Here is a 53,447-nt window from a genome sequence, read left to right as displayed (position 1 = left end):
CCGCGCCGCCGCTTCAGTCACCGACGCCGCGGCTTCGGGGGATTTTTCTCAGCCGACGATACTTTCACGGTAGCCGTGTTGTTGGTCGTGACTTACGCTCGGAACGCCCGCGAGACGCTTCGAAACGCCTGTCGAACGCACGAGGACGTGGTCGTCCGCCGGTTCGGACGCGCCGCCCTGTTCGAGGAGACGGAGTTCGGCGCGTTCCTCGCCTGCCGCCTCCGCGAGAAGCACGGCCGCGACGTGCAGGTCGAACGGACCGAACCGTTCAACGAGTTCGCCGCTGTCCCCGACGAGGTTCGCGAGGCCGCCGCGGCGTACGAGTCCCGAGAGGCCAAGAGCACGCCGTACGACAAGTTCGCCGCCGGCACCGACCACCCCGACTCGGCGGCGATGCGAACCCGCGACCTGTGACCGCCGAGCGACCCGTATCGAGCGACCCCGACGCGCCGCGCGTCCTCCTCCCCTCCGGCGAGACGCTCTCGGGACGCGTAATCGACCTGCGGGACGCGCGCGGCGTTCGACCGGCGGGGTGCGCTCGCGGCACTCGCGCGGACTCGCGGCCGCGACGCCCCGGACGCCGACGAACTCGCCGCCGCCCGAGCGAAACTGGCCTCGGTTCGGCCGCCGTCGCCCGCGGACGTGGAGGCGGCCCGCCGCCGCGCCGCCGAGGCGGGCGAGGAGACGGAGCGTCTGAGAGAGCGAGTGGCGACGCTCCGGGGGCGTCTCTCCGCCCACCGCGAACGCGACGACGCCGGCGACGGGGACGCCGCAGAGGCAGTCGCCGAGGCGGAGGCGGAACTCTCGGAGACGATGACCCGACTCTCGGAAGTCGCCACCGACCGCGTCGCCGCCCGCCAGCGCCTCGAACTCCTCGAATCGGAGGCCCGCGAGGCGAGGGACCGGAGAGAGGAGCGACTGCGACTCGAAGACAGGGTGGGGAACCTCGAACGCTCCGTCCGGCGGTCGCTGGCGGAGTCCGTCTACGAGGAGTTCGCCGCCGCCGTCGCCGCCGTCCCGGACGCGTTCGCCGCCGCCGCGGGCGAGGAACCGGGCGACTACGACGGCCCCGCGGTGGCGGCGGCACTCGCCGTCGCGCGCCTCGCGGACGTCCGCGCTCCGGTGGTCGTCTCGCCCGCCGTCGCCGCCGCGTTCGACGGCCCCCGCCCCGCCTCCGACTTCCTCCGCGCGCCCGTTCTCGTCCGGTGATTTATCCCGGATGAAGCGGCCAACCACCCCGTGAACCACGATTGCTCCGTCGAATCCGCCGCGGGGGCGACGCTCGTCACCGTCCGCGTTCGCAACGACGCGCCCGTCGCGCGCCGCGTCCGGGTCCGAAACCGCCTCGACGGCCCCGTCTGTCCGCCGCGCCGCGAGGGCGTTCCGGAGTCGGGATGGGACGAGGAGGGGTACGAGGGCGTCGTCCCCGCCGAGGGGAGCGTCGCCGTCGGCTACGCCTGTCCCGTCGAGACCGACGAACACGACGACTCCGCGCCCGTCGCCGTCGAATCGCTCGGACGCGCCGACGACGCCGACGAATCGGGCGACTCCGTCGCCGACGCCGTTCGGTCGCTGGGCCGCGCCCGCCCGCCGGCGGACGCCGTGCCCGGACCCGACGACGATGCGACCGCGGGACGGTACGAGGACGGCGGCGACGCCGACGACGTGGACGACGCCGCAGACGAAACTCCCGAGAGCGAGTCGAAGTTCGCACCGGAGGACATCGACGCTCGGTGCAGTTCCGACGGCGATATCGAAACCGCTCCCGGCGGCGACGCCGAACGCGGCACCGACGACCCCGCGACCGAATCGGCCGCTACTCCGCGTTCGCCGTCCGCCGCCGCCGCCGCCGCCGCGACGGGCCTACCGACCCCGGTCGCTTCGTGGTTGGCCGAGGTTCGAACGCGCGTCGCCCGCGCCGAACGGTTGAGCGACGCCTCCGCCGCGGAGGCCGCCGAGGTTCTCGAAGAGAGCGGCGGGTACGAGGGCGTCTCGTCGCTCCCCGACCGCGTCGCGACAGACGAGGAGGCGCTTCGGGCGTTCGCCGCGAGTGCGGAACGACTCGCCGACAGGGCGGCCGACGCCGACGCAGAACCGGTCGTCGAGAGCGTCGGGAGGGTGGCGTGATTCTCGCCGTCACCGGCGGGAAGGGCGGCGTCGGCAAGTCCACGCTGGCGTTCGAACTCGGCGCGGCACTCGACGCCGCGGTGGTGGACGCCGACTTGGGGATGGCCGACCTGCCGACCGGTCCCGGCCCGGACCTCCACGACGTGCTCGCGGGGCGCGCCGACCCTATCGAGGCGGTCAGAGACGGCGTCGGCCCCGTCACGATTCTCCCGTGCGGACGCTCCCTCGCGGGCGCGCGGGCCGCCGACGTGACCCGCCTCGACGACGCCCTCCGCGCCGTCGAACGCGCGTACGGGGACGTGGTGGTCGACTGCCCCGCGGGGATGAAAGCCGACGCGGGCGTCCCTCTCGCCGTCGCGGACGCCTGCGTCGTCGTCGCGTCGCCGCGGTCGTACGCACTCGCCGACGCCGTCCGCACGCGGGAACTCGCGCGCGAACTCGACGCCGGCCTCGTCGCCGTCGCGGTGAACCGTGCGGTGGCGGACCCGCCGACGGAGGCGTTCGAGGAGGTTCTCGGCGCGCCGGCGGTGGTCGTCCCCGCCGACCCCCGAGTCGGGCGGTCCGTCGCCGAGTGCCGTCCGGTGACGCGGTGCGCGCCGTCGAGTCGCGCCGGGCGCGCCGTCGAAGAACTGGCCGCGGCCGTCGCTCGGTGTCGGCGCGTCTGAACGGTCGCGTCGCTCTCTTTCTCGCGTCGGCGAAGAACAGTCCGCATTCGTCCGTCGGTCGTCAATCGGCGGTCGCGAATCGTCGCGTCGGTAGTCGTACGCGCGTCGAATCTCCTCGTCGGATTACTCGTCGCCGTCGTCGCGGAGGTCGGTGTAGGTGCTCCGGAGCGTCACCGGCGTGACACCCGCCACGTCGGCCGCCTCGGTCTGCGTCAGGTCGGCGTCCGCGTCCCGCGCGGCGGTGTAGAGACACGCCGCCGCGACGCCGCTCGGGTTCCGACCCACCGACAGACCGCGCTCGGACGCCTCCGCGGCGTACTCGCGGGCGCGGCGTTCCACCTCGCCGGAGAGGTCGAGTTCGCTGGCGAACCGGGGGATGTACTCCGCGGGGTCGATGGGGCCGACGGGCAGGCCGAGTTCGCGGTTCAGCGCGTCGTACGCCGCCGACTGCTCGTCGGCCGTCGCCTTCGCCGCCTCGGTCACCTCGTCGGTGGTCCGGGAGACGCCGGCGACGCGGCAGGCGGCGTAGACGCAGGCGGCGGCGAAGCCTTCCAGCGACCGGCCGCGAAGGAGGTCCTCGTTCTGCGCCGACGTGAACAGCGAACACGCGTGGTCGCGGATGCGGTCCGGTAAGGAGAGCGCGCCCGTCAGGCGGCGAATCTCCGTGAACGCGTACACCTGATTCCGCTCGCGCTTCGTGGAGATGCGCGCCCGGTTGTGCTGGCGTCGCATCCGTGCGAGGCGGCGACGCTTCCGGCCCTTCACGCGGGTCGAGCGACCGATTTCCGTCGAGAGACCCTTGTCGTGGCGCGACCGGGTCAACGGCGCGCCGGTGCGCTTGGGGTTCCGGTCGTCGTCCGCGAACGACCGCCACTCGGGGCCGTGGTCGATGCGGTACTCCGAGACGACGAGGCCGCACCCCGCACAGACCGTCTCCCCGTCCTCGGCGCGCAGTCGGCCGCCGCACTCGGGACACGTCCGGGCCTCCCCGTCCCGCGCCCGTTCGCTCTCGTCCTCGGTTCGGGCCGCGTCGCCGGCCTGCGTCTCGTCCGTCTGCGTCTGGTCTGCCTGCGCGGACTCCGTCTGCGTCGAGTGTGCCTTGCTCATCACATCTGAAACTTGGTCCCGATAGGGTATTTAAAGACGGGACGGACGGCCGGGTTCGGCCCCTATCCCGCCGAAGGAACGTACCGGTTACCGGTACGCTTCGGATATCTCTCCTGATTCTCACGCGAAAACGTTTAACCGAACGATAATGTACGTCGCCGCAATGGGACTGTCGGACATCGCCGCGGGTCTCGAAGTGACGACCGAGCAGGTCGAACGCGGCGTGGCGACCGTAGACGACACGGAGGTGGACGTGGCGGCGCGCCTCCGCGCGCACGCCGAGAAACTCCCCTGCACGCCGGAGGCGGCGCTGACCGTCCTCGAACGGTACGGCGAGGGAGACAGCGTCGGCGACGCCGGGCGGGCGGCGTCCGTCGCGTCCGTCACCGCCGCGAAGGTGCTCCACCGGTGCGGCGTGGAGGGCGTCACGCCGTTGGCGCCGATGGCGCGGCAGGTGCTCCGCGATTGGCTCGCGGGCGAACTCTCCCGCGCGGACGCGTTGGAACTCTCCGGCGCCGACGAGGCGGAGTTCGCACTCGCGGCCTACGTCGAGACGCACGACCCGGTGACGGAACTCGCCGAGGCGACGCGGCGCGACGCGGCGGCACCGCTCTCGGGCGACGCACTCGTGGAGAAACGCGAGGCCCTCGCGGAGACGATGAGCGCCTCCGACGAGATGTTCTGAGAGACGCTTCTTCTTCGCTCTCGACCGATTGTCGCTCGGCCCGTCCGGAATTACCGTCGCACGTACCGACCGACGCTCTCGAGGAGTCCGTCGCCCGCGACGGCGTCGTCTAACTCCGTCTCGAACGCCGCGGCGGCGAGGCGGCCGACGCCGGCGACGAACGAGTCGTCGTCGCCGCCGAGGCAGGACGGACAGTCGGCGGGTTCGGTCGCGTCGCTCTCGGGGACGGACGCGTCCGCGGTTCGGAGTTCGCCGCGCGTCGAGACGACGAGGTCGGTCTCCGCCCCGAGGTCGGTGAGTCGGCCGCGCATCCGTTGGACGGCGTCGGCGCCCCGCGTCGTCCCCGGGGCGACGAGACACACCCGGTCGCAGGCGTCGACGGCGGCGACGGCCTGATTCGCCGCGACGGGCGGTACGTCCACGACCACGTGGTCGTACGCCTCCGCGGCCTCTTCGATTCGGGCCTCGAACCGCCTCGCGGCGTCTGCGGACTTCGCCCGCGCGAGTCGTTCGAAGGGGGCGTCCGCGGGGCAACACGCGACGGTGCCCGGCGCGTCGACTTCGAGTTCGACGAGACCCTCCGCGAGGGGTGCGTCCGCCTCGTCGGTCAGAAGCGCGGTCAGGTCGGGGTCCAACGCCCCGGCGACGTGGTCTGCGAGTCCTTGCGTGGCGAAAGCGGCGTCGAGAACCGTGACGTCTCGGCCGTCGGCCGCGAGGGCCGCCGCCGTCTCGACCGCACACCGCGTCGTCCCCGCTCCGCCGGTGGTCCCGACGAGAGCGACCGCCGAGGGTTCGTCGTCGTTCGACATACTCCGCCGTGGTCCGGGCTTCCGATTTAAACCACCGGTCGGCGGACGGTCAAGTCAACCGGTTGAAACTCCGCGACGAGAAGGGACGGGAGCGTCGGGGGCGAGTGTATCGGGGGTCGAGTGCGTTCGAGAGTCGAAAGCGACGCGTCGGTCGTTCAGGCTTCGGCGTCGGATATCTCGTCGGCGATGGCGTCTAGTTCCTCCTCGGAGAGGTCCGGGCGTTCGCCCGTGACGGCGTGTATCGGCCCGCCGCCGTCGCCGTCGAACCGGGGAACGAGGTGGACGTGGACGTGCGGGACTTCCTGTCCGGCGGCCTCGCCGTCGTTGACGCCGACGGTCACCGCGTCGGCGTCCGCGGCGTCCTCCACCTTCGGCGTCAGTTCGTGCACCGCGGCGAACACCTCCGACGCCACGTCGTCGGGCATCTCGCCGACGCGTTCGTACGCCTCCTTCGGGACGACGAGGGTGTGGCCCGGAGCCAACGGGTTCGCGTCGAGGAACGCCAGCACCGAGTCCGTCTCGTAGACGATACGGGCGGGTATCTCTCGGGCGACTATCTTCTCGAAGATGGTCTCGTCGTCGCTCATGTGCGGGTCGTCGCTCGGACGCTCAAAGAACGTTCGGGTGCCGTCGGGCGCTTCGACTCCGAAGTCGCTCGGTCGGCCGGTTCTCAGGGCAACCGCTCGCGTATCGCCGCCTCGTACTCCGCCGGCGAGTAGCCCAACCGAGATATCCACACGTCCTGATAGGAGGGGTGGAGTATCGGCAGGAGGGTGACGCCGACGGCGTCGAGTTCGACCGGTTCGAGGACCGAATCGACGAAGCCGTCGAGCGACGCCCCGTCGAACGCGAGCATCGTCTTCGTCGCGTGTTTTCCGGTGGCGATGACCACCTCCGGTTCGACGCGTTCGAGTTCGGTTTCGAGGTACGCGCGGCAGTTCGCACGCTCCTCGGCGGTCGGTTCGCGGTTCGTCTCGCCGTCCTCGGCGCGGGGGAAGCACTTCACGGCGTTCGTGTAGTAGGCGTCGGGGTGCCCCGCGTCGGCCAGCAGTCGGCGGACGCGCCGACCGGAGTGGCGGGTGGTGTAGGCCAACCCGGTGTGGTTGCCGCCGCGCCACAGGTCGGCGTCGGGTTCGCCCGCGCCGGGCGCTTCCCCGACGACGAACACGTCGGCGTCGCGGGACCCGTTGCCCCACGAGATGCGGTTGCGGCACTCCGCAAGCGCCGGACACCGCCGACAGTCCGACTCGACGACGAACCGGGAGTCGGCGTCGGGAAACAGCGAGTCGTCGTCGCTCACCGCGTCACTCCACGAGGGGGAGGGCGATGCCGAAGACGAACGGCGACAGGAGGGTGAGCGCGACGCCGACGGCTTCCGCGTCGAACAGGAGGGTCTGCTCCCATCCCGGAAGCGGACCGAAGAGGGCGGGGACGACCATGTTCCCCGCCGCACCGACGGCGAACAGGCTGAGTCCGAGGGCGACACCGAGCTTGGTCATGCGGGGGTAGTCGAGTGAACCGTACTGTCCCATACCGAACGACTCCCCGTCCGTTCCACATGAGCGTTTCCAATCGCCGAACGGGATGTGACTCGGCGACGTGCGAGACGCTCACTCGCCGACGGCGACCGAATCGACGGCGGCGGCGACGAACGGCGCGACGCTGACCGCGCTGACGTCGCGTTCGACGGTGTCGGTGCCGAACACGCGTTCGACCCCGGCGCGTTCCAGTTTCGTCCGCGCGTTCCTGACCAGAAGGGCGTGGACGCAGGCCGCGAAGACGCGGTTCGCTCCGCCCTCGTCTAAGTGGCCGACGGCCTGACTCATCGTCGATCCGGTGGCGATTATGTCGTCGGCGATGACCACGTCGCGGTCGGCGGCGTCGGCGTCGCTCGGCGTGATTTCCACGTCCGTCCCGGAGTGGCGGACCTTCTCGAAGTAGTCCGTCTCGCCGCGCCCGTAGGCGTCGCGGACGGCGGCCGCGAGTTCGACGGCGCCGGCGTCGGGCGACAGAAAGAGGGGGTCGTCCAAGTCGTCGGGGAGGGGGTCGGCGAGGCAGGTGGCGGCGTCGACGACGGTCACGTGGACGTCGAAGAAGTCCGCGATTCTCTCCTCGTGGGGGTTCACGAGGACGACGCGGTCGGCGGTGGTCGAGACGGCCCGCGCCATCGCGCGGGCGGAGACGGGGTGGCCGTCCTCGAAGGCTTCGTCCTGCCGGGCGTAGCCCATGTACGGGAGGACGGTGACGACTTCCGACGCGCCCGCCTCGCGGACGGCGTCCTGCAGTTGGAGCAGTTCGACCCACGCGTCGTTCGAGTCGGTGGTCGCGACGACGACGGCCCGGTCGCCGCCCTCGAACTCCGGGACGGCGGCCAACGTCTCGCCGTCCGGGAAGCGGTCGTACGTCGCCGCCGAAAGCGGTTCGCCCAGTTCCGCCGCGAGTGCCGCCGCCAACCCTTGCGAAGATGCGCCGGGTACGATCATGTGCGAGCATCTTCGCCGCGCGTTAAACCCGTTTTCGTCTCGTCGCGGTCGCTCCGCCGCCGCGACGGGTCGTCACGACGTTCTCCCGCCCGGCGCGACCGAACGGGGTTCGGCGGGACGCCGGAGGCGGTCAGGCGACGGCGACGCCGCCGACGTCGCGCAGGCCGAGCACTTGGTGTCGCCACGACGGGTCCGGCCGCTCGCCCTCCTCGCTCCGGTCCGCCCTGACGAGGAACGTGCCCGCGTCGGTGACGGCGTACGTCGTGGCGACGCCGTGGGCGACGGCGACGACGCTCTCTTCGACCGGAATCGGCACGGCGGCCCACTCGCCGTCGTCCCCGCGGGCGAACAGGTCGCCCTCGGAGACGGCGTGCCGGCGGCCGTCCGCGGACGCCGCCACCGCGTCGAACGCCCCCGTCAGTTCCTCCATCCAGCCGTTTCCGAGTTTGAACAGGCCGGTCCCGGTCGCCGCGAGGGGCGCGACGGCGGCGTCAGCGCCGACGACCACGTCGCGCGCGTCGTCGAGTCCCGCCGGGGTGAGTCCGTCGTCGGTCACTCGGTGGACGCCGTCCGCCGCGGCCGCCAAGTCGCCGTCGAGGGCGCGAACCGCCCCGACCGTTCCGACCGTCGTCCACTTCCCGTCGCCGATACCCCCGCCGTCTCCCTCTGTGTCCCCGTCTACCGCCTCGTACCGCGCGACGCGTCCGTCCCCGTCGGCGGCGAGGAGCGTCGACCCGTCGAACCCGACGGCCGAGGCGGGACCGAACCCCGTCGCCTCGAACGTCGCCGCCTCCGGCGACTCCGGGTCCACGTCGGCCGCCGGTGCCGCGAACACGTCGTCCTCGGCGGCGACGGCGACTGTCGGGTCGGCCGTCCCGCGTTCGACGGCCACGTCGCGGGCCGAACAGCGGTGTGCGACGCCGAATCCGCCCACCAAGTCGTCCGACACCGACACCGAGACGACGCCGACGCTCGTGGCGACGAACACCGTCTCCGTGCCGGTGTTGTCGGTGTAGACGCGCTTCTCGTCGATGGTTGGCATCTCGCTCGCAGGTTCGAGAAGTAGCGACGAAAGTATACCGGAGTGACCGACGGATTCGTGGGGCGGTCGAGTGAGGGCGTCGAATCGGCGTTACAGGAACTCGCGCACGTCGGAGTACCACATGTCGTGGTGGTCGATTTCGCCGATTCGCTCGGCGACGGCGGCCGCGAGGACGTGCCAACAGCGCTGGTTCGGGTCCTCGGTGTCGAGGTTGTACGAACTGTCCTTGCAGGTGCAGCCCCCGTCCTCGACGACGTACTCGTCCTCGTAGCCGACGACGACGGTGAAGTCGCGGTAGCGCTTCACTCGCTTCTCGGAGACGGCCTCGATGGCGCGACTCCCGCGCGCGCCGTGGAGGGTAACGAGCGTATCGACCGCAGAGGCGGTCAGTCGGCCGGCGTCGGCCAGTTCCGCCCGCCAGTCCGCCTCCCGTTCGAGTTCCGCGTCCGTGGGGACGACGAACTCGTCGTCGGCGTCGCCGGACGACGCCTCCCCGCCGGACGAGTCCCGCCCGTCGCCGTCGCTGTCGGCCGGGTCTGTCACCGAGTCGGACGCGTCGGCCACCTCGCCCCCGTTCGGTTCGGTCCTCCGTTCGGGCTCCTCGTCCCCCTCGGAGTCGTGGTCGTCGGCCACCGTTCTCACGACCGGCACTTGGCCACTGCGGGACAAAACGGCACCGATGCGGTCCTCGCGCCCCGCCGAACTCCGCTCGGCGGCCCCACTCGTCATCAGTCCCTTTTTCGCCGCGCGGCGCGGCCGTCACTGTATGGACGTTCGCGAGGGAGAGATAGCGGTCGAGGTTCCCGGCGCCCGAGACGGCGCGTCCGAAGGGGCCGGCGACGACGTCTTCTACAACCCGACGCAGGAACTCAACCGCGACGTGACCGTCGCGGTGCTCCGGGCGTACAGAGAGCGAGACCCCCGCGCCGAGACGTACCTCGACGCGATGGCCGCCAGCGGAATCCGCGGCGTCCGCGCGGCGGCGGCGGGGTTCGACGTCACCTGCGCCGACGTCGAGGAGGAGGCGGTCGAACTCGCGCGGCGCAACTTCGAGCGAAACGACCTGCCCGGCGAGGCGGTCCACCGCGACGCCAACGCACTCATGCACGACTCCGTCTTCGACGTGGTGGACTTGGACCCGTTCGGCACGCCCGTCCCCTTCGCCGACGCGGCGTTCGCCAACACTCGCGATCTGGTCTGCGTCACCGCGACGGACACCGCGCCCCTCTGCGGCGCACACCAGAAGAGCGGTATCCGGAAGTACTCCACCCTCCCGCAGAACACCGACTACCACTCCGAGATGGGCCTTCGGGTCCTCCTGTCGGCGATGGTTCGCACCGCGGCGCGGTACGACAAGGCGGCGGTGCCGATTCTCTCGCACGTGACTCGCCACTACGCCCGAACGTACCTCGAACTCGACTCGCGGGCGACGAAAGCCGACGAGGCGATAGAGAACCTCGGCCACGTCTACCACTGCGAGGACTGCCTCGCCCGCGACCACGAGTTCGGCCTCGTCGCGCACCCCCCGGAGGAGTGCGCCGTCTGCGGGAGCAGTCGCCTCCTCGTCGCCGGACCGATATGGCTCGGACCGATCTGCGACCCCGAGTTCGCCCGCGAGGTGCGCGGACACGTGACCGAGGAGATGGGGACCGAACGCCGAGCGAAAGAGATGCTCGAAACCGTCGCCGGCGAACTCGACCGGCCCACGCACTACGACCAACACCGCCTCTGCAAGCAGTGGGGACGGTCCGCGAGCGCCATGGACGAGTTCATCGATCAACTGCGCGAGGCGGGGTTCGAGGCGACGCGTGCGCACTACTCCGGGACGGCGTTCAAGACCGACGCCTCGATAGCCGAGATGCGCGAGGCGACGGCGGAGTAGCCGACCCGTCCCCGACTGCGAGGGCTTCCCGATTCCTGTCGGCGGGACGCACACTCTTGTGACTCTCGGGTCAACTACGCCCGTGAGCGTTCGAATTCGAAATCAAGTCCCGCTGGTACGGTCGGTGTTCGAAACCGTCCAAGAGCGCGAGGTGACGTTTCTCGCGGCGAGTATCTCCTACTACACGCTCGTCTCTCTCATCCCGCTTCTGACGCTGGGTGTCGTCGTCGCGGCGTACGTCGGCGGCGACGAACTCCAGACGGTCGTACAGGAACTCGCGGGCGAGTATCTCCTCCCCTCGGGGTCGCAGGTGGTCACGCAGGCACTGGGCGACCCGACCGGACAGAGCGCGCTCTCGGTCGTGAGTCTCGGCATCACCACGTGGGGCGCGCTGAAACTGTTCCGCGGCCTCGACATCGCTTTCTCGCGCATCTACGGGTCCAGCGCCGGGAGCATCGCGGACCAACTGCGGGACGGAAGCATCGCCCTCGTCGCCATCGGACTCGGAACGCTCGGCGTCGCCGCCGCCACGGCGGTCATCGCCGCACTCGACGTGCCCGTCCTCGACCTGTTGAGTCCGCTCCTCCTGCTCGGACTCCTCTGCGTGGCGTTCTTCCCGCTGTACTACGTGTTCCCCGACGTCGGCCTCACGCCGCGGCAGGCGCTTCCGGGAACCGTCTTCGCCGCCGTCGGGTGGTCTGCCCTCGGCGTCGGGTTCGGTCTCTACGCGTCCGTCGCCGGGTCGTCCGTCGCCGGAGCGCTCGGTGCCATCCTGCTTCTGATGACGTGGTTCTACTTCTCGGGCATCCTCGTGCTGTTCGGCGCGGTGATAAACGCCGTCCTCGCGGGGAAAGTCACGACAGACGGAAAACCGAGCGACCGAACCGGTATCGACCGGCAAGTACAACACGATAGCGTTCGACGTGGTGACAGAACGATGAGTGTGGACGACGACGTACGCGCAGACGCCACCGAGGGTGACAGTGGGGCCGACGTGAGCCCGCGCGGGGCGCCCGACATCGAGCAACTCGAACGGGAAATCGAGGAGCTTCGCGCGGACCTCGACGGGTTCGAGGACGACGTCGACGCTCGAACCGTCGAGAAGCCCGAACTCGAATCGGAACTGAAACGCTACGTCAGAAGCCGGATGCGGCGTAGCAAAGCCCGCGGGTGGGGTCCGTATCTCGTCCTCCTCTACGGGACGGTGACGACCATCGCGGCCTTCGCCTTCCTGCAGGACGACCTGCTCTCGGTCGTCGCCATGCTCATCATCTACCTCTCGACGCTCGGTCTGTACGTCCTGTTCGTCATCTTCGGCGTCGGTCTGAACGCCGTCGGCTTCCCCGGACGCCTCGTCGATTGGGTCCGCGACAAACGCGCCTGACCGCACCGACGCCGCGCCCCGACGCTCGTACCGCCGACCGACGCTCGTTCTCGCCGCCCGTTCGCCCGCCTCCGGGACGTATATGTCTCTCGGCCCGCCACCGGACGGACGTGCCTCTGACCATCCCCGCCCGCACCGCCCCCGGCGCGTCGCTCCCCGTCGGCGGACTCCCCGCCGCCGCGCGCGGAATCGGCGAACTGGCGGCGGCGCGTTCCCTCCCGGAGTTCGTCGTCTCCGCCTTCGGCCTCGTGACGCACCTCGGCGACGCGTGGCTCTGCCTCGCGGCCGTGACGTTCGCGTACGTCGCCGGCGAGCGCTCGGGTCTCCCCCGTCGGAGCGCGGCGTTCGCGCTCGCACTCGGACTCGGTGCGCTCGGCCTCACGCTCGGCCTGAAACACCTCTTTGCGCTCCCCCGCCCGCCCCTCGCCGCCGAAGAGGGGTTCGGCTTTCCCAGCGGTCACGCCCTCGGGGCGACCGTCTTCTGGGGCGGCATCGCGCTCCTCGTCCGCGTCGGCACTCGGCGTCGCCGCCTCTCCGTCGCGGGCGCGGTGATTCTGCTCGTCGCCGCCTCCCGCGTCGTCCTCGGCGTCCACTACGTCGCGGACGTGGCCGCCGGCGTCGCCGTCGGCGTCGCCTTCCTCGCGGCGATGTCCCGCCTGTCGGACCGGGGGGAGTCGCCCGCCGCGCCGGTTCTCGACCCGACGCGGGCGCAGGTGACCGCCGCCTTCGCCGCCGCTTTCGTGCTCGTCGCCGCCGCCCTCGTCGTCGCCCCCTCGGAGAGCGAACTGCTCCTCGGCGTCGGGACGGCGGCGGGTGCGGCGGCGACGTGGCACTACCTCGGCCACCGCGCGAACGCGGCCGAACTCGACCGCTCGGCGGCGTCGGCGGCCGTCGGCGGCGTCGGACTCCCGGTACTCCTCGGGGCGATGGTCGTCGTCGCGGAGCTATCCACCGTCGCCGTCCTCGTCGTCGCCGCGGGCGCGGTCGGCGGCGCTGGCCTCCTCGCGCTCCCGTTCGCGGCGTCGTCGATACGCCGCCGCTAAGTTCGGGAGTTCCGAGCGCGTCGCTGTCGGCGCGGGCGAAGAGAGAAAGAGAGTCGGTGTCGGCGGCGGCCCTCAGAACTTCTCGAGGTAGCGGTCGAGTTCCCACTGGGAGACGTCGACGCGGAACTCGTCGTGCTCTTGGGACTTCGCTTCGACGAACTTCTCGTAGATGTGCTCGCCGAGAGCGCTTTGGACGACTTCGTCTCCTTCGAGAGCCTCGACGGCCTCGCCGAGGTTCGACGGGAGCGTCTCGATGCCGTACTCCTCGCGCTTCTTCTCGTCGAACTCGTAGATGTTCTCGCGGACCGGGTCGGGGCAGTCGAGGCCCTTCTCGATGCCGTCGAGTCCGGCGTGGATGAGGGCGGCGAACGCGAGGTAGGGATTACAGGACGGGTCGGGGAAGCGAGCCTCGATGCGGCTGGCGGCCGGAACGCGCGCGGCCGGCTTGCGGATGAGCGCAGAGCGGTTGCGGTCGGACCACGCGACGTACACCGGCGCCTCGTATCCGGGGACGAGGCGCTTGTAGGAGTTCACCGTCGGGTTCGAGACGGCGGTGATGGCGGGCGCGTGTTCGAGGATGCCCGCGAGGAACTGCTTTGCCGTCTCCGAGAGGTCGAACTCGTCGTCGCCGTCGTGGAACGCGTTCTCGCCGTCCTCGGTGAACAGAGAGAGGTGCGTGTGCATGCCGGACCCGTTGATGCGGGCGATGGGCTTGGGCATGAACGTCGCGTGCAGGTCGTGTTGGGCGGCGATGGCGCGGACGACGGTTCGGAACGTCCCGACGTTGTCGGCCGTCGTGAGGGCGTCGTCGTACTCGAAGTTGATCTCGTGTTGCCCCTCCGCGACTTCGTGGTGGCTGGCCTCTATCTCGAAGCCCATGCTCTCCAGCCCGTAGATGATGTCGCGGCGGACGTCGGAGGCGAGGTCCTTCGGCGCGAGGTCGAAGTAGCCGCCGGCGTCGTTCGTATTCGTCGTCGCGCGGCCCTCTTCGTCCTCCTCGAACAGGAAGAACTCTGGTTCGGGCGCGGCGTTTATCTCGTAGCCCATCTCCTCGGCGCGCGCGATGGCCTGCTTGAGGACGTACCGCGGGTCACCCTCGAACGGTTCGCCCGTGGACGTGTTGATGACGTCGCAGATGAGACGCGCCGAACGGCCGTCGCGCCACGGGAGGATGGCGAACGTCTCGGGGTCGGGCTTCAGACGCATGTCGGACTCCTGAATGCGAACGAAGCCTTCGATGCTCGAACCGTCGAAGTAGATTCCCTCGGTGAACGCCTTCTCGGCCTGCGTGGCCGGGACGGCGACGTTCTTCACCGTGCCGAGGATGTCGGTAAACTGGAGGCGAAGGAAGTCGACGTCGTTCTCCTCTATCTCGTCGATGACGTCCTGGGCCGCCGAACTCAACCCGCCGTCGGTTGCTACCTCGTGATTGGTCGTGTTTTCGTCCGTCATGTTCCTGGACACTCTGAGTCGTGCACTTCCCGTATAAAGACGTTATCGCTTACCGCAAATCCCCCGTCCTCGCTATAGAATTGGATATTCGTAAAATTCTAATGCCCCGAACGAGTGGGTAGGTGTAATGACGTACGAAAACCTCGACGCGAAACTCATCAACGCATTACTCGGCGACGGACGCGCCAGTCTTCGGAGTCTCGCCGAGGAGTTGGACGTCTCGGTGACGACCGTCTCCAATCACCTCCGCGACTTGGAGGACGAGGGGGTCATCGAGGGGTACACCCCGCGGGTGAACTACGACGCACTCGGTTACGACGTCACCGCCGTCATCCAACTCAAAGTCGAGGGGAGCGCGCTTCCCGACATCACCGACCGACTCGAAGACCAAAAGCAGATGATATCGGTGTACGAGGTCACGGGCGACTACGACGTCATCGCTGTCGGGAAGTTCCGCGACACGGACGGGATGAACCGCCAGATAAAGGAACTGCTGACCGACGTGGACATCCGCGAGTCGAACACGAGCGTCGTCCTCAACGCCGTCGTGGAGAACGAACAGTTCGACCTCGACCTCGACCGAGACCAAGCCTAACGCCTCGGCTCTCGGCGTTCTTCTGCGGAGAAACTGCGGTCGGGACCGGCGGGGCCGGTCGGGCCGACTACACCAGACGCTCGGTGACGTCCTCCATGTCCGTCCGACAGTACGGACACCGATAACGCGTGTCGAACCCGTCCCGTTGGGTTACGGTCTTCGCTTCTAACTCGTGCATCCCCACGTCCCTTCCGCACTCTGTGCAGTTCACCTTCGGCATGTGGGTCCGCTTTTCTGATACATAGGCATAAATTGTTTGGACCGTTCAATTATCCGTAGAAGGGCGTTCTCTACGGGGTATACCGTCTGATTCCCGGTTTCTTCGGACGGTCCTGTTCGTTATATGATCTTTAGAGGCGGCGTTCGCTCCCACCTTTTCCGGGCACTCACTCCGTTCGCGCCCGCAAAATCTGGACCAAAAGATCGCTCCCGCCCTCAGAAGCCGTCTTCGAAAACGAACGTGCCGTCGCGTTGGACGACTTCACCGTCCACCTCGATGACGGAGTCTTCGGACATGTCCACTATCATATCGACGTGTTCGGCGCTCTCGTTGAGTTCGTTCTCCTCGCCGACGCACTCGGCGTACGCCGAACCGACGGCCATGTGGACGGTGTCGCCCATCTTCTCGTCGAACAGCATGTTGTACGTGAACCGGTCGATGGCGCGGTTCATCCCGATGCCGAGTTCGCCGAGGTAGCGCGCCCCTTCGTCGGTTTCGAAGACGCCGTCGAGAACCTCCTCGTTGCGCGCGGCGCTGTACGACTCGACGCGGCCGTCCTCGAACCGGACGCGGACGTCCTCTATCTCCCGGCCCTGCCGGTAGAGGGGCATGTCGAAGTGGACTTCGCCCTCGACGGACTCCTTGACGGGCGCGGTGAACACCTCGCCGCCGGGTAGGTTCTTCTCGCCGTAGTCGTTGAGCGTCGAGTTACCCGCGACGCTCATCGTCACGTCCGTCTCCTCGCCGGATCTGATGCGCACCTCGTCGGCGTCGTCGAGGATGTCGACCATCTGGGCTTGGTGCTCTCGTTGGGCGTCCCAATCGAGGCTGACGGCGTCCCAGACGAAGTTCTGGTAGGCGTCGGTGCTCATGCCCGCCAACTGCGCGCTTCCGGACGCGGGGAACTGCGTGAGACACCACCGCTTCGACAGTCGTTCCTCGAGGGCGGGTTGCATCGCCCGCCGGTACGCGGCGTTCGTCTCCGGGTCTACGTCCGACTGCTCCGTCGCGTTCACGTCCCCGCGGACGGCGACGAAGACGTCCATCTCCTCGTAGAGGGAGAGCAAGTGCTCCGGCGTCTCGAACTCCGCCTCGCGGTTCTTCAGGAACGCGCGGGTGGCGCGGGAACTGCTGTTGAGGTAGACGGGGTTCGCCCCGCGTTCGGCGCACGCCTCGTGGAGGGCGACGACGAGTTCCTCCGCGACGGCGGGGGCGCTTATCACCACGTCGTCGCCGGACTGGATGTCCGCGGAGTGGTCCGCGATGGTCTGTGCGTGTTCGCGTATGCGCGGGTCCATGTCCTCTCTCACTCTCGTCGCGTTCAAACCCCTTTCGCACTACTGCGCCGCCGTCGGAGCGTCTCTCCGTGGCGGATCCCGTCCCGCGTTCTTTCCCCGTTTCTGAAATGTTGGGAATCACGACCCCCTTATAACCTCTCTCCGGCCCGAGGTGTAGATGTAAGAGGTGACAGACGATGCAAACTACTCAACTCACTCAGGCCCGCACCGACCTCTCGAACGCCCTCGACTTCGAGTTGAAGGGGACGCTGGCGGGGTACTGGACGGCGGTGCTCCGCGTCGTCGTGGGGTACTGGTTCCTCCACGCGGGCGTGGGCAAACTCACCGCGGCGGAACCGTTCGACGCCGCGGGGTGGCTCGCTAACGGCACCGCGGGGAGCCCCCTCCACGGCTTCTTCGTCTGGGTCGCCCAGACGCCGTGGCTCTTGGAGTTTACGAACTTCATGATACCTCTGGGAGAGGTGCTCATCGGTCTCGGACTCGTCGTGGGCGCACTCGTGCGTCTCGCGGCGTTCTTCGGGGGCGTCCTGATGGTGTTCTTCTACCTCGGGAACGCCGACTGGGCCCACGGCCTCGTCAACGGCGACCTGATGGGGTTACTGCTGTTCGTGACCCTCGGCGTCCTCGGCGCGGGGCGCGTCCTCGGCGTGGACGCACTCCTCGAACGGACCGGCCTCGGGAAGACGCGCGCCGCGAAGTACGTCCTCGGTTGAGGGGGGCGCTTCGACCCCGCACGCTCCGGCGGCCTTCCCCCGGTGACCGCCGGACCACCGGCTATTTCTTCGCCCGTTCGAATGGTGAGCCATGCCCGTCGACCTACGAAGCGACACGGTGACGCGCCCGAGCGACGAGATGCGGGAGGCGGCCCGCGACGCGTCCGTCGGCGACGACGTGTACGGCGACGACCCGACCGTGAACGAACTCGAATCGCGCGCCGCCGACGCGGTCGGCACCGAGGACGCCCTCTACGTTCCCTCCGGCACGATGGGGAACCAGATCGCCGCGCGCGTCCACACCGACCGCGGCGACGAGATTCTCGTCGAGCGAGAGTCGCACGTCTACCGCTGGGAACTCGGCGGCCTCGCGCAACTGTCGGACCTGCAGGTCCGCACGTTCGATGCGGGCGAGCGAGCCGTGCCGACGCCCGAACAGGTGCGCGAGGGGTACGTCGAGGAGAGCCTCCACCGGCCGGGAACGGGGCTTCTCTCCCTCGAAAACACGCACAACGCCCGCGGCGGCGTCGCCGTCCCGCCCGAAGATATCGACGCCGCGGCGGAGGCGGCCAACGAACTCGGCGTCCCGGTCCACCTCGACGGCGCGCGCCTGTTCAACGCGTGCGTCGCCCTCGACGCCGACCCCGAACGGATGGTCCGCGAGGTCGATTCGGTGATGTTCTGCCTCTCGAAGGGTCTCGGCGCGCCCGTCGGGTCGATTCTCGCCGGCGGCGAGGAGTTCGTCGCGGCGGCGCGCCGCGTCAGAAAGTTGTTCGGCGGCGGGATGCGGCAGGCCGGGATAATCGCCGCGCCGGGCATCCTCGCACTCGACAACGTCGAGCGACTCGCCGAGGACCACGAGAACGCCCGCCGCCTCGCCGACGGACTCGACGGAATCGATGGGTTGTCTGCCCCGACGCCGGACACCAACATCGTCCAAGTTTCGACCGAAGACGCCGGCGTGACCGCCGAGGAGTTCGTCGCCGCCTGCGAGGACCGGGGCGTCCTCGGCGGCGCACACGGCGAGTATCTGACGCGCTTCTGTACGAACCTCGACGTGAGCGGCGAGGATATCGAAGCGGCGATAGACCGGGTTCGAGGGGCGGTCGAAGACGTCGCGGTCTGAGTCGGCGTTCGACCGCTACCGCTCCGGTTCGAGGAAGACGTGGTTGACGCGGCCGTCGGCGTCCTTCAACCTCCGCTCTATCTCCGCGATGTCGTCCTCTAAGTCGCCGGTGTCGAGTTCCGCGTCGAAGCTCACGTCGGCGGTGACGAGGATGTCCTGCGGCCCGACGAAGACGGTGCTGAACGCGTCCAGGTCGACGACGCCGGGGTGGTCGGTGACGATTCGCCGGAGGTCGGTCTCCACGTCCGCCGGGAGACTCTCTCCGAGGATGAGGCGCTTGTTCTCCAACGCCAACGCGACGGCGAACCCCATCAGGAGGACGCCGATGAACACCGCGCCCATCGCGTCGAAGATGTGGTTGCCGGTCAGTTCCGTGAGGGCGATGCCGACGAGTGCGATTATCGCCCCGCCGAGGGCGACGGCGTCCTCCGTGAACGCGGTCAGCGTCGTCACGTCGCTGGTCTTCTTGAACGCGTCGTAGATGCCGTTCCACTCGTACTCCCGTATCTGCCGTTTGAGTTCGGCGAACGCCTTCTTGAAAGCGTACGTCTCGAATCCGATCGCGCCGAGGAGGACGGCGACGTTGACGTACCACGCCGGGAACGTCGCCCCGAGGGCGGAGACGGTGCCGCCGAGGGCGTGCCCGCCGTGGACGACGGCGTCGTAGCCGTGTTTCAGCGACTCCCACCCGGCGATGCCGAAGAGGAGAACGGAGACGAGAAACGAGTAGAAGAACTGCGCTTTCCCGTAGCCGAAGGGGTGCTCCCTGTCGGCCTCCCGTTCACTGTACCGGATGCCGACGAGGAGGAACACCTGATTCCCGGTGTCGGAGATGGAGTGGTACGTCTCCGACAGCATCGACGGACTGCTGGTGAGGAGAAAGCCGCCGAACTTCAACACCGCGATGGCTCCGTTGGCGATGAGCGCGGCTATCACGACGCCTTTACTCTCTGCCATATTCACACCACTCCCGTCTGCGGTAAGAGGGTTTTCGCCGCCGCGGGTCGGAAGATACCTCAACCTCGCTCCCGTATCTCGGTTCGATGCTCGTCGTCGTCTCCGATACGCACAGCACTGACTCGCACCGCCTCTCCGGCCGCACGTCAGACGCCGTCCGAGAGGCCGATGTCGTCGCCCACGCCGGCGACTTCATGCGCGAGTCGGTCCTCGACGAGTTCGTCGCGGAGTCGGACCGCTTCTTCGGCGTCTTCGGTAACAACGACGACGCCGGCATCCGCGAACGCCTCCCGGAGGCCCGGACGTTCGTCTACGGCGGCCTCACGTTCGCGATGACCCACACCCGCCGCGGCGGTCCGACGGCGCTATCGCTGTTCGGGCGGGAACGCGGCGCGGACGTGGTTCTCTTCGGACACAGTCACCGACCGACGTTCGACGCCACGGGCGAGGTGACGCTTCTCAATCCGGGGAGTCACGCCCAACCGCGGGGCCACCGGGCGGCGCACGCGGAACTCGAAGCCTTGCCGGACGGGGGCGTCCGCGGCCGCCTCGTCGAACCCGACGGCGACGCGTTCGAGACGTTCACGATACCGCCGACTGGGGAGTGAGAGACGAACGCTCGCAGAACGGAAAACGTGCCGTGGGGCAGGGCACGCGCGGCCCGGGGGAGGGCCGCGGGGAGACAGGGTACAGGTCGCACGAGTCGTCCCGACGACGCGACGACGGATGGGGGGACGGTGTCGCGTCGCCGACGGACGGTGCGGGCGCGGTGGGGCACGGGGGGTGGGTCCGCGCCCGCGTCGCCGGTAGGGGGAAACCGGCGTGCGGTCCGCCGTGGGGACGACGGTTCGAATCCGGCGATTCGAGTCAGACGAGACCGAACGGGGGGGACGGTCTCGGCACGGTTCGGGTACGGTGGAGGGCCGAAGTGCGGTGTGACCTGCGATTCGACGTACTGTCCGCGGTACGATATAGGCTCCGTAAAGTGAAACATCCGTTTTAGCTAAAGGTGCGCGGTGCGCCGCCGTCACCGCTCTACGGCCGAAAAGTGCCCGGAGCGCGTCTCACTTCCGAATCCACCAGTACGCGCCGACGGCGACGACGGTCACCAACCCGCCGAGGAGGAACAGTTCGCCGGGCGACAGCGACGCGACGGCCGCCCCGAGCGTCGCCACCGGGTCGCCGGACCCGGTCGCCGCATCCGTGGCGGCCTGCGCCGCCTCGGTCGCCGCTTCCGTTACCGTCTCCTCGGGCGCGGGCGTCCGCGTCGAGGCGGCTTCCGTCGGTTGTCGGGTCGCCTCCGCCGTCTCTCGCACCGTTCGAGCCGCCTCCGTCGCCGTCTCCTCGGGCGTCTCCGTCACCTCCGCGATGCGGAATCCGCCGTCGGACGGCGCGTCCGTCGGCGTCCGCGTGGGCGCGTCGGCGGCCGTCTCCGCGCCTTCCGACGGCGCGGGGGTGTCTCCGCCACCCGCCGTCGTCCGGGCACCTTCGGTCGTCGCGTTCGTCTCGACGCTCTGTCCGGTGAGGTCCGTCTGGGCGCTCCCGTCGCCGCCCGTGCCGCCTCCCGATTCGCCGCCCGCGCCGCCGCTACTCCCCATCCCGACGGAGAAGGCGGGGCCGCCGCGCCGCGCGAGTCGGTCCACGACGACGCTCCCGAGTGCGACGACGCCGAGGCCGCCGAGTAGTTGCGACAGCGCCGTCTGCAGTCCCGAGGTGTCGTCCTCCTGTCCGGCCACGACGACGAGGGCGCGGTCGGCGGGCGCGTAGACGGTCATCTCCCGGCCCTTCTCGGAGTAGGCCGTCCCGGACTCCTCGACGAGACCGGTGTCGTTCAGTCGTCCGAGGTGGTACTGGGCGTTCTGAATCGACGTGTCCGTCCGGTCGGCAACCTCGGAGGGCGTCGCCGGTCGCTCGTGGAGTTCGGCCAGAATCGACCGCGCGGTGTCCGACGAGATGGCCGAGAGGAGGTCCTCGACGCCCTCGCTGTCTATCCCCACCACGCGAGGCTCCTTGTCGTCGTCGTCCGGCGGGTCAGGTCGGGAGGGGAGAATATCCGCCATCTGGAACGTTCGTTCCTCTCGGGTGTTATTACTCTTCTCTCTTTCGGTGGCGGCGTCGTCGTCGCCGCGGCGAAACGGCTATACCTCTCCCCCGGAAAGCCCCGGCCATGTTCGCCCGTCCGCTACAGAGTCTCGTCGATGGGTTCCTCGACTTCGTCGCGGGGAACCCCGTCCTCGTCGGACTGGTCGTGGTGCTTCTCGCCTTCGTCTTCTTCATGTACCTCTTCGTTCGCCGGACGCTGACCGGCCTCCGCGACGGCTTCGACGAGGGATACCGGGGGAAGTAGCCCGCCGCCATGGTGGCTACAGGAGTTCTCCTGACGCTCGTCGTCGCCTCGCTCGCGAGTCTGTTCATGGCGTGGGCCATCGGAGCCGGGTCGTCCGGCTCCACCCCCTTCGCGCCCGCCGTCGGCGCGAACGCCATCTCCATCATGCGCGCCGGGTTCGTCGTCGGCCTCCTCGGGTTCGCTGGTGCGGTGTTGCAGGGCGCGAACGTCACGCAGGCCGTCGGGAACGAACTCGTCGTCGGGTCGGTCCTCACCGCCACCGCCTCGATAGTCGCACTCGCCACCGCGGCGGCACTCGTCGCCGTCGGCGTCTTCACCGGCTACCCCATCGCGACGGCGTTCACCGTCACCGGCGCAGTCGTCGGCGTCGGGTTGGCCAACGGGGGCGCGCCCGCGTGGGAGAAGTATCAGGTCATCGTGAGCCTCTGGGTGCTGACCCCGTTCGTCGGCGGTGGCACCGCCTACGCCACCGCCCGCCTCCTCCGGAGCGAGTCGGTGTCAGAACGGGTCGCCGTCCCCGTGCTGGCGGGCATCGTCGGCTTCCTCGTCGCCAACATCCGCTTTGCGCTCCTCGGCCCGGCGGACGCCGGCGGGATGTCGCTTGCGGGGTACGCCGCGAGTTTCCTCCCGACCGTCACCGTCGCCGGAATCGACCTCGGGACGGTCGGAATCGCCCTGCTGTTCGCGCTCCTCACCGCGGCCGTCGTCTCGCTCGACATGCGGGAACCGGCCGCGGGTCAGCGCCACTTCCTCCTCTTTCTCGGCGGCCTCGTCGCGTTCTCCGCCGGCGGGAGTCAGGTCGGCCTCGCCATCGGACCGCTCGTCCCCCTCTTGGACGCGGTGACGATTCCGCTCGTCGTCGTCCTCGCCGGCGGCGGACTCGGGCTCCTCGCGGGGTCGTGGACCGGCGCGCCGCGGATGATAAAGGCGCTCGCGCAGGACTACTCCTCGCTCGGCCCGCGCCGCTCCATCGCGGCGATGATCCCCTCCTTCGCAATCGCTCAAGCCGCCGTCGCGCTCGGCGTCCCCGTCTCGTTCAACGAGATAATCGTCAGCGCCATCATCGGAAGCGGCTACGCCGCCGGCGGGAGCGGGGTCAGTCGGGACAAGATGCTGAAGACGGTTCTGGCGTGGGTCGGGTCGCTCGCCCTCGCGTTCGCGCTCAGTTACGGCGTGTTCCTCGCCGTCAGTTCGGTCCTCTAAAAGAGACGCTCGAACGCCGACGCTACGGTTCGCTCTCTAACTCCTGCTGTTCGTCCTCCGGCGGCGTCTCCGATTTGGTGATTCGAGCCTTCATGATGCGGGTGTTGTCCACCTGCTCGATGCGGATGGTGACGTCGTCGTACTCGATCTCCTCGCCCTCCTCGACCAGACGGCCCGCGCGGTTGAAGATGAAGCCCGCCAGCGTCTCGAACTCCTCGCCCTCCGGCAGGTCGAGTTCGAGCACCTCGTTGACCTCGTCGATGTTGACCTCGCCGCGGACCAGCGTCGTCCGGTCGTCGAGGAACTCGAACGGCTCCTCCTCGTCGCCTTCGAGGATGTCGCCGACGATCTCCTCGACCATGTCTTCGAGGGTGATGAGGCCCTCGGTGGTCCCGAACTCGTCGATGACGATGACCATCTGCATCCGGTTGTCCTGAATCTCCGTCAGCAGTTCGTCGACGTTCTTCGACTCGGGGACGTGGAGCGTCGGTTGGACGATGTCCGCGAGTTCGCCCCCGCCCTCGCCGTAGAACTTCTCGCGGACCATGTCGCGGATGTTGACGATGCCGATGATGTTGTCGAGGTTACCGTCGTAGACGGGGACCCGTTCGTGGTCCGCCTGCACGCACGTCTCGATGGCCTCGTCGATGGTCGCGTCCTTCGAGACGGCGTTCATGTCGAGACGCGGCGTCATCACCTCCTTGGCGATGGTGGAGTTAAAGCGGAAGATGCGGTCGAGCATCTCGCGTTCCTCCTCCTCTATGACCCCCTCGCGTTCGCCCGTCTCGATGAGGCCCTGTATCTCGTCGCGGGTGATGTACGACGTCTCGATGGACGACCGACCGCCGGTCACCTTGTTTATCGCGCGGGTGAGGTAGTCGAAGAAGACGACGAGGGGGAGGAGGACGTACTCGCAGTACTTCAGGGGGCGGGCGATTCGGAGGGCCCACGATTCGGTGTTCTCGACCGCGTAGGATTTGGGGGCGCTCTCGCCGAACAGCAACACGAGCGTCGTGATGCCGAACGTCGAGAGGAGAACCGCGGTGCCGGCGTCGAAGTAGATACCGACTAGCGCCGTCGCGATGGAGGACATGGCGATGTTGACGATGTTGTTCCCGACGAGGATGGTGACGAGCAGTCGGTGCGGGTTAGACTTGAGACTCTGCACCGTCTTCGCGCCGGGTAGTTCCTCCTCCACCAGCGAATCGATGCGGTGCTTCGCCAGCGAGAACATCGCTATCTCCGAAGAGGAGAAGAACCCGGAAAACCCGATGAGTATCACGATGACGACCGCCCCGGCGACGGTGACGGTCGTATCGTTGATGGGGGCTGACTGCAGCACCGATTGGAGCACCGATGCTGTAGCCGATGCGGTCCCGACGAAAGAGTGGGCGTCGGGCGTACTCGCACCGCCCGGAACCGTAGTCCCGGCGGCGGTGTATGTGTATAGCGGCGGCAAACCCATGCAACTACGTTCCCTTGTCCGGCCCCGGAATTAAGGTTTACCCTCGGTTTGAGTCCACGAACGTACGATTTTGGCGGGTACCGCCGCTCGCGGCGCGGATTCCCGCGAGCGAAGGTCTTAGGGACGCGTCGTCCGTACACGCGACCATGGCAGGCGACAACCCGGCGATAACGCTGTATCGCCTGCAGGCGTGCCCCTACTGCGAGCGGGTAGTTCGGGTCCTGCAGGAACTCGACCTTCCGTACGAGTCTCGGTTCGTCGAACCGATGCACTCGGACCGCAACGCGGTCAAGCGCATCTCGGGCAAGCGCACCGTCCCCGCGATAATCGACGAGAACACCGGCGTCACGATGTCGGAGTCGGCGAACATCGTCGAGTACCTCGAAAAGACGTACGGCGACGGGGGTGCGGCCTGATGCCCGACTTCGAGGTGGTCGAACTTCCCGAACCGGACGCCCCCGCCGTCGGCGAGGACGCGCCGGACTTCACGCGCCCGTTAGTCAACGACGAGTACTGGCAGGACGCGTCGCTGTCCGAACTGACGGAGGAGGGACCGGTCCTCCTCGTGTTCCACCCCGCCGACGGCGCGTTCCCCTCGACGTACGTCTGGAACGAACTCCGCGACAGGGGGGTCCCCGAACAGTTGACCACCGTCGGCGTCTCCATCTCCTCGCCGTACGAGCACAAGACGTTCTTAGAGCAACGCGACGTGGACGCGCGCCTCTTCTCGGACCCCAACGCCGACGTCGCCGCGAAGTGGGGCATCGAGAACGACTTAGACGGGATGGCCGGCGTCACCGAACACCGCCCCGCGGCGTTCGTCGTGGACGAAGAGCGAACGGTGCAGTACAAGTGGATCGCCGCGGAGTGGCCGGACTTCCCCGACTACGACGAACTCGAAGACGCCGTCGCCGAACACGCCTGACCGCTTCGGCACGCTTTTTCTCGCCCGCCGCCACCTCTCGGACGACCATGCCGCCTACGGACGACACCACGGCTACCGACGATGAACTCGACGCCGCCGCCGCCGCCGTCCGCGACGGGGGACTCGTCGTCTACCCGACGGAGACGGTGTACGGCCTCGGCGCGGACGCGACGGACGCCGAGGCGGTCGAACGCGCCTTCGAGGCGAAGGACCGCCCGCGCGAGAAACCGCTCTCGATGGCCGTCCCGGACGTCGATGCGGCGCTGAGATACGTCTCTGCGACGCCGTTCGAGGAGCGATTCATGCGCGAGTTCCTCCCCGGCCCCGTCACCGTCGTGGTCGAACGCGGCGACGAACTGCCGGACGAACTCACGGCGGGCGGCGACCGGGTCGGCGTCCGCGTCCCGGACCACGCCGTCGCCCTCGAACTCCTTTCCCGCGCCGCGCCGACGCCGGTGACGGCGACGAGTGCGAACGTAAGCGGCGAACCGAGCGTCACCCACCCCGACCAGTTGGCCGACGAACTGCGGGCGGCCGTCGCCGCAATCGTAGATATCGGCGAACTCGCCCCCGACGAAGGCGAGGACGAACGACTCCCGAGCACCGTCGTCGACCCCGGACGGGGCGTCGTCCACCGACGCGCCGCGTTAGCCGACGAGGTGGAGGCGTGGCTGGCCGACCACGAGGACGAACGGGAGTAGCGAGACGGTTCACAACCCCAGCATCGTCTTCAGCGACCGGGTCTTCGTTCCGCACCGGGTTCGGTACGCGCACTCGCGGCACTTCTCTCTGTTCTCCACGCGCGAGGGGACCCCTTCGGTCGAACGGACGGTCCACAGCGTTCGGCGGTACGCGCCCTTGTTTCGGGTCGTGAGCCGAACCGTCCGCACGACGCCGTGGGCGGGGTACTCCACGAGTGCGCGCGGAATCTCCCGCTCCCGCTCCCACGCAAGCGCCTTCGCCGCCGCCACCGCGCGGACGCGTTGGGGCGTCCAGACGCCGTTCTCCGGCGGCGTCCCCGGCGAGACGACGGTCGGTACCGGCGGGCCGTCCCCGACGTCGAGGAGTTTGTGTGCGACGCCGTGGCAGTCCCGCCCCGAGAGGAACGCGTCCCGCGTCGTCGGGTCGGCGAGTTCCGCCCAGTCGTCGCGGGCGGCCAGCGTCTCCAGATTCTCGCGGTAGGAGGCGGGCGAGGCGTCGACGGGGAGAGCGTCGAGTTCGTCCGCGCGCGCCTCGCGGAGTTCGCGGTACCGGAACGCGAGTTCCCGGACCGCTTCGACTTCGGCGGGCGGTTCGTGGTCGTCGTACTTCTCGGCGTAGTACAGTTGTCGGGGGCAGTACGCCGCGCGGGCGAGGTGAGAGAACGGAATCGACTCGGGTGACACGCGGGGTGTGGCCCCGCGATGGGTTATGAACGTACGGCCGTCACTTCTCGGCCCGGAGGAACGGTTGCTCGGACCGAATCGATCGGTCTTCGACGGCGAACCCGAACGCCTCCAATCTGTTCCGAACGTCGGCCACCGACGACCCGGCCATCCGGAGGTGTTCGGGGTGGACTTCGCAGTAGACGAGGCGGCACGAGGGGCGCGAAAGCGTCTCCGCCAATCCGTCGAGAACCTCGAGTTCCGCCCCCTCCACGTCGATTTTCAGCGCCGTCGGTTTCGGCAGTCCCTCCGACTCGACGAGTTCGTCGCCGCGTCGCCGCCGCACTTCGACTCGTCCGTACCCGGACTTTCCGGGCGTGCCGACGAGACTGTGCCCCGCAGAGCCCACCTCGTCCAACGCGAGTGCCAACTCGGCCGCCCCCTCCTCGCCGGCGAGTGCGCACCGGTACAGCGAGACGTTCGCGCCGTTAGTGGCGACGTTCTGCGCCAACCGGTCGGCGTTCTCGGGGTGGGGTTCGAAGGCGAAGACGGGGGGTTCGACCACGTCGGCGGCCAGACACGCGTACAACCCCACGTTCGCGCCCACGTCGTAGAACACGTCGTCCGAGCGGAGTTCGCCGAGGAGTGCTTCGAGAACCGGCCGTTCTTCGAGCGTATCGAAGTCGGAGAACTCGTTTCGCGTCGGGATGTGGAACTCCGCTGCGGCGCCGCCGACTTCGACGGGGTACGTCCCGCCGTGGAGGCGGTACTCTACGCCCTTGGCGAGTCCGTACCCCCGCGCCGCGAGGGGGTGGACGCCGAGAATGGTCGCCAAGCGCGCGAACCTATCAATCATGGATTGTTTCTCTAGCGTCACCCTATGAATGGATTACGGCCGTTTTGGGTTCTCTATGTACGTGCGGGCCGAACATTATTTCAGTATATAGATAATACCTGGCGCGATTCGGAATACCGGAGGGAGCCCGAGAGACTGCGATTTGGTCTCTCGTGTCCTCTGTTTGCTTTGGGAGATGGTGGCCGCCCGGATTTGAACCTCACTCGCAAATCGGAGATTTGCTCGCTGGTTCAAACCGGCCGCTGTTCGTTTCTGGCTCCTCACGTCCGTTCCTCGCACAAGAGTGGGACCGCCCGGATTTGAACCGGGGTCACGGGCACCCAAGGCCCGAAGTATACCAGGCTAACCCACGGTCCCTCGTACACCCTTCTGTCCGTCCCGGTGTAAAGCGTTTCGTTCGCCCGAATCGGACGAGAGACGCTGTCACAGCCCCCAGAATGCGGCGATACCGGCCGTCGTGACGACGGCGAAGATGAGCTGTAACGGGCCGCCGACGCGGAGGTAGTCGGTGAAGCGGTAGCCGCCGGGGCCGTAGACGAAGAGGTTCGTCTGGTAGCCGACGGGCGTCATGAACGCCGTCGAGGCGGCGAACGTCACCGCGAGGATGAAGGAGAATGCGTTCGACCCGAGCGTCTGCGCCGCCTCGACGGCGACGGGTATCATGAGGACGACGCTGGCGTTGTTCGAGATGAGGTTCGTCAACAGGGCGGTGACGAGGTAGAACACCGCCAGCACGCCTATCATCGGGAGCACGTCGCCCGTCCGAACGACGAACTCCGCGAGAAGCGCCGCCGCGCCGGACGTCTCCATGGCGATGCCGAGGGGGATGACGCCCGCCAGGAGGAACACGATGTCCCACTGGACGGCGTCGTACAGTTCGGTGGGGCGCAGACACCGCGTCGCTATCATCGCGAGTGCCCCGGCGAGTGCGGAGACGACGATGGGGAGGATATCGAGGGCGGCGACGGCGACGACGGCGGCGACGATGCCCACCGCGACGGGTATCTTCTCCTCGCGGTAGTCGCTGCGCTCTATCTCTTGAGCGACGATGAAGTTCCGGTTCACGTCGAGGCGTTCGATGCTGTTCGTCGTCGCCTGCACGAGGAGGGTGTCGCCGACGCGGAGGGGGATGTTGTCCATCCGCCGGTGGATAGTCTCCCCGCCCCGACGGAGGGCGAGGACGGTGGCGTCGTAGCGCTGACGGAACCCCGCGGAGACGAGCGATTCGCCGACGAGGAACGACCCCGGCGCGACGACGACTTCCACGAGGTTCTGTCCCTCCTCGCCCGCTTCGAGTTCCTCTTCGTCTACGGTGACGTTGGGGACGAGGTCCAACCCTTCGACGTCCAGTAGTTCGATGAGCGTGTCGCGGTCCGTCCGGAGGGCGAACACGTCGCCCGCGTGTATCTCCTTCGGGCCGAGGGGTTCGAGGAACACCTCGCCCTCGCGGATGAGTTGGATGAGGTCCACGTCGAACTCCGTCTCCACGAGGGCGCGCTGGACCTGTTGGCCGACCAGCGGCGAGTCCTCGCGGACGACGACTTCGGTGAGGTACTCCGCCATCTCGAACTCCTCGGTCAGGTCCGCTCGGGGCTTGATTCGCTCGGGTGTGAGCCACTGCCCGATCGTCAGCAGGTACGCCGCGCCGACGACGGAGACGAGTGCGCCGAGGGCGGTGAACTCGAACATCGTGAACGTCCGCCCGATGAGGCGACCCGACAGTTCGGAGGCGAGGATGTTCGTCGAGGTGCCGATGAGCGTGAGCATCCCGCCGAACATCGAGGCGTAGGAGAGCGGAAGCAGCAGTTTCGACGGCGACGTGCCGCCGCGTTCCGCGAGGTCGGTCACCATCGGAAGCAGGATGGCGACGGCGGCGGTGTTGTTGATGAATCCGGATATCGGTCCCACGACGCCGATGGTCGCGCCCAACTGCCGGAAGAGGCTATCCTCGGTGAACGGGGATATCTTCGCGCTGACGAGTTGGATGACGCCCGTCCGCTGGACGCCGTCGCTCAGGACGAACATGGCGAGGACGGTCAGCGTCGCGGTGCTCGAAAAGCCCGATAGGGCGTCCGCCGGGTAGTCCTCGAAGAAGACGATGGGTTCCGCGAGGACGCTCCCGACGAGCACCTGCGAGAACGGTTGCACGAGCATCAGCGCCATCATCACCCCGATGGCGGTGATGTCGACGGGGACGGGCTCCGTCACGAACAACACCAGAGCGACGACGACGACGGCGAAGACGACCAGAACGCCCGGAGCTATCGAGACCACGCGCACAGGGACGCACCGTCCGCTGAAAAATCATCGGGAGTCCGCGTCTCTCGCCGGCTAGTCGTCGGCGCTTACCGCTCCTCGTCGGCCAGTTCCATGTCGGCGACGATGTCGTACGGTTCGACGCCGTTTCGGATGTTGTCGAGGATGCGGAACGCGTCCGTCGGCGAGAGGAAGTGCCGGGCCACCGCCCGCCCCAACGGCGTCGGTTCGAAACCGTCGATGAAGTCCCACTCCAGCAGTTTGCCGACGGCGTGTTTCGTCGGCACGTCGCCGAGCATCCGGTCGTTGAGTCGTTTGGCTCGCTTCCCGGCGACGATGATGTTCGCAAGCGTCTCCTCGGCGGCGGCGGACTCGTCGTAGACGGTCATCACGTCCTCCATCTCGCCTTTCAGCAGTTTGAACGCCACCTCGTCTTCGGTCATCTCCATCGTGTTGTGGTAGACGCAGTCCGGTTCGACGAGGACGTACACCTTCCCCTTGTCGTGGTAGTCGGGGCGGCCGGCCCGGCCGAGCATCTGCTCGAACTCCTGGACGGAGAGCCACTCGATGCCCATCGCCAGCGAGTCGAACACCACCTGCGAGGCGGGGAAGTCCACACCGGCGGCGAGTGCCGCCGTCGTGACGACGGCCGCCAAGTCCTGATCGCCGAACTGGCGTTCGACTCGCTTCCGCTGGCCGTAGTCGAGGCCGGCGTGGTACGGCGCGGAGGAGTACTGCAGTTTTCTGGAGATTTCGTGGCACCGCCGCCGGGAGTTGGTGAAGATGATGGTCTGGCCGCGGTAGCCCTTCGAGGACTTCGTGTCGAACTCACGCTTGACGAGTTTGTCCGCTATCTCGGGCTTCTCCCTGCCGTCGGCGAACGTGACGTGCCGCTCTATCGGCACCGGACGCTCCTCGAACTCGATGAGCGTCGCTTCGAGGCTCCGGGCCAACACCTCCGGGTTCCCGACCGTCGCGGAGAGATACACCCACTGCGCGCCGCCGTAACTGTCGCGGCGTTTCGCGCGGTTCTCGCAGTAGTATTTGAGCCGGGATATCATCCCGTCGAGGCGGTGACCGCGTTCGCCCTCTTTCAGCGTGTGCACCTCGTCGATGACGACGGTGCCGATGTCGCCGAGGTCCTTGCCCGTCCGGAGGGCGTGGTCGATGCCCTCGTAGGTGCCGACGATGACGTCCGCGCCGGGGTCGAAGCGGTTGCCGTCGTCGTTGATGCGGGAGGCCCCGACGCGGATGGTCACGTCCACGAGGTCGCCGTACCGGTCCTCGAAGTCCTCGTGCTTCTGGTTCGCGAGGGCGACGAGGGGGACGAGAAAGAGCAGTTTCCCCTCGCCCTTCAGCGCCCTGTCTATCCCCGCGAGTTCGCCGACGAGCGTCTTCCCCGTCGCCGTCGCACTCACGACGAGTTGGTCGCGGCCCTCGAAGAGGCCGTTGTCGACGGAGAGCGACTGCACCGGCAGCAGGGTGTCGAAGCGGTCCTCGGTGAGGTTCTGGAGTTTCGGGTGCAGGTCGAGCGTGGACGTCGACACCAAGTCGATGTCGTCCGTCGTCGCACTCACAGTGTCGAAGCGCGTCAGGTCGGGGTCTAACCCGCCCTTCAGCAGGTTCTCGATGCGGTCTAAGTCCTTCGTCTCCAAGAGGAGGTCTTCGAGGCGGTCCTGCGCCGCGCCGGTGAGCGACCCCGCCCCGGAGAAGTCGAGTTCGCGTTCGAGTTCGCGCTTCGCGCAGTCCGGACAGATGTGGTCGCGGTCGGCCTTGATTGCCGTCTCCTCGGTGATGGGCGAGTAGCGACCGCTCGAGGCGCAGTATCGGCACGTCCTGACCGCCACCGCCTCCAACTGGTAGCCGTCGAGCATCTCCTTCAACTCCTCGCGGGCGCTGGGTGCCGTCTGCTGGGAGATGCGGATGCGGGACGCTCGACGGGCGAGTTCGACGAACTGACTCGGGTCCCGGGGGTCGTCGCTGGACCCGCGCTTGACGCGGAACTTCGCGGGTCGGGGACCGGCGTTCGTCTCCTTCAGTTCGAGCACGGCGCGGAACACGCGTTCTCCGTCGCGTTCGACGACGACGAGGTAGTTCTCGCCGGTCTGGTGGAGAAACAGCGTGTCGACGCGTCCGACCTGTTGAGACACGATTCGTCGTACGTGGACGGGGTATTTCAGCGATTCGTCTATCTATCGACGTGTGTTACCTCGACCCAAACGACGGACGCTCGCGCCAAGACGCGAACGCGGTCACTCCTCGACGAGTTCGATGCTGTCGTCTCCGTTCGGCACCGCACAGAGGAACGACCCCTCCTCCTCGGCGTCGTTTCGGTACCAGTGCACCGCGCCCGACGGGATGAGAAGCGAGTCGCCCGCCGCCACCTCGTACTCCTCGCCCTCGATGCCGACGGTGTACCGCCCGGAGAGGACGTACTGTTCGTGTTCCACCTCGTTCGTGTGCTTCGGGACGGACGCGCCGGGTTCGAGGACGAACCGTCGCACGGCGAAGTTCGGCGCGCCGTCGGAGTCGTCCAGCAAGACGCCCTTCGACATCCCCTCGGCGGCGTCCACCTCCTCGTAGGTCACCTCGGAGGCTCGCTTCACGACCGGGTCGGCGTCCGACGTGCCGTCGGCGTCGGGCGTCGAGTCTGCGTCGCTCATACCTCGTCGTTCTCGCACCGGCGGCCTAAGCGTTACCACCGGCGACCGAGATGCTCGACGGACAGCGGAAGCGACCTGTTGCGCGACTGGACTTAAGAGGCGTCCGCGACTACATCCGGGTATGCGTGGAATCCGGATCGGGAGCGTGTTCGGCATCCCCATCAAACTCGACGTCACGTTCCTCCTCGTCCTCCCGCTTTTCGCGTGGCTCATCGGGTCGGACGTGGAGCAGCTCGTCGGGGCGATAAACGGGGTGTTCGGGGTTGGTATCGACGCCGCCGGACTCACCGCCGGGACGACGCCGTGGATTCTCGGCACGGCGGCGGCGTTGGGGCTTTTCGCCTGCGTCCTCCTCCACGAGTTCGGCCACTCGCTCGTCGCGATGCACTACGGCTACGAGATTGACTCCATCACGCTCTGGTTGTTCGGCGGCGTCGCCAGTTTCGCGGAGATGCCCGAGGACTGGAAGCAGGAACTCGCTATCGCCGTCGCCGGACCGATAGTGAGCGTCCTTCTCGGCGTCGCCTCGTACGCCGCCTTCCTCGGCGTCCCCGACGCGATTCCGTCGGCGCGGTTCGTCCTCGGCTACCTCGCGTTGACGAACGTCCTACTCGCGGTGTTCAACATGCTCCCGGGCTTTCCGATGGACGGCGGACGCGTCCTCCGCGCCCTCCTGGCCCGGACGCGCCCGCACGCCAGAGCCACGCAGATTGCAGCGGAAGTCGGCAAGGTGTTCGCGTTCGTTCTCGGCATCGTCGGCCTGTTCTCGAACCTGTTTCTGGTCGCCCTCGCGTTCTTCATCTACATCGGCGCCTCCTCGGAGGCGCAACAGACCGTGATGAAGGCGGCGTTCCAGGACGTCGCCGTCCGCGACATCATGACGCCCCGCGAACGACTCGACACCATCGACGAACGCGCCAGCGTCGCGGAACTGATGGACCGGATGTTCACCGAACGGCACACGGGCTATCCGGTGATGCGAAACGGCCGCCTCGTCGGCATGGTGACGCTCAACGACGCGCGCACGGTCAACGAAGTCGAACGCGACGCCTACCGCGTCGAGGACGTGATGTCGAACGACCTCCAGACCATCAGTCCCGACGCGGACGCGATGGACGCCATCGGAACCATGCAGGAACGCGACGTCGGCCGCCTCCCCGTCGTGAACGACGAGGGCGAACTCGTCGGCCTCATCTCCCGGTCGGACCTCGTCACCGCGTTCAACATCATCCAATCGCGGGGGTCGCTCCCGAGCATCCGGTCGCGCGACCCGACCGACGTGGTCGAAGCGCGCTGATTCGCCCGCCCTCGGTCGCTACTCCGCTCTCTCCTCGGTCTCCTCCGTTATCTCGATGCCGGCGTTGGCAATCAGCCACGACGCCGCCTCCGAGAGCGTCTCCTCGTCGTTCGCGGTGAGTTTGATACGCGTTCGGTGTCCGGCCCTGCTCGGATAACAGCCGACGCGGACGCCGAATCGGTCGCCGACCGTCGCGAGGGGTTCGGCGGCCGCCCCCTCCGGTTCCGGGGTGTACAGCGTCCGCGTCGCCACGTCGCCGCCGAACTCGTCGGCGACGTTCCCGAACACCGCCCGCATCTCCTCGGGGATTCCGGGGAGGACGTACACGTTCTCCGCGACGCACCCCGGCGCGAGACCCTCGGGGTTCGGTATCGGCGTCGCGCCCGCCGGCATCGACGCGTACCACTCGGGTTTCAACTCGAAGTCGATGTCCGGCCGCCGTTCGAGGATGCTCGCTATCGTCGCTTCGACGTCCGCCTTCGCGACGGGGTCGACCGCGAGTTCGCGGTCCAACCCGGCGGCGACGCCCTCCATCGTCACGTCGTCGACTGTCCCGCCGAGTCCCCCGGTGACGAGGACGGCGTCGAACGCCGCCGACCACTCCCGAACCGTCTCCGCGATGACGGACTCCTCGTCGGGGACGACGAGGATGCGACCCACCTCCGCGCCTCGACTCGACAGTTCCTTGGCTAACCACGTCGCGTTCGTGTTTTCGATGTCTCCCGCGAGGAGTTCGTTACCCACGGTGAGAACCGCAACGTCCATGCGTTCGGCTGGAACCGCGGACGGTTAACTCCGTCTCCGGCGGCCGCCACCGCCGCATCCAAAATAGGACTCTTGCATGATATGTAAACACGGTATATCGCTATAGACGGGAGCGTCGAGGGCTCTCACGCCGTCTTCGTCGCCGTCGTGTTTATCTACATTCGGACACAAGGAGTGGTATGGACGACTCCTCGACACGAGACTTCCGCTCAGAGTTCGACATCGACTTCGAGGGCGAACTGCCGCCGACGGTGGACGAGTCCGCCATCCGCCGGATGCGGACGGTCGCGCGCCTCTTCGACGACTCGATTCCCGTTCCGGGCACGGACTTCCGCATCGGTATCGACCCCGTCCTCGGCGCTCTCCCCGTCGCCGGCGACGTGGTCAGCGCGGGGTTCTCGCTGTACATCGTCCTCGAATCCGCCCGCTTGGGCGTCTCCTTCACGACGCTTCTGAAGATGCTCGCCACCATCACCATCGACGCCGTGGGCGGGTCGGTTCCCATCCTCGGGAGCATCTTCGACTCCGTCTGGAAGGCGAACCAGTGGAACCTCAAGATGGCGTTAGAGGACCTCGCGGAACCCCCGGGCGGCGAGGGCGACGAGGACGCCGACGCGATAGAGATAGAGATAGACTGAGGCGGGTCGCCGTCGGCGGTGCAGTTCTTTTCGCCGCGGTCGTTCGGGTGCGGGAACTGAACCCGGTGCGAGACTCGTTTCGCTCGTCTCGCGTGGTTCAATCTCTCCGTCCGGACTTTTCACTCCTCACCTCGTTCGTCGGAAACGGTCCGGGCGCGAGAATTGAACCCCGGTCGCTCACTGCGTTCGCTCCCTGATTCAATTCTCTCGTACGACTTCTCCGTCGCGTACGTCGTCTACTCGCGTCGCTCCTGACGGAGCGAACGCTCGTAGGGAGTAACGCTCGGAGAGAAGGTCCGGGTGCGAGAATTGAACCCGCGTCTCAGCCTCCACAAGGCTGAAGGATAGTCCACTACCCTAACCCGGACACGCACCTACGGATAGCCCGGTGCGATTCAAATACGTTACGACTCCGCGTCGGCGTGTTTGCCGGTCGCACACTCGGTTTCGGACGGAAGGAGGGCGTTTCCCGTCGAGTTCGTACCGATTCGCGATACGACCGAACGTCCTCTCGCGGACCGAGTCCTAGTCGTGCCGACTGAACACTCGGCCGAGGAACACCCAGTGAAGCGAGGTGCGCCCGTCCGGTTTGACCTCCTCGTACACGTGGTACAAGTAGGGTCCGTGGGGGCAGTCCGAACACTCCTCGCCGCACGGTTCGCTCTTTATCACCTCGGTGTACTCCGGTCGCTCTTCGGTAGCGAGAATCTCCTCTCCGGGTGCGGCCTCTATCTTGTCCGAAAGCGGCGCTTGTAACTCCCGTATCCGGCCTTGTGCGTAGTGGACCACCTCCCGAAGTTGGTGTAGTTGGAGGCCTTCGAGTTCCGCCACGAGGCCATCTGGAAGGGACCAATCGTCCCGCACTCCGGACTCGTCTCCCATGTTGCTCCGGATGGTATCCTCATACTTAACGTCTCCTATGGTTCTTCTCGTCGCACAATTATGTGCGGCTCTAATTTATCGATGCACAAATCGATACGCTTTCAATGTGGGTTCGATAATGGCCCTCCATGTATATCATCGTCGTCGGCGGAGGGAACATCGGAACACCCCTCATAGATATCGCCACTACGTCGGGGAACGAGGTGGTCGTAATCGAGAAAGACGGTGCGAAGGCGGAGGCCATCGCGGGCGAGTTCGACTGCCTCGTTCTCAACGACGACGCGACGGTCAAAGACACGCTCTTAGACGCCGGTGCTCGGCGGGCGGACGCGATAATCTCGACGACCGACGAGGACGCCACGAACGTGATGATCTCGCTCCTCGCGAAGGAGTTGGAGATTCCCGACGTGGTTTCGGTCGTCCACAACCACGAACACATGCCGCTCTTCGAGCAGATCGGCGTGAACACGATGGAGAACCCCCAACGCCTCATCGCCGAGTACCTCTACTACGCGGTGAAACGCCCCTCCATCGTCGACTACATGCGCGTCGGCGAGGAGGCGGAAGTGTTCGAAATCCGTGTCGCGGAGTCCGCGCCGGTCGCGGGGAAGCGACTCGACGAGGCGGCGGACGCGGGACTCCTCCCCGACGATATACTCGTCGTCGCGATCGAACGAAGCGAGGCGGACGGTCCGATAACGCCGCGGGGGAGCACGGAGATGCGCGAGGGTGACCTCCTGACCGTCTACTCCGGACGGGGGGCGACGCCCGACGTCACCGACATCTTCGGGCACTACGAGGACCACGCGGGGGCCGCCAGACGGAACCGGCAGACCGACGACCGATGACGACCGCCGCCCGAACGGTCGCACGAGACGTCGGACGGATGCTACAGGCACTCGCAGTCATGATGTTGGTGTCGGTAGCCGTCCCTCTCGTATGGGGGGAGTTCTGGGCCGTCCCGTCGCTTCTCGTCGCCGGGGCGATTCCGTTCCTCCTCGGAGTCGCCCTCGCGAGGTACTTCTCCGACGCGCCCAACCCGGGGAAACTGCACGGGATGATGATCGCCGCCTCCGGGTGGTTCTTCGTCGCACTGTTCGGGTCGCTGCCGTTCCTCCTCGTCGCGTGGACGATTCACCTCGACCCCGCGTTCGTGGGCGCGCCCGAGATGACGGGCCGCGCGGCGAGCACCATCGACGCGTTCCGGAACCCGATAAACGCGTTCTTCGAGTCGATGAGCGGGTTCACGGGCACGGGCCTGACGATGACCGACGACGAGAGCGCGCTTCCGGCGACGCTGCAGTGGTGGCGGTCGTTCATCGAGTGGGTCGGCGGCGTGGGCGTCATCGTCCTCACGACGGCCATCCTCTCGCGGCCCGGAAGCGGGTCGCTCACCCTGTACGAGTCGGAGGCGCGGTCCGAGAAGATTCACCCGAGCATCGTCTCGACGGTCCGGACCATCTGGTGGATATTCCTCCTCTTCACGTTCGTCTCGATATTCGTCCTCTGGTTGGCCGGGATGCCGCTTTGGGACGCTATCAACCACGCCATGACCGGACTCGCGACGGGCGGGTTCTCGATAACGGACGACAGCATCGCCACGTACGACAGCGCGGTCATCGACTTCGCGCTCGTCCCCGTGATGATTCTCGGGAGCATCGCGTTCCCGGTTCACTACCTGATGCTCCGCGGCGACCTGAAGAACCTCTATTCGGACATGCAGACGCGGTGGGTGTTCGGGTTCTTCGGACTGGGTACCCTCGCGCTGGTGTCGATGTTGCTCTTCAACGGAACGTACGGGTCGCCGTTCGAGGCGGTTCGCTACGGCCTCTTTCAGTTCGTCTCGGCGGCGTCGTGTACGGGGTTCCAGACGGCCGAGTCGCTCGGGACGAGGTGGTCGCCCGAGGCGCAGTTGACGGTGTCGCTCGGGATGGTCGTCGGCGCGGCCGCCGGGTCGACCGTCGGCGGCATCAAACTCGTTCGGGCGCTGACGTTGGTGAAGGGGACCGCGTTCAGAATCGGCGACGCGTTCTACCCCGACGCGGCGGTCCGGTACTTCGAGCTCAACGACCGGCGACTCACCGAACAGGAAGCGACGCGGGAGTTCGAGGAGGCGGCCATCATCGCGTTCCTCTGGGTCGTCTTCCTCGCCGTCGGTATCTTCGTCCTCCTCACGGTCCTTCCGGCGGGCGAGTTCACGCTCGAGAACGTCGTCTTCGAAGTCGCGTCCGCCCAGGGGAACGTCGGCCTCTCCTCCGGCATCACCGGCGCGTCGATGCCGACGGCGGCGAAGGTGATGTTCCTGTTCAACATGTGGATCGGGCGACTGGAGATAATCCCGGTTCTCGTCCTCCTCAAAGCGCTCCTCGAACGGGGAGGTGCCTACCGATGAGTATCGACGACGCGCCCGTCCTCGGTCCGGTGCTCGAAGCGGGTGCCGACGATAGGGTGTTCGACGGGTTGCTCCTCGCGGGGCCGATTCTCCTCTGTGCGCTCGCCCTCGTCGGTCGGAGGGAGGTCACGACGGTCATCGCCGCCGGGTACATCGCCGTCTTCGTGGGCTACACGCTCCACAAAGCGAGCGGAGACGAGAGCGGTTAGTCGCCGCTGAACGCGCCGACCGTCTCCTCCGAGAGGCCGCCGCGCGCGAAGAGCGTCACGAGGTCGTCGGCGCGGATTTCGGTGTTCCCCTTCGGGGTGAGAATGCGCTCGTCGCGTTCCACGGAGACGACGAGCACCTCCGAGGCGATGAGTCCCCGCTCGTTCGCCTCGCTGAGCGTCATGCCGTCGATTTTGGCGTCCGGTGCGACGCTCACCTCGACCACCTCCGCCCCGCCGGACAGCGACATGAAGTCGGCGATGGACTGGGCGTCGCGCCGCCCCTCCGGGCCGAACGCGTGGTACGGGCGGTGTTCCTCGTGTTGGAGGAGGTGTTCGTCCTCGATGTCGAGTCCCATCTCCGAGACGTCCCGAGTGACGCGGGACAGTTCCTGTGCGTCCTCGCCGACGGTCGTCACGTGGATGTTCCCGGTCCCGCACATGAGCTGCCGGACGTTGACGACGCCCGGGACTTCGGCTATCTGCCTCGCGAGTCGTTCCCGCTCGTCGATGCTCGCCGTCCCGACGAGGAGGTTCGTCAGTCGGCCCTCCGCGTGCCCGTAGTCGATGTGCGCGTGATACCCCCGGAGCACCCCGTCGGTCTCCAGTTGTTTGATTCGGTTCCGAATCGTCCCGGCGGAGACGTTCACCTCGTCTGCGATCATCGGCGCGGACGTGTTCCGAGCGTCGCGAACGAGGTGATAGAGGATTCGCTTGTCGACTTCGTCGAGGCGGTCGACCATGCGTTTCACTCCGCGTCGGTGGGTGATAAACGCTGTAGGATTGCGCGCCGGTCGAACCCTACGACCGTCCGATTCGAGCGCCGCATCTCGGACGAGGGCGGCCCCGGAGTTCGAGGGCGCGACTTCGCCGGTCGCACGCCCCATCGGGACGCTTTTGGCCGCCAACGCCCTACGTCTCCCCAACCGTGGCCATCACGGACAAGATATACCTCAAGAACCACCGGCAGATATCGTCGCAACTCGACGTGAACATCCCGAAAGGGGCGTTCAAGGGAGCGACGATGGACGTGCTCTACTCCGGCGAGGGCCTCTCGAAGCTCGACGGCGCGACGCGCGACAGGCTACTCGACTTCGCGGAGGACTTCCTCGACCCGGAGGACCCCGACGACCTGTACACGGGCTACCCCGAGCGTCAGTTCATCAAGTACCTGCTCGAACTCCGCGCGCAGGGTCTCCCCCCGGACGCCATCGTGGACGTGATGAGCGACGACTACATGCTGTACGCCTACCCCGGCGACGTGCTCTCCTTCCTCGACAGCGCGGTCCGACGGCTCGAAGCGGTCGAAACGCTCGCGAGCGTCGAAGGAAACGAAGAGATGGAACGGAAGGCGCACGAAGCCAAAAAGGCGCTGTCGGGCTAAGTCTCTCGTTCCGGCGTCGTCGGGTGGCCGCGTCGTCGGTTCCGGACGTTAGCCGAGGCGGAACGACGGTTCGTCCGTCTCGCCGGCGTCTAAGTCTTCGAGTTGGATGACCTCCTCCTCGTCGTCTTCGAGTTGCTCGCGCAGGTAGTTCACGTAGCGCTTGTGCTCTTCGAGTTGCTCCCGCAGGTGGTCGGCTTCCAGTTCGAGGCGTTCGTGCTCGCGGATGAAGCTCTTCGGCACCTCCACCGTCGGGGGGAACGACTCCTCGTCGTCGCCGCTCTGCATCTCTTCGAGTTCGTGTTCGGGAACCACCTGCACCTGACCGTCGTGGGCAACGAGCGTATCCACGTAGTCACGGAAGACGGCGGAAAGAGAGATGTCCCGCTCCTCGGCGATTTCCCTGAGCGTCTCGAACGCGTCCTCGTTGACGCGGAACGAGATCGTCTTGTTCTTGTTGCCCATGGTGTGCCGAGATTGTCGCTTCAACGTACTTAATGCTTTGTCAGACGAGCGGATATTCCGTCGGAGACGCGAAAGAACGTCGAAAAAGCGTCGAAGGGATGTGCGCCCGCGGGGCGGGGAGCCTTACAGTTCCGCTTCGGCGTCCGACTCGGGTTCGAGGTCTGACTCCGATTCGGACTCGGACGCCGCGTCTGCGTCGGTCCCCGCGTCGTCGGCGAGTTCGTCGCCGTCGGTCTCTTCGAGACTTTCGAGCGCGGAGACGGCCGCCTGCTTGTAGCGGTCGGTCGGCAGGTCGTACTCCTCGCGGGCCATCCGCGCGTACTCGTTGCCTTCCTCGTCGAACGTCTCGATGCGTTCGAGCGTTCGCTCGGCCGTCTCGACTACCCACCGGTCGCGCGTCGCCGCGTCAACCACGGAGATGGACTCGGGGCGGACGGAGACGTTCACGCTTCCGTCGTCGGTCTCGTACGTCCGCGGCTTGCCGACGACGGAGACGTACGCGGGCGGTTCGAGGTCGCGAAGCGCGCTCGCGGCCTCGGGCTGGTACTGCCCGGCGTAGACGAAGAACGTCCCGGTGGGGTCGACGATGCGGCCCCGCCAGTACTCGTTGTCCTCGCCGACGTCCTCTTTCTCCGTCAGCGTCCCGACGAGGAACACGCGGTTCGCCTTCTCCCCGGAGGGGAGAAGCAGGTAGACGGGGGCGCGTTCGTCGTCGGACTCTTTGAACGTGAAACTCGAATCGTTGAACTCCTCGGCGAACACGCGCCGAGCGACTTCTCGGGAGGGAACTTCGTTGGAACTCATTTATATCGACCTCGCTTTGATGAGGACCGATTCGGCGTCCGCCGGTCCGGTCAGGCGTTCGGTCTCGTCTGCGAGCACGTACCGTCCGAACGTCGGTCCGGTCACCCGGTAGTACACGCCGACGAGGTCGTCGCGCATCTCGTCGACGACGATGGTCGTGTCCAACGCGTCCATCGCCATCTGTTTGGCCTCTTCGAGGCTGATGCCGGTGAGTTCCTCGGTCATCTCCTTGTTGAAGATGATGTCGTGGACCTCTCGGCCGTCGTCTAAGACGCCCTTGATTCTGAGGTCGAACTCGCCTTCGACGTTTCCGTGTTCGTTGCACCGCCCGTTCTGGAGGACGCGCGTACATCCCTCCTCGGGGCACCGCTTGATGAGGCCGCTCCCGGACTGGATGTCCACGAGTGCGCCCTCGACGGTCACGTCGTCGTCGCCGACTTCGATGTCCTCGTCGAGTTCCTCGATGCTGGTCGTCCGGTTGAGCTTCACGGAGAAGTTCCCCTGATACTCGTCGGTGACGACGTTACCGAGGTGGTAGACCGACCCCTCGTCGAGTTCGGGAAGCTCCGAGGTCGTAAACGAGACGAACTTGAGGGTACCCGACTCGTCGCCCAGCAACCCCACCTGCGAGATGGAGTCGCTTCGGGGTTCCCAGAGGTCGACGACCTTCGCGGTCACGTCGACCCACTGTTCGTCCTCGTCGATGTCCGCGAGCAGGGTCTCCTCGGACCCGCCGCGGCCGAGCTCGTCGCGTTCGAGGCCCGCCTCGTCGAGGTAGCTGTTGACGACGGAGCGACGCGCCTCGTCGACGGGCACCCGGTACTCGTCGACGAGGTTCTGCAGTCGCTCCTCGACGTCGTCTTCGTCTACGTCTAAGTGGTCTGAAAACTGCTCTGCAATCTCCGCTGCGTGGGTTCGCAGGTCTGACATGGTTTCACTCGCCTCCACCTTGGTTTCCATTGGGAGGCGTACGTAGGTTGGCTCCCGATGGTTAATAAGGTTACGTGCGTCCCGAAACTGTAATCGGCGTCTACGGGGCGTCAGACGCGCGTACGACGGCATCTAGAGGAGCGCGTTCTCGCGCTCGCGGGGGTCACCAACGGACATATACGCTCGGGGGTCCCAACCGCCGATACCGATGGACGACCGCCTCGAACGGTTCATCCGCGAGAAGTTCCGCGCCGCCGGGCGACAGTACGCCCGCGCGAAGCGAGAGTACGACGAGGGGCGGACCGACGCCGACGGCGGGTTCGACCTCCCGCGGGACGACGAGGGCCGCGCGAAAATCGTCTGCCGTCGCTACGCGGAACGCCGCGCCGTCGCCGTGGACGGAGAGGGGCGTCCGGACTGCTTCGAGGCGGGGCACCCCGACTGCGTCGGGTGCGCGGAGGACGTGCGAACCGGCGTCGTGGAGACGTGGTGATGGGGGCGGACGACTCCCCCGAAACGGACTCGAATCCGGACCGCCCCGTCGTCGCCCTCGTTCTCGCCGGCGGCACCGGGTCGCGCCTCTACCCCGCGAGTCGGTCCGACCGTCCCAAGCAGTTTCTCTCGCTGTTCGGCGAGGAGTCGCTCCTCGCGCGGACGATAGCCCGCGCCCGCGAGGTGGCCGACGAGGTTGTCGTCTCCACCTGCGAGGGGTACGCCGACGAGGTGCGCGAACGCGCGCCGGACGCCGAGGTGATAGTCGAACCGGCGGGCAAAGACACCGGCCCGGCGCTTGCGTACGCCACCTACCGCATCCGCGAACGACTCGGCGAGTGCGTCGTCGCCGTCCTCCCCAGCGACCACCGCGTCGGCGAGGGGTTCGCCGAGGCGATACGCCGCGGCGCGCGCGTCGCCGCGCGCACGGGGAGATTAGTCACCTTCGGCGTCGAACCGACGCGCCCCGACACCGGGTACGGCTACCTCGAACCCGGCGAGTTCCGCGACGGGTTCGCGCCCGTCGTCGCCTTCCACGAGAAACCGGACGCCGAGACGGCACGCGAGTACGTCGCCGCCGGCCACCTGTGGAACGCGGGCATCTTCGCGTGGACGCCCGAGGCGTTGCTCGCGGCGGCCCGCGACTCCCCGCTTTCGCCCATGATCGACGCCCTCGACGAGGGGGCGTCCGCGGCGGAGGCGTTCGACCGCGTGCCCGCGGTGAGCATCGACTACGCGGTGATGGAACGGACGGCGGACGCCGTCGTCGTGCCGGTCGAGTTCCGCTGGGACGACTTGGGCGCGTGGGACGCACTCGAACGCGTCCTCCCGGCGGACGACGACGGCACCGTCGCCGCCGGCGACGTAGAAGTTCGGTCGCTCGACGCCGAGGACAACGTTGTCGCCGCCGACGGGAAGCACGTCTCCTTGGTCGGCGTCTCCGACCTCGCCGTCGTCGCGTGGGGCGACCGCGTCCTCGTCGTCCCGAAGGACCGCGCGCAGGCGGTACGAGCGCTCGTCGACGACCTGAAAGACAGAGACGAGTTCTGAACCGACGGTTCTCCGGGCGCGCTCACCGTTCGTTCGCCGCGCCGGCTCGCCGGACGCGGACGCTCCCGTCGCTCGTCACCCCGACGAGCAACTGCTCTTTGACCTCGCGTCCGTTGACCGCGTCGCCGGCGTCGTCGGCGACTATCTTCATCAGGTCCGGCGCGGTGTGGTTCACCTTCACGCCCGCCTCGTCGCAGGCGTCGTACACCGACTTCGGGACGTTGTACAGGTCCTCGCCCGCCTCGACGACGACCTGAACCGGCGCGGTCAGCGCTTCCGCGAACGCGATGGTCTCGCGGGCCTTCTCGACGTTTCGCCGGGCGCTCGACTCGATGCTCGAGACGTTCGCGCGCGAGGTACCGAGGACGTCTGCGATGCTGGACTGCCGAACGCCGCGTTCGCGGAGCGCCAACACCTCCGCCTGCCTGCGGGTCAACACGCTCTCGTCGGGGGCGAACCCCGCCTCTTCGAGAATCGCGTCGATGTCGAGGTTACCGTCGCCCTCGGGGTCGTCCATACCTCACGTAAGCGGCGAGGGCGCAAAAAAGATGCAGAAGGTGACTGTCCGGTCGCTGGATGCGGTCCGCGTCGGGCGGATGCGGGCGGGGAGTTAGCTTCCCCAGAAGTTGTCTCGGCTGCCGAGTGCGGTCGGTCGGGTCGGGCCGTCGCTCGATTCGGACTCGTCTTCGCTTCCGTCGGCGTCGTCGCCGCCCACCGTCTCGTCCTCCAAGTCGCCTTCGAGGGGGAGCTTCTCTACGACCTTCTTCGAGCGAGCGTGGTTCGACTTCACCCGGTCGATGCGGACGACGGCGCGCGCCTCGGGCAGGAGGCCGTCGACGAGGACGATGAACCCGTCCTCGGTGCGGCCGACGCCCGCGCCGCTCTCGTGAATGTCGTCTACGTCCACGACGACTTCCTCGCCGGGTTTGACGGGCTGTGCTTTCAGGTCGCGGATGGGCTGCTCGTAGTTGTTGCACCACTCGGCGCCGCCGCGGTCACCGTAGTACTGGCATCCCATGCCGTTGATTCGCTCCGAATACCTCGGACAGTCATCCGCCAGCGGACACTCCGACATGCCCGAAGTTACTTCACCGCTCGTCTAAACGCTTGCGGGTACGCTCCGCCGGCGAAATCGGCCGCGTCTCGTCGTAAGGCTTTCCCGCCGAAGAACCGACGCGACGGTATGAGCCGTCGCGTCCCCGAGTTCGCGCTCGTCACCGGACTCCTCCTCGGCCTCTCTACGCTCGTCTCCGGACTCGTCCTCGCGGACGAAATCGTCACCTCATCGCTGCTCTCTGCGCTCGTCGCGTACCCGTTCGTCGCCTACGCCGTCGCCCGAGACGACGACCCGACGACGGTCATGCCGCCGCGTGCGATTCTCGGCGTCGGCGTCTGCTTCGGCCTCGCGCTGTTTGCCGCGTCCCTCCTCGACGGTCCATCCCCGGCGCGCGCCCTGTTCGGCCTCTTCGCCGGCCTCCTCGTCGCCCTCCCGCCCGTCGCCTACGCCGTCCGCTTCGAGGCGGGCGTCAACCCCCTCCACCCGCGGACGACGGTGCTCGCGGGCGTCGGCGCGGGAGTGGCCCTCCTCGTCGTCGGACTCCTCGCGGACTCCGTGGCCTACGGCGCGGCCGATGCCCTCCTCGTTAGCCTCTCCGCGGCCGTCTACGGGACGGCCCGCGGCGTCCGGTTCGACGCGCGGACGAAACGCGTCGCCGTCGCCGTCGGCGTCCTCCTCGGCGTCGCCGTCGTCGCCGTCGGCGTCGCCCGAAGCGAACCGCTCGGCGATTGGCTCGCCGCGGCGATGGCGGTGACGCTCGCGCCGAGCGTCTACTACGCGCTCACGTCGGCGGAGTTCGAGTCCGGGCGGCGGCGAACGCGGCGGTGACGCCGGTCGGAGACCCGCCGGATTCGAGTTTTCCCGCCTACTCCGTCGGTCCGACCGGCCCCGACCCTCCCTCCCCAGAACTCACACAGTCGCTTCTCCGCACTATTCGGTTCTCCGAACCTGTGGCGAACTGAAAAACAGCGGCCGCTTATGTCGCTGGCGAGACACCGTTACCACGCCACCCACGAGGGAGGGTGGTACGACCGAGGGGAACGGTCACGGAACGCTCGTCGGGAGCCCCGTAGTTTCCTCGCTCCCGGCGGGTTCCACGGACCGTCGGTGAGGCCCGCGCCGAGCGTGCTCTGTGCGGGGGCACGCTCGGCACACGTTCGACTGTTCTTTCGTCCGAGAGAAGCGCCTTCGTCCCTACGCCAACGGCGTCCGTTCGACGACGGTGCCGTCCACGGTGGGGTACTGCTCGACGATTTCGCCCTTCTGTACGTCGCCGTCCTCGACCATCTCCTCTAAGAGCCACCACGCGACTTCGATGTGGTTCGACTTGACGGTGTAGAACTCCTCGGGGACGCCCAGCGCTTCGAACTCTTCGGGCGTCGCCCACGTCTTGCCGTAGACGAGGGTGCCGTCGTCCGTCACGTCGTCGAACTCCCGACGGATGTTCTCGGCCATCCGCTTGAGACGGTTCCGGTGTTGGGCGGCGTCTTTGAACACGGAGGTACAGAAGTAGACGCGCTCGTGGTCGCCCATCTCGCCGAGAATCTCCTCTTTCGACCCGTCGACGGCGGACATGTGGCCCTCCTGCAACTCGAACCCCTGCTCTTGCATCCGACGGTAGTTGCCGTCGGACATCTCGAACTCGTTGACGTTGCAGAACTCCGCGGCGCCCTCGTCTAAGAACTCCAAGAACTCCGGTTCCGCGCGGATGCCGGGAATCTCGAACGCCGGGGTGAGACCCTCTTCGCGCGCGACGTAGAGGATGTCCTCCCACTCGGTGCCGTGGAGGTCGCCCCACATCTCGTACGGCGGGTGGAAGCGAATCTCGTCTAAGCCGGCCTCCGAGAGGCGGCGCATGTTCTCGCGGCCGCCCGTGATTCCCGTGTAGAGGTGCGTGTGGTGGTCCTCGCCGAACTCCTCTTTCAGAAGCGAGAGGTAGCGACACGTCTTGTCCAGCGCTTCCTGCGGTTCCCCGCCCGTGATGGACGTTCCGAGCGCCTCCATCCGCTTTGCCTCGGCGATGACGTCCTCGTCTGACTCGACTTTCCGTTCGTTCGCGTACACGTCCGTGACGTTCTTGCGGTTCTCGCCGAGCGGGCAGTAGAAGCAATCGCGCTGGTCGCAGTACCCGTAGACGAAGAGCACCATCTTCCCTCCCATGGCGCACTGCTCACAGCCCTTGGAAATCATCTGATGTCAGCCGATAGCGGGCGGAGACTCAAAAGTCGTGCTACTTCGACCACGGAACGCGGCCCGAACGCCGCGGAGAGGCGGTGTGGGACGCGGTACCGAGCGTCTCGGGCGGCGTCGCTCGCTCCGCACCGGTACGGTCGTCCGATTCGCGCCGCGGCGGTTCGCTCCCGAAAACAAATATAGTCCGACGGCATACGCCCGAACGATGCTACTGGTCCTCTGCGTGGACCTCGACGACGACCTCGGCCGGAAGACGGGACTCGACACCCCCGTCGTCGGCCGAGACGTCGTCGAGGAGGCCGCGGTGGCGCTCGCGACCGCAGACCCCGAGGACTCCGACGTGAACGTCCTCTTTCAGGGTATCCACGAGTACGAGGCCCTCGGCGCGGACCCCGAGGTGGGCGAGGAGGTGGAAGTCGCCGCGGTCACGGGGACCCAAGGGAGCGACGTGAAGGCGAATCGCGCCATCGGCGAGGAGATAGACCGCGTGCTCGCGGGCCTCTCGACGGGCGAGAACGTCCGCGCCATCGTCATCACCGACGGCGCGCAGGACGAGTCCGTCCTGCCGGTCATCCGGTCGCGCGTCCCCATCGACAGCGTCCGCCGCGTCGTCGTCCGGCAGGCGCAGGACCTCGAATCCATCTACTACACGATGAAGCAGGTGCTCGCGGACCCCGAGACGCGCGGCACCATCCTCGTGCCCCTCGGCATCCTGCTTCTCATCTACCCGTTCGTCACCATCGCCAGCCTGTTCGACGTACCGGGCGCGGCCGTCCTCGGCCTCATCTCGGCGCTCCTCGGCCTCTACACGCTGTTCCGCGGCCTCGGGCTGGAGACGGTCGTCGACGACACCGTCGACCAGGTGCGCGACGTCCTCTACGAGGGGCGCGTCACGCTCATCACGTACGTCGCCGCCGCCGCCCTCATGGTCGTCGGCGGGTTCCGCGGCGTCGCCCTCTTGGAAACCGTCCGCGCGGGCGTCGGCACCGACCCCTCCGCGCCCGTCGTCCTCGCGGCCCTCGTCCACGGCGCGGTGCAGTGGTTCGCCGCCGCGGGCGTCACCTCCAGTCTCGGGCAGGTGACCGACGAGTACCTCGCGGACCGTTTCAAGTGGCGCTACCTCAACGCGCCGTTCTACGTCGTCGCCATCGCCATCGTCCTCTACGCCGTCTCGGGCTTCATCCTCCCGTCGGGCGTCCCCGGCGCGGAGTCGTTCACGCTCACGGACCTCGCGGTGGGGCTGACCGCCGGCACGTTGCTCGGCGTCCTCAGCACCCTCGTGTTCGCAATCGCCGAGTCGCGGTTTCCGACGGCGGTCGAACCGACCCGCGGGTGAGAGACGCGGCGGACCGACGGAGGTGGAATTTGCAGCCCCTCGGGTTATGAGTGTATGGCGACAACGAACGGATGTCATGGACCGACCATTCAGCGACGACGACAGAGACAAGACAGTCGTTACGTCCGATGGCCACACCGTCGGAAGAGTCCGCGACGTCAACGAGGACCGAGCGACCATCGACCGTTCCGACGACGACGACGGTCTGACCGACAAGGTAAAGGACATGCTCGGGTGGAGCGACGACGACGATTCCCACGAACTCCGCCGGGAACACATCGACAGAGAAGAGGACGACCGACTCTTCCTCAGCGATAGACGGTAATCCGCAGTCGACGCCTTCGGACGGCCGAGCGGCGGTTCCGCTTTTTACTTACTCGACGAGACCGTGAGCGAGAGCGTCACCGCTCGCGGACGACGACGAACTCCGCGAGGTCGGTCAGGTAGCCGAGCGCTTCCGTATCCCCCAACTCCGCCGTTTCGAGTGCGTCGAGCGCCATCTCCGATTGGTCGTGCGCGCGGCGGTTCGCCTCCTCCGGCGTGAGGTTCGTCACCTGCACCAAGGAGGGGCGGTCCATCTCCGCGTCCTGTCCGGTCGGTTTGCCGAGTTCGTCGGCGTCGGCCGTCGCGTCGAGGACGTCGTCGCGTATCTGGAACGCGACGCCGACGCGTTCGGCGTACTCCCCGAACGCCTCGACGGTGAAGGGGTCGGCGTGGGCGGCCACGGCCCCGAGTTCCGCCGCCGCGCGAAACAGCGCTCCGGTCTTCCGCCGCGCGAGTTCCATGTACTCCGGTTCGTTCCTCGGCCGGGCGACCAGTTCCGTCGCCTCGCCCTCGCCGAGTTCGACCATCGACTCCGCGACTATCTGCGTCGCCCGTTCGTTCACCGACAGGAGGGCGAACGCCTCGCCCAGCAAGCCGTCGGAGGCGATGATGGCCGGGCCGTAGCCGTACTCGGCCCACGCGCTCTTCGTCCCGCGCCGGATGTCCGAGCGGTCGATGATGTCGTCGATGACCAACGACGCGTTGTGGACGAGTTCGACGCTCACCGCGAAATCGACCGCGTCCTCGGGGTCGCCGCCGCACGCCTCGCACGCGAGAATCGTCACCGCGGGCCGGACGCGCTTTCCCCCCGCGAGCGCGACGTGGCCCAGTTCGTCCGACAGTTCCGGCGGGTCCACCGCCTCGATGACCGATTCGAGGCGTTCCTCGACCATGGAGACCCGACGCTCCAGATATTCCATTGTCGGACCGTAGGATTCAAAAAACAAGTACGTGACGGGTTACGACCCACTTTTTATCGGGTGGGCTCCGCCCACCCGGCAAAACCTGGAGGAAAAAGACCGCACCGCGGCCAACGGGCCGGTTTCTACCTCCCGGCCGTCACTCGAACTGTTCGATGAGCGGCGGAACCACGTCGAACAGGTCGCCGACGACGCCGTAGTCCGCGATGTCGAAGATGGGGGCGTTCGGGTCGGTGTTGATGGCGACGATGGTGTCGGAGCCTTTCATCCCGGCGACGTGCTGGACGGCTCCGGAGATGCCGATGGCGATGTACACCTCCGGCGTGACGACTTTGCCGGACTGGCCGACCTGCCGGTTCGCCGGGAGCCACCCGTTGTCGACGATGGGTCGCGACGCAGAGAGGGTCGCGCCGAGTGCGTCGGCCAGACGCTCGACGAGTTCGAGGTTCTCCTCCTCTTCGATGCCGCGCCCGACGGAGACGAGAACGTCGGCGTCGGAGATGTCCACGTCGCCGTTGCCGACCTCCTGGTAGCCGGTGACGTAGGAGTTGACTGCGCTCTCGTCGGGTTCGAAGTCGAACGGCCGTATCTCCGCGTCCCCCGGCTCTTCGGCGGGTATCCACTCGCCGCCGCGGACGGTCACGGCCGCGCGTTCGTCCTCCACCTCCACGGTCGTCTCCACTTTCGACCCGAACATCTCCCGCGTCACCGTGAGCGTTCCGTCGAACGCCACGTCCGTCGCGTCCGTCACGAGGGGCAGGTCGAGGCGACTCGCCACGGCGGGCGCGTAGTCGAGGCCGTTCACCGAGTGCGGCATGACGAGGAACCGCGGGTCGAGTTCCGCCGAGAGGGCTTCGACGGCCTGCACGTACACGTCGTGGTTGAACTCCTCGCCGTGGTCGACCGTGTGGACGACGTCCACGCCCTCGCAGTTCAACTCCTCGGCGAACTCCTCCACCTGTCCGCTGATGACGGCGACGTGGAGTGCGCCGCCCGTCTCCGAGGTCAACCTCCGTCCGAGCGTCAGAAGCTCGTAACTCACGTCGCGCAGGCCGCCGCGGCGGTGGTCGGCGACGACGAGTACGTCGGAACTCATCGGCTCTCACCTCCGGGGAGAACGGTGGGGTCGTCGCGCGCACCGCGTGCGACGGGACTCATTCGGCGCCCACCCCCTTCTCGCGGAGGGCGTCGGCCAGTTGCGCCGCCTGCTCCCCGGCTTCGCCCTCGAAGAACGTCGCGTCCGACTCGCTCGGCGGTTCGTACATGTCGGTGAGGGTCAGTCTGCTCTCGACCGCCGAGGCGTCGAAGCCGAGGTCGGAGAGCGACCGCGCCGCTATCTCCTTGGACTGCGCCTGTCGGATGCCGCGGAGGCTGGCGTACCGCGGTTCGTTGATACCGGTCTGGATGGTCAACACCGCCGGAATATCTATCTCCGACAGTTCCTCGACGCCGCCTTCGAGTTCGCGGTGGACGCCGGCGACGCCCTCGTCGAGGACTCGCTCCTTGTCGAGGGCGTTCACGACGGCACCCCACTCGAACCCGACGCTCTCGGCGAGGTAGACGCCCGTGGCGCCGAATCCGGTGTCGTTCGCCTGCACACCCGACAGTACGAGGTCGGGGTCCTCCTCCTCGACGACGGCCCCGAGGAGTCGCGCCTTCGCGGCCACGTCCATCAGGCCCCGCCCTTCGAGTGCGTCGTCCCAGATGCGAACGGCGCGGTCGACGCCCTTCGCCAGCGCCATCCGAATCGTCTCCTCGCTTCGCTCCGGACCGACGGTCACCGAGACGACTTCGACCTCCGCTTCGGCCGCCTCCTTCAGTTGCACGGCCTCTTCGACCGCGTACTCGTCCCACTCGTTGAGGTCGTACTCGAGATACCGCGGATCGACTTCGAGGTCCGCTATCTCGAAGTCGTCCTGCACCTCCGCGACCTCCTTTACGGTCACGAGAACCTTCATCATCGTTTCGTCTCGTCGTGGGGCTAAACGCTTTCGGGTCAACGCGTCGCTCGACCGATAATCGCCGCACCGCGAGGCGACTCCCGGCGCGACCCGTCGGTCGAAGACGGAAGAAGGAAGCGTCCGACGCTCAGGCTATCTCGTCGTCCGGGCCGTCCTCGTCCGGCAGGGAGATGAGGTTCTCCCGACCGAGGCGGAGTTTCGTCACGCGCCCGTCGTCGGCCATCGCCGAGAGCAGTTGCGACACCTTGGCGTCGGACCAGCCGGTCTCTTTGACGATGTTCGCCTGCTTCATCCGCCCGCCGTTCTGTTCGAGGAGGTGCTCGACGCGTTCCTCGTCCGAGAGGAGCGACACGTCCACCTCGTCCTCGTCGGCGTCGCCGTCCCCGTCGCCTCCGGGTTCGGTCGGTCCGGCGACGGCGTCGGCGTTCCCCTCGGGGTCGCCCGCCGGTACCGGGCCGCCCGCGGGCGTGCCGCCGTTCGTCGCCGCCGTCGCGCCGCCGGGCGGCGACCCGTCCGTCGCGTTGGCGGGTGCGCCCGTGCCGTCGTCGCGTCGGCCGCGGAGCACCACCGCCGCGCCGAGTGCGAGTGCGACGAGGACGACGGCCCCGCCGCCGAGGTAGAGGGGCCACTCGAAGCGCTCTCGGGCGGTCTGTCGGTACGTGACGACGAGACGGCCGTCGTTGTTGAAGTCGGAGGGGCCCTCGAGGATGATGGCGTTGTTCTGCTGTTTCACCGGGATGCTCGTCGTGTTCGTCGTGTACCCCTCGGGCGGTTCGATTATCATCCGCTGGTTCTCGCCCATCAGCGACAGCCACGTCGGCGTCGATTCCGACTGGTCGCTCGGGACGAGGAAGACGTCGCTGAGGCGGAGGCTCTGGCCCTCGCCCTCTTTCAGGAAGTTCGTCCAGACGAACGACATCGAGAGCGTACCGGTGCCGTCGTTCACGGAGTAGTCGTACGTCGCGTTCCGAATCTCCATCTCCCGGCCCGTCGTGTTGCTGGCCTGCGAGGCGACGTTCCTGAACAGGTCGGCGTCGACGCCGACGTCCGACTCGCCGCGTTCGTACCGGCGGCCGACTCGCTCGAACGCGCGCGTCTCGTTCTCGTCGTCGAGTTGGTATCTGACCTCGACGCGCCACTCGGCGCTTTGGTCCGCTCGCAGGTCGACCCGCATCACCGTCTCCGGTGATTGGCCGAGCGAGGAGGCTGTCTGTGCCCGGACGGCGCCGTCCGCCGACGAGCGGAGGGCGGCGGCTCCGTCCGCCCCGGACGCGGCGGCCGCCGAGTCCGGCGCGGCGACGGCGGGTCCGACGCCGGAGAGCACGAGGAGGAGGGCTGTGAAAAGTGCGACACTCCGCATTTGCTGGTGTTTCGACGTGGAACTCTCAAAACGCTTTCCATCGGGTGAACGCGATTCGGGAGCCGATATCTCCGCGAACGGTCGGCTGAGAACCTGCTACGTTATCTGAGAGCGGAATGACTGCGTTTTTAGTACTGTGAAACTGTACCGACGGGATATGAGAGCCCTCCCCGTAACGTTCGCCGTCCTCCTCGTCCTCTCGTCCGTCGCCGCCGCGGCGGGGACGACGGCCACACCGCCGGATACGGCCGCCCCGCTCCAGACGGCGGATTCGCTCCGAGGCGGACCGGTCGTAGACGAGGAGACTCGCCAAGTCGCGCCGTCGCG

General features: G+C 67.5%; 60 protein-coding genes, 2 tRNA genes and 1 pseudogene (1 of these 63 only partly in view). 29 read left to right on the top strand and 34 right to left on the bottom strand.

The annotated features are described in order from the left end of the window. Positions 1-75 precede the first annotated feature (75 nt). The 4 genes and pseudogenes from BLS11_RS13535 (at position 76) to BLS11_RS13520 (ending at position 2,792) form a co-directional block, all read left to right on the top strand. On the top strand, positions 76-414 hold the full coding sequence (locus BLS11_RS13535; RefSeq protein ID WP_092538283.1) for a DUF7855 family protein: 339 nt from the start codon (positions 76-78) through the stop codon (positions 412-414). A gap of 159 nt (positions 415-573) precedes the next feature. Beyond that, positions 574-1,209 (top strand): annotated as a pseudogene (locus BLS11_RS13530) (DUF7856 family protein); the annotation flags it as partial. A 30-nt stretch (positions 1,210-1,239) separates the two neighbouring features. After that, on the top strand, positions 1,240-2,127 hold the full coding sequence (locus tag BLS11_RS13525; RefSeq protein ID WP_092538281.1) for a DUF7857 domain-containing protein: 888 nt from the start codon (positions 1,240-1,242) through the stop codon (positions 2,125-2,127). Continuing rightward, positions 2,124-2,792 carry a MinD/ParA family ATP-binding protein gene (locus BLS11_RS13520; RefSeq protein ID WP_092538280.1) on the top strand — a complete coding sequence of 223 codons (669 nt, stop codon included), beginning with the start codon at positions 2,124-2,126 and terminating at the stop codon, positions 2,790-2,792. The genes BLS11_RS13525 and BLS11_RS13520 overlap by 4 nt, the downstream gene beginning before the upstream one ends. 123 nt (positions 2,793-2,915) lie before the next feature. Here BLS11_RS13520 and BLS11_RS13515 read toward each other — a convergent pair whose 3' ends face one another. Continuing rightward, positions 2,916-3,899 carry a transcription initiation factor IIB gene (locus BLS11_RS13515; RefSeq protein WP_092538279.1) on the bottom strand — a complete coding sequence of 328 codons (984 nt, stop codon included), beginning with the start codon at positions 3,897-3,899 and terminating at the stop codon, positions 2,916-2,918. A 163-nt stretch (positions 3,900-4,062) separates the two neighbouring features. Here BLS11_RS13515 and BLS11_RS13510 point away from each other — a divergent pair, with 163 nt between their 5' ends. Further along, complete coding sequence (locus BLS11_RS13510) at positions 4,063-4,584, top strand: DUF7858 family protein (RefSeq protein ID WP_092538609.1); 522 nt, start codon at positions 4,063-4,065, stop codon at positions 4,582-4,584. Positions 4,585-4,634: 50 nt separating this feature from the next. Here BLS11_RS13510 and BLS11_RS13505 read toward each other — a convergent pair whose 3' ends face one another. The 7 genes from BLS11_RS13505 to BLS11_RS13475 all read right to left on the bottom strand — a co-directional run bounded on the left by BLS11_RS13505 (position 4,635) and on the right by BLS11_RS13475 (position 9,326). Further along, entirely contained in the window at positions 4,635-5,393 is a 759-nt protein-coding gene (locus BLS11_RS13505; RefSeq protein ID WP_092538278.1) for a cell division inhibitor, read from the bottom strand. A gap of 155 nt (positions 5,394-5,548) precedes the next feature. Then, positions 5,549-5,980 carry an HIT family protein gene (locus tag BLS11_RS13500; protein ID WP_092538277.1) on the bottom strand — a complete coding sequence of 144 codons (432 nt, stop codon included), beginning with the start codon at positions 5,978-5,980 and terminating at the stop codon, positions 5,549-5,551. An 83-nt stretch (positions 5,981-6,063) separates the two neighbouring features. Continuing rightward, positions 6,064-6,693, bottom strand: a complete 630-nt coding sequence (locus BLS11_RS13495; protein WP_092538276.1) for a uracil-DNA glycosylase — start codon at positions 6,691-6,693, stop codon at positions 6,064-6,066. Positions 6,694-6,697: 4 nt separating this feature from the next. After that, a complete protein-coding gene (locus BLS11_RS13490) occupies positions 6,698-6,925 on the bottom strand; it encodes a DUF7860 family protein (RefSeq protein ID WP_092538275.1) in 228 nt (75 codons plus the stop codon). A 78-nt stretch (positions 6,926-7,003) separates the two neighbouring features. Further along, positions 7,004-7,876: a ribose-phosphate diphosphokinase gene (prs, locus tag BLS11_RS13485; protein ID WP_092538274.1), complete on the bottom strand. Its 873-nt coding sequence runs from the start codon at positions 7,874-7,876 to the stop codon at positions 7,004-7,006. 130 nt (positions 7,877-8,006) lie between these two features. After that, positions 8,007-8,918, bottom strand: a complete 912-nt coding sequence (locus BLS11_RS13480; protein ID WP_092538273.1) for an HVO_0234 family beta-propeller protein — start codon at positions 8,916-8,918, stop codon at positions 8,007-8,009. Positions 8,919-9,008: 90 nt separating this feature from the next. After that, the gene (locus BLS11_RS13475) at positions 9,009-9,326 is read right to left on the bottom strand and encodes a hypothetical protein (RefSeq protein ID WP_092538608.1); all 318 of its coding nucleotides are present in this window, start codon (positions 9,324-9,326) and stop codon (positions 9,009-9,011) included. A gap of 358 nt (positions 9,327-9,684) precedes the next feature. Between BLS11_RS13475 and BLS11_RS13470 the strand changes: the two genes are divergently transcribed. The 3 genes from BLS11_RS13470 to BLS11_RS13460 all read left to right on the top strand — a co-directional run bounded on the left by BLS11_RS13470 (position 9,685) and on the right by BLS11_RS13460 (position 13,227). Continuing rightward, positions 9,685-10,800, top strand: coding sequence for a tRNA (guanine(26)-N(2))-dimethyltransferase (locus BLS11_RS13470; protein WP_092538272.1), 1,116 nt, complete (start codon positions 9,685-9,687; stop codon positions 10,798-10,800). A gap of 82 nt (positions 10,801-10,882) precedes the next feature. Continuing rightward, positions 10,883-12,184 carry a YhjD/YihY/BrkB family envelope integrity protein gene (locus BLS11_RS13465; RefSeq protein ID WP_092538271.1) on the top strand — a complete coding sequence of 434 codons (1,302 nt, stop codon included), beginning with the start codon at positions 10,883-10,885 and terminating at the stop codon, positions 12,182-12,184. Positions 12,185-12,294: 110 nt separating this feature from the next. Then, entirely contained in the window at positions 12,295-13,227 is a 933-nt protein-coding gene (locus BLS11_RS13460) for a phosphatase PAP2 family protein (protein ID WP_245698907.1), read from the top strand. A 72-nt stretch (positions 13,228-13,299) separates the two neighbouring features. Here BLS11_RS13460 and glnA read toward each other — a convergent pair whose 3' ends face one another. Continuing rightward, a complete protein-coding gene (gene glnA / locus BLS11_RS13455; RefSeq protein WP_092538270.1) occupies positions 13,300-14,679 on the bottom strand; it encodes a type I glutamate--ammonia ligase in 1,380 nt (459 codons plus the stop codon). Between the two features lie 127 nt (positions 14,680-14,806). Here glnA and lrp point away from each other — a divergent pair, with 127 nt between their 5' ends. Then, complete coding sequence (gene lrp, locus BLS11_RS13450) at positions 14,807-15,274, top strand: HTH-type transcriptional regulator Lrp (protein WP_092538269.1); 468 nt, start codon at positions 14,807-14,809, stop codon at positions 15,272-15,274. 67 nt (positions 15,275-15,341) lie between these two features. Here the strand turns inward: lrp and BLS11_RS19460 are convergent, their stop codons facing one another. Further along, positions 15,342-15,494, bottom strand: coding sequence for a hypothetical protein (locus tag BLS11_RS19460; protein WP_175454452.1), 153 nt, complete (start codon positions 15,492-15,494; stop codon positions 15,342-15,344). Between the two features lie 215 nt (positions 15,495-15,709). Continuing rightward, complete coding sequence (locus tag BLS11_RS13445) at positions 15,710-16,792, bottom strand: aminopeptidase (protein ID WP_092538268.1); 1,083 nt, start codon at positions 16,790-16,792, stop codon at positions 15,710-15,712. Positions 16,793-16,968: 176 nt separating this feature from the next. Between BLS11_RS13445 and BLS11_RS13440 the strand changes: the two genes are divergently transcribed. After that, positions 16,969-17,505: a DoxX family protein gene (locus tag BLS11_RS13440; protein WP_092538267.1), complete on the top strand. Its 537-nt coding sequence runs from the start codon at positions 16,969-16,971 to the stop codon at positions 17,503-17,505. Between the two features lie 91 nt (positions 17,506-17,596). Beyond that, the gene (locus BLS11_RS13435; protein ID WP_092538266.1) at positions 17,597-18,631 is read left to right on the top strand and encodes a threonine aldolase family protein; all 1,035 of its coding nucleotides are present in this window, start codon (positions 17,597-17,599) and stop codon (positions 18,629-18,631) included. A 15-nt stretch (positions 18,632-18,646) separates the two neighbouring features. Here BLS11_RS13435 and BLS11_RS13430 read toward each other — a convergent pair whose 3' ends face one another. After that, on the bottom strand, positions 18,647-19,588 hold the full coding sequence (locus BLS11_RS13430; RefSeq protein WP_092538265.1) for a cation diffusion facilitator family transporter: 942 nt from the start codon (positions 19,586-19,588) through the stop codon (positions 18,647-18,649). 86 nt (positions 19,589-19,674) lie between these two features. On the opposite strand from BLS11_RS13430, the gene BLS11_RS13425 reads away from it, so the two are divergent. Then, positions 19,675-20,196, top strand: coding sequence for a metallophosphoesterase (locus BLS11_RS13425; protein WP_092538264.1), 522 nt, complete (start codon positions 19,675-19,677; stop codon positions 20,194-20,196). 456 nt (positions 20,197-20,652) lie between these two features. Here BLS11_RS13425 and BLS11_RS13420 read toward each other — a convergent pair whose 3' ends face one another. Beyond that, positions 20,653-21,648, bottom strand: coding sequence for an ArsR/SmtB family transcription factor (locus BLS11_RS13420; protein WP_092538263.1), 996 nt, complete (start codon positions 21,646-21,648; stop codon positions 20,653-20,655). Between the two features lie 107 nt (positions 21,649-21,755). Here BLS11_RS13420 and BLS11_RS13415 point away from each other — a divergent pair, with 107 nt between their 5' ends. Together BLS11_RS13415 and BLS11_RS13410 are read left to right on the top strand one after the other, a co-directional pair. Next, entirely contained in the window at positions 21,756-21,935 is a 180-nt protein-coding gene (locus BLS11_RS13415) for a DUF7859 family protein (RefSeq protein ID WP_092538262.1), read from the top strand. Between the two features lie 9 nt (positions 21,936-21,944). Beyond that, positions 21,945-23,138 (top strand): inorganic phosphate transporter, encoded by a 1,194-nt coding sequence (locus tag BLS11_RS13410; RefSeq protein WP_092538261.1) that lies wholly within the window; start codon positions 21,945-21,947, stop codon positions 23,136-23,138. A 22-nt stretch (positions 23,139-23,160) separates the two neighbouring features. Here BLS11_RS13410 and BLS11_RS13405 read toward each other — a convergent pair whose 3' ends face one another. Beyond that, positions 23,161-24,603, bottom strand: a complete 1,443-nt coding sequence (locus BLS11_RS13405; RefSeq protein WP_092538260.1) for a hemolysin family protein — start codon at positions 24,601-24,603, stop codon at positions 23,161-23,163. A gap of 146 nt (positions 24,604-24,749) precedes the next feature. Between BLS11_RS13405 and BLS11_RS13400 the strand changes: the two genes are divergently transcribed. Genes BLS11_RS13400 through BLS11_RS13390 form a run of 3 tightly spaced genes read left to right on the top strand, consistent with a single transcriptional unit; the run spans position 24,750 to position 26,229 of the window. After that, complete coding sequence (locus tag BLS11_RS13400) at positions 24,750-25,019, top strand: glutathione S-transferase N-terminal domain-containing protein (protein WP_092538259.1); 270 nt, start codon at positions 24,750-24,752, stop codon at positions 25,017-25,019. Then, positions 25,019-25,528, top strand: coding sequence for a redoxin domain-containing protein (locus tag BLS11_RS13395; RefSeq protein ID WP_092538258.1), 510 nt, complete (start codon positions 25,019-25,021; stop codon positions 25,526-25,528). Before BLS11_RS13400 ends, BLS11_RS13395 begins: the two co-directional genes overlap by 1 nt. Positions 25,529-25,575: 47 nt before the next feature. After that, a complete protein-coding gene (locus BLS11_RS13390) occupies positions 25,576-26,229 on the top strand; it encodes an L-threonylcarbamoyladenylate synthase (protein ID WP_092538256.1) in 654 nt (217 codons plus the stop codon). 9 nt (positions 26,230-26,238) lie between these two features. On the opposite strand, the gene BLS11_RS13385 is transcribed toward BLS11_RS13390, so the two are convergent. From BLS11_RS13385 to BLS11_RS13360, 6 genes are all read right to left on the bottom strand, one after another. Continuing rightward, positions 26,239-26,913, bottom strand: a complete 675-nt coding sequence (locus tag BLS11_RS13385; RefSeq protein WP_092538254.1) for a CRISPR-associated protein Cas4 — start codon at positions 26,911-26,913, stop codon at positions 26,239-26,241. Between the two features lie 40 nt (positions 26,914-26,953). Next, positions 26,954-27,748, bottom strand: coding sequence for an FkbM family methyltransferase (locus tag BLS11_RS13380; protein WP_092538252.1), 795 nt, complete (start codon positions 27,746-27,748; stop codon positions 26,954-26,956). Positions 27,749-28,032: 284 nt separating this feature from the next. Continuing rightward, positions 28,033-28,105, bottom strand: a tRNA-Pro gene (locus BLS11_RS13375). Positions 28,106-28,171: 66 nt separating this feature from the next. Next, entirely contained in the window at positions 28,172-30,022 is a 1,851-nt protein-coding gene (locus BLS11_RS13370) for an SLC13 family permease (protein ID WP_092538250.1), read from the bottom strand. A gap of 71 nt (positions 30,023-30,093) precedes the next feature. Further along, on the bottom strand, positions 30,094-32,154 hold the full coding sequence (locus tag BLS11_RS13365) for a DEAD/DEAH box helicase (RefSeq protein ID WP_092538249.1): 2,061 nt from the start codon (positions 32,152-32,154) through the stop codon (positions 30,094-30,096). A 102-nt stretch (positions 32,155-32,256) separates the two neighbouring features. Then, positions 32,257-32,667, bottom strand: coding sequence for a cupin domain-containing protein (locus BLS11_RS13360; RefSeq protein ID WP_092538247.1), 411 nt, complete (start codon positions 32,665-32,667; stop codon positions 32,257-32,259). Positions 32,668-32,788: 121 nt separating this feature from the next. Here BLS11_RS13360 and BLS11_RS13355 point away from each other — a divergent pair, with 121 nt between their 5' ends. Next, positions 32,789-33,964 (top strand): M50 family metallopeptidase, encoded by a 1,176-nt coding sequence (locus BLS11_RS13355; RefSeq protein WP_092538245.1) that lies wholly within the window; start codon positions 32,789-32,791, stop codon positions 33,962-33,964. Positions 33,965-33,982: 18 nt separating this feature from the next. On the opposite strand, the gene BLS11_RS13350 is transcribed toward BLS11_RS13355, so the two are convergent. Beyond that, positions 33,983-34,729 carry a competence/damage-inducible protein A gene (locus BLS11_RS13350; RefSeq protein WP_092538243.1) on the bottom strand — a complete coding sequence of 249 codons (747 nt, stop codon included), beginning with the start codon at positions 34,727-34,729 and terminating at the stop codon, positions 33,983-33,985. 179 nt (positions 34,730-34,908) lie between these two features. Here BLS11_RS13350 and BLS11_RS13345 point away from each other — a divergent pair, with 179 nt between their 5' ends. Further along, on the top strand, positions 34,909-35,367 hold the full coding sequence (locus BLS11_RS13345) for a DUF4112 domain-containing protein (protein WP_092538241.1): 459 nt from the start codon (positions 34,909-34,911) through the stop codon (positions 35,365-35,367). A gap of 294 nt (positions 35,368-35,661) precedes the next feature. Here BLS11_RS13345 and BLS11_RS13340 read toward each other — a convergent pair. Continuing rightward, a tRNA-His gene (locus BLS11_RS13340) sits at positions 35,662-35,734 on the bottom strand. A 158-nt stretch (positions 35,735-35,892) separates the two neighbouring features. Beyond that, positions 35,893-36,249 (bottom strand): hypothetical protein, encoded by a 357-nt coding sequence (locus BLS11_RS13335; protein ID WP_092538239.1) that lies wholly within the window; start codon positions 36,247-36,249, stop codon positions 35,893-35,895. A gap of 128 nt (positions 36,250-36,377) precedes the next feature. On the opposite strand from BLS11_RS13335, the gene BLS11_RS13330 reads away from it, so the two are divergent. From BLS11_RS13330 to BLS11_RS13320, 3 genes are read left to right on the top strand one after another with little or no spacing between them, the layout of a single operon-like run. Beyond that, positions 36,378-37,097 (top strand): potassium channel family protein, encoded by a 720-nt coding sequence (locus tag BLS11_RS13330; RefSeq protein ID WP_092538237.1) that lies wholly within the window; start codon positions 36,378-36,380, stop codon positions 37,095-37,097. Continuing rightward, positions 37,094-38,641, top strand: coding sequence for a TrkH family potassium uptake protein (locus BLS11_RS13325; protein ID WP_092538235.1), 1,548 nt, complete (start codon positions 37,094-37,096; stop codon positions 38,639-38,641). The genes BLS11_RS13330 and BLS11_RS13325 overlap by 4 nt, the downstream gene beginning before the upstream one ends. Beyond that, entirely contained in the window at positions 38,638-38,850 is a 213-nt protein-coding gene (locus tag BLS11_RS13320; RefSeq protein WP_092538233.1) for a hypothetical protein, read from the top strand. Before BLS11_RS13325 ends, BLS11_RS13320 begins: the two co-directional genes overlap by 4 nt. On the opposite strand, the gene BLS11_RS13315 is transcribed toward BLS11_RS13320, so the two are convergent. Then, entirely contained in the window at positions 38,847-39,590 is a 744-nt protein-coding gene (locus tag BLS11_RS13315; protein WP_092538231.1) for a TrkA C-terminal domain-containing protein, read from the bottom strand. The genes BLS11_RS13320 and BLS11_RS13315 overlap by 4 nt on opposite strands. Before the next feature lie 185 nt (positions 39,591-39,775). Here BLS11_RS13315 and BLS11_RS13310 point away from each other — a divergent pair, with 185 nt between their 5' ends. Continuing rightward, complete coding sequence (locus tag BLS11_RS13310; protein WP_092538229.1) at positions 39,776-40,231, top strand: DUF5814 domain-containing protein; 456 nt, start codon at positions 39,776-39,778, stop codon at positions 40,229-40,231. 48 nt (positions 40,232-40,279) lie between these two features. Here the strand turns inward: BLS11_RS13310 and BLS11_RS13305 are convergent, their stop codons facing one another. The 3 genes from BLS11_RS13305 to BLS11_RS13295 form a co-directional block, all read right to left on the bottom strand. After that, positions 40,280-40,693 (bottom strand): DUF8146 domain-containing protein, encoded by a 414-nt coding sequence (locus BLS11_RS13305; protein ID WP_092538227.1) that lies wholly within the window; start codon positions 40,691-40,693, stop codon positions 40,280-40,282. Positions 40,694-40,816: 123 nt separating this feature from the next. Then, complete coding sequence (locus BLS11_RS13300; RefSeq protein WP_092538225.1) at positions 40,817-41,497, bottom strand: RPA family protein; 681 nt, start codon at positions 41,495-41,497, stop codon at positions 40,817-40,819. Continuing rightward, positions 41,498-42,427 carry a replication factor A gene (locus BLS11_RS13295; RefSeq protein WP_092538606.1) on the bottom strand — a complete coding sequence of 310 codons (930 nt, stop codon included), beginning with the start codon at positions 42,425-42,427 and terminating at the stop codon, positions 41,498-41,500. It lies immediately after the preceding gene. 208 nt (positions 42,428-42,635) lie between these two features. On the opposite strand from BLS11_RS13295, the gene BLS11_RS13290 reads away from it, so the two are divergent. Beyond that, positions 42,636-42,920, top strand: coding sequence for a DUF7091 family protein (locus BLS11_RS13290; RefSeq protein WP_092538223.1), 285 nt, complete (start codon positions 42,636-42,638; stop codon positions 42,918-42,920). Next, positions 42,920-43,969 (top strand): mannose-1-phosphate guanylyltransferase, encoded by a 1,050-nt coding sequence (locus tag BLS11_RS13285; protein WP_092538221.1) that lies wholly within the window; start codon positions 42,920-42,922, stop codon positions 43,967-43,969. Before BLS11_RS13290 ends, BLS11_RS13285 begins: the two co-directional genes overlap by 1 nt. A gap of 22 nt (positions 43,970-43,991) precedes the next feature. Here BLS11_RS13285 and BLS11_RS13280 read toward each other — a convergent pair whose 3' ends face one another. Continuing rightward, positions 43,992-44,486 carry a Tfx family DNA-binding protein gene (locus BLS11_RS13280; RefSeq protein ID WP_092538219.1) on the bottom strand — a complete coding sequence of 165 codons (495 nt, stop codon included), beginning with the start codon at positions 44,484-44,486 and terminating at the stop codon, positions 43,992-43,994. A 93-nt stretch (positions 44,487-44,579) separates the two neighbouring features. Beyond that, positions 44,580-45,044, bottom strand: a complete 465-nt coding sequence (locus tag BLS11_RS13275; RefSeq protein ID WP_092538217.1) for a TRAM domain-containing protein — start codon at positions 45,042-45,044, stop codon at positions 44,580-44,582. A 108-nt stretch (positions 45,045-45,152) separates the two neighbouring features. Here BLS11_RS13275 and BLS11_RS13270 point away from each other — a divergent pair, with 108 nt between their 5' ends. After that, entirely contained in the window at positions 45,153-45,854 is a 702-nt protein-coding gene (locus BLS11_RS13270; protein WP_092538215.1) for a hypothetical protein, read from the top strand. 366 nt (positions 45,855-46,220) lie between these two features. Here BLS11_RS13270 and BLS11_RS13265 read toward each other — a convergent pair whose 3' ends face one another. Further along, positions 46,221-47,216, bottom strand: a complete 996-nt coding sequence (locus BLS11_RS13265; protein ID WP_092538213.1) for a radical SAM protein — start codon at positions 47,214-47,216, stop codon at positions 46,221-46,223. Between the two features lie 208 nt (positions 47,217-47,424). Between BLS11_RS13265 and BLS11_RS13260 the strand changes: the two genes are divergently transcribed. Continuing rightward, complete coding sequence (locus BLS11_RS13260) at positions 47,425-48,555, top strand: DUF373 family protein (protein WP_092538211.1); 1,131 nt, start codon at positions 47,425-47,427, stop codon at positions 48,553-48,555. 76 nt (positions 48,556-48,631) lie between these two features. Then, positions 48,632-48,880 (top strand): hypothetical protein, encoded by a 249-nt coding sequence (locus BLS11_RS13255; protein ID WP_092538209.1) that lies wholly within the window; start codon positions 48,632-48,634, stop codon positions 48,878-48,880. A 76-nt stretch (positions 48,881-48,956) separates the two neighbouring features. Here the strand turns inward: BLS11_RS13255 and BLS11_RS13250 are convergent, their stop codons facing one another. The 4 genes from BLS11_RS13250 to BLS11_RS13235 form a co-directional block, all read right to left on the bottom strand. Continuing rightward, complete coding sequence (locus BLS11_RS13250; protein ID WP_092538207.1) at positions 48,957-49,799, bottom strand: polyprenyl synthetase family protein; 843 nt, start codon at positions 49,797-49,799, stop codon at positions 48,957-48,959. 139 nt (positions 49,800-49,938) lie between these two features. Then, complete coding sequence (locus tag BLS11_RS13245; protein ID WP_092538205.1) at positions 49,939-50,895, bottom strand: electron transfer flavoprotein subunit alpha/FixB family protein; 957 nt, start codon at positions 50,893-50,895, stop codon at positions 49,939-49,941. Positions 50,896-50,953: 58 nt separating this feature from the next. Beyond that, positions 50,954-51,757, bottom strand: coding sequence for an electron transfer flavoprotein subunit beta/FixA family protein (locus tag BLS11_RS13240; RefSeq protein ID WP_092538203.1), 804 nt, complete (start codon positions 51,755-51,757; stop codon positions 50,954-50,956). 130 nt (positions 51,758-51,887) lie between these two features. Next, entirely contained in the window at positions 51,888-53,120 is a 1,233-nt protein-coding gene (locus tag BLS11_RS13235) for a helix-turn-helix transcriptional regulator (protein WP_092538201.1), read from the bottom strand. Between the two features lie 157 nt (positions 53,121-53,277). On the opposite strand from BLS11_RS13235, the gene BLS11_RS13230 reads away from it, so the two are divergent. Continuing rightward, positions 53,278-53,447, top strand: the 5' end (the start) of a protein-coding gene (locus BLS11_RS13230; protein ID WP_092538199.1) for a DUF7094 domain-containing protein. Its footprint extends 1,174 nt past the window's final position; the window shows 170 of its 1,344 coding nt (coding positions 1-170); its start codon is at positions 53,278-53,280; the stop codon falls past the right edge of the window.

This window comes from Halopelagius longus, assembly GCF_900100875.1.
Taxonomy (GTDB): Archaea; Halobacteriota; Halobacteria; order Halobacteriales; family Haloferacaceae; genus Halopelagius; species Halopelagius longus.
This window is presented reverse-complemented; position numbering and strand designations above follow the sequence as displayed.

Bases quoted from the DNA above. Each gene is read 5' to 3' on its own strand.
- BLS11_RS13315 (WP_092538231.1), bottom strand. From the start codon at position 39,590: ATGGTCGACCGCCTCGACGAAGTCGACAAGCGAATCCTCTATCACCTC.
- BLS11_RS13350 (WP_092538243.1), bottom strand. From the start codon at position 34,729: ATGGACGTTGCGGTTCTCACCGTGGGTAACGAACTCCTCGCGGGAGAC.
- BLS11_RS13390 (WP_092538256.1), top strand. From the start codon at position 25,576: ATGCCGCCTACGGACGACACCACGGCTACCGACGATGAACTCGACGCC.
- BLS11_RS13480 (WP_092538273.1), bottom strand. From the start codon at position 8,918: ATGCCAACCATCGACGAGAAGCGCGTCTACACCGACAACACCGGCACG.
- lrp (WP_092538269.1), top strand. From the start codon at position 14,807: ATGACGTACGAAAACCTCGACGCGAAACTCATCAACGCATTACTCGGC.
- BLS11_RS13425 (WP_092538264.1), top strand. From the start codon at position 19,675: ATGCTCGTCGTCGTCTCCGATACGCACAGCACTGACTCGCACCGCCTC.
- BLS11_RS13435 (WP_092538266.1), top strand. From the start codon at position 17,597: ATGCCCGTCGACCTACGAAGCGACACGGTGACGCGCCCGAGCGACGAG.
- BLS11_RS13235 (WP_092538201.1), bottom strand. From the start codon at position 53,120: ATGCGGAGTGTCGCACTTTTCACAGCCCTCCTCCTCGTGCTCTCCGGC.
- BLS11_RS13515 (WP_092538279.1), bottom strand. From the start codon at position 3,899: ATGAGCAAGGCACACTCGACGCAGACGGAGTCCGCGCAGGCAGACCAG.
- BLS11_RS13415 (WP_092538262.1), top strand. From the start codon at position 21,756: ATGTTCGCCCGTCCGCTACAGAGTCTCGTCGATGGGTTCCTCGACTTC.
- BLS11_RS13345 (WP_092538241.1), top strand. From the start codon at position 34,909: ATGGACGACTCCTCGACACGAGACTTCCGCTCAGAGTTCGACATCGAC.
- BLS11_RS13510 (WP_092538609.1), top strand. From the start codon at position 4,063: ATGGGACTGTCGGACATCGCCGCGGGTCTCGAAGTGACGACCGAGCAG.
- BLS11_RS13430 (WP_092538265.1), bottom strand. From the start codon at position 19,588: ATGGCAGAGAGTAAAGGCGTCGTGATAGCCGCGCTCATCGCCAACGGA.
- BLS11_RS13260 (WP_092538211.1), top strand. From the start codon at position 47,425: ATGCTACTGGTCCTCTGCGTGGACCTCGACGACGACCTCGGCCGGAAG.
- BLS11_RS13410 (WP_092538261.1), top strand. From the start codon at position 21,945: ATGGTGGCTACAGGAGTTCTCCTGACGCTCGTCGTCGCCTCGCTCGCG.
- BLS11_RS13240 (WP_092538203.1), bottom strand. From the start codon at position 51,757: ATGAAGGTTCTCGTGACCGTAAAGGAGGTCGCGGAGGTGCAGGACGAC.
- BLS11_RS13300 (WP_092538225.1), bottom strand. From the start codon at position 41,497: ATGAGTTCCAACGAAGTTCCCTCCCGAGAAGTCGCTCGGCGCGTGTTC.
- BLS11_RS13360 (WP_092538247.1), bottom strand. From the start codon at position 32,667: ATGAGCGACGCAGACTCGACGCCCGACGCCGACGGCACGTCGGACGCC.
- BLS11_RS13320 (WP_092538233.1), top strand. From the start codon at position 38,638: ATGAGTATCGACGACGCGCCCGTCCTCGGTCCGGTGCTCGAAGCGGGT.
- BLS11_RS13275 (WP_092538217.1), bottom strand. From the start codon at position 45,044: ATGTCGGAGTGTCCGCTGGCGGATGACTGTCCGAGGTATTCGGAGCGA.
- BLS11_RS13420 (WP_092538263.1), bottom strand. From the start codon at position 21,648: ATGGCGGATATTCTCCCCTCCCGACCTGACCCGCCGGACGACGACGAC.
- BLS11_RS13250 (WP_092538207.1), bottom strand. From the start codon at position 49,799: ATGGAATATCTGGAGCGTCGGGTCTCCATGGTCGAGGAACGCCTCGAA.
- BLS11_RS13445 (WP_092538268.1), bottom strand. From the start codon at position 16,792: ATGGACCCGCGCATACGCGAACACGCACAGACCATCGCGGACCACTCC.
- BLS11_RS13380 (WP_092538252.1), bottom strand. From the start codon at position 27,748: ATGATTGATAGGTTCGCGCGCTTGGCGACCATTCTCGGCGTCCACCCC.
- BLS11_RS13440 (WP_092538267.1), top strand. From the start codon at position 16,969: ATGCAAACTACTCAACTCACTCAGGCCCGCACCGACCTCTCGAACGCC.
- BLS11_RS13355 (WP_092538245.1), top strand. From the start codon at position 32,789: ATGCGTGGAATCCGGATCGGGAGCGTGTTCGGCATCCCCATCAAACTC.
- BLS11_RS13325 (WP_092538235.1), top strand. From the start codon at position 37,094: ATGACGACCGCCGCCCGAACGGTCGCACGAGACGTCGGACGGATGCTA.
- BLS11_RS13265 (WP_092538213.1), bottom strand. From the start codon at position 47,216: ATGATTTCCAAGGGCTGTGAGCAGTGCGCCATGGGAGGGAAGATGGTG.
- BLS11_RS13505 (WP_092538278.1), bottom strand. From the start codon at position 5,393: ATGTCGAACGACGACGAACCCTCGGCGGTCGCTCTCGTCGGGACCACC.
- prs (WP_092538274.1), bottom strand. From the start codon at position 7,876: ATGATCGTACCCGGCGCATCTTCGCAAGGGTTGGCGGCGGCACTCGCG.
- BLS11_RS13490 (WP_092538275.1), bottom strand. From the start codon at position 6,925: ATGGGACAGTACGGTTCACTCGACTACCCCCGCATGACCAAGCTCGGT.
- BLS11_RS13295 (WP_092538606.1), bottom strand. From the start codon at position 42,427: ATGTCAGACCTGCGAACCCACGCAGCGGAGATTGCAGAGCAGTTTTCA.
- BLS11_RS13395 (WP_092538258.1), top strand. From the start codon at position 25,019: ATGCCCGACTTCGAGGTGGTCGAACTTCCCGAACCGGACGCCCCCGCC.
- BLS11_RS13270 (WP_092538215.1), top strand. From the start codon at position 45,153: ATGAGCCGTCGCGTCCCCGAGTTCGCGCTCGTCACCGGACTCCTCCTC.
- glnA (WP_092538270.1), bottom strand. From the start codon at position 14,679: ATGACGGACGAAAACACGACCAATCACGAGGTAGCAACCGACGGCGGG.
- BLS11_RS13305 (WP_092538227.1), bottom strand. From the start codon at position 40,693: ATGGGCAACAAGAACAAGACGATCTCGTTCCGCGTCAACGAGGACGCG.
- BLS11_RS13330 (WP_092538237.1), top strand. From the start codon at position 36,378: ATGTATATCATCGTCGTCGGCGGAGGGAACATCGGAACACCCCTCATA.
- BLS11_RS13245 (WP_092538205.1), bottom strand. From the start codon at position 50,895: ATGAGTTCCGACGTACTCGTCGTCGCCGACCACCGCCGCGGCGGCCTG.
- BLS11_RS13280 (WP_092538219.1), bottom strand. From the start codon at position 44,486: ATGGACGACCCCGAGGGCGACGGTAACCTCGACATCGACGCGATTCTC.
- BLS11_RS19460 (WP_175454452.1), bottom strand. From the start codon at position 15,494: ATGCCGAAGGTGAACTGCACAGAGTGCGGAAGGGACGTGGGGATGCAC.
- BLS11_RS13405 (WP_092538260.1), bottom strand. From the start codon at position 24,603: ATGGGTTTGCCGCCGCTATACACATACACCGCCGCCGGGACTACGGTT.
- BLS11_RS13255 (WP_092538209.1), top strand. From the start codon at position 48,632: ATGGACCGACCATTCAGCGACGACGACAGAGACAAGACAGTCGTTACG.
- BLS11_RS13335 (WP_092538239.1), bottom strand. From the start codon at position 36,249: ATGGGAGACGAGTCCGGAGTGCGGGACGATTGGTCCCTTCCAGATGGC.
- BLS11_RS13290 (WP_092538223.1), top strand. From the start codon at position 42,636: ATGGACGACCGCCTCGAACGGTTCATCCGCGAGAAGTTCCGCGCCGCC.
- BLS11_RS13500 (WP_092538277.1), bottom strand. From the start codon at position 5,980: ATGAGCGACGACGAGACCATCTTCGAGAAGATAGTCGCCCGAGAGATA.
- BLS11_RS13285 (WP_092538221.1), top strand. From the start codon at position 42,920: ATGGGGGCGGACGACTCCCCCGAAACGGACTCGAATCCGGACCGCCCC.
- BLS11_RS13400 (WP_092538259.1), top strand. From the start codon at position 24,750: ATGGCAGGCGACAACCCGGCGATAACGCTGTATCGCCTGCAGGCGTGC.
- BLS11_RS13470 (WP_092538272.1), top strand. From the start codon at position 9,685: ATGGACGTTCGCGAGGGAGAGATAGCGGTCGAGGTTCCCGGCGCCCGA.